Origin of the sequence: Streptomyces zagrosensis (genome assembly GCF_014203645.1) — a bacterium.
Classification (GTDB): Bacteria; Actinomycetota; Actinomycetes; order Streptomycetales; family Streptomycetaceae; genus Streptomyces; species Streptomyces zagrosensis.
This window is the reverse complement of the sequence record NZ_JACHJL010000019.1, coordinates 57,672-115,342: the sequence shown is the minus strand read 5'-3', so window position 1 is coordinate 115,342 and position 57,671 is coordinate 57,672. Positions and strand designations below refer to the sequence as shown.

The 57,671-nt window shown below is 69.7% G+C and carries 49 protein-coding genes and 2 pseudogenes (2 of these 51 cut by a window edge); 10 read left to right on the top strand and 41 right to left on the bottom strand.

Annotated features, from left to right (window positions below):
- The 8 genes from FHS42_RS28565 to infC form a co-directional block, all read right to left on the bottom strand.
- Positions 1-142, bottom strand: partial view of a PP2C family protein-serine/threonine phosphatase gene (locus tag FHS42_RS28565; RefSeq protein WP_184577089.1) — the start only. Its footprint begins 1,163 nt before the window's first position; only the first 142 of its 1,305 coding nucleotides appear in the window; its start codon is at positions 140-142; its stop codon lies off the left edge, out of view.
- 357 nt (positions 143-499) lie between these two features.
- Complete coding sequence (pheT, locus tag FHS42_RS28560) at positions 500-3,037, bottom strand: phenylalanine--tRNA ligase subunit beta (RefSeq protein ID WP_184577086.1); 2,538 nt, start codon at positions 3,035-3,037, stop codon at positions 500-502.
- Positions 3,037-4,173, bottom strand: a complete 1,137-nt coding sequence (gene pheS / locus FHS42_RS28555; protein WP_184577084.1) for a phenylalanine--tRNA ligase subunit alpha — start codon at positions 4,171-4,173, stop codon at positions 3,037-3,039. The genes pheT and pheS overlap by 1 nt, the downstream gene beginning before the upstream one ends.
- A 191-nt stretch (positions 4,174-4,364) precedes the next feature.
- Complete coding sequence (locus FHS42_RS28550; protein ID WP_184577218.1) at positions 4,365-5,492, bottom strand: sensor histidine kinase; 1,128 nt, start codon at positions 5,490-5,492, stop codon at positions 4,365-4,367.
- Positions 5,493-5,850: 358 nt separating this feature from the next.
- Positions 5,851-6,696 (bottom strand): TrmH family RNA methyltransferase, encoded by an 846-nt coding sequence (locus tag FHS42_RS28545; RefSeq protein ID WP_184577080.1) that lies wholly within the window; start codon positions 6,694-6,696, stop codon positions 5,851-5,853.
- A 257-nt stretch (positions 6,697-6,953) separates the two neighbouring features.
- Positions 6,954-7,337: a 50S ribosomal protein L20 gene (gene rplT, locus FHS42_RS28540; protein ID WP_184577077.1), complete on the bottom strand. Its 384-nt coding sequence runs from the start codon at positions 7,335-7,337 to the stop codon at positions 6,954-6,956.
- Between the two features lie 99 nt (positions 7,338-7,436).
- Positions 7,437-7,631 (bottom strand): 50S ribosomal protein L35, encoded by a 195-nt coding sequence (gene rpmI, locus FHS42_RS28535; protein ID WP_184577076.1) that lies wholly within the window; start codon positions 7,629-7,631, stop codon positions 7,437-7,439.
- Between the two features lie 124 nt (positions 7,632-7,755).
- Positions 7,756-8,406, bottom strand: a complete 651-nt coding sequence (gene infC / locus FHS42_RS28530) for a translation initiation factor IF-3 (protein ID WP_312867079.1) — start codon at positions 8,404-8,406, stop codon at positions 7,756-7,758.
- Positions 8,407-9,083: 677 nt separating this feature from the next.
- Here infC and FHS42_RS28525 point away from each other — a divergent pair.
- A complete protein-coding gene (locus FHS42_RS28525; protein ID WP_184577073.1) occupies positions 9,084-9,467 on the top strand; it encodes a DUF1844 domain-containing protein in 384 nt (127 codons plus the stop codon).
- Between the two features lie 162 nt (positions 9,468-9,629).
- Here the strand turns inward: FHS42_RS28525 and FHS42_RS28520 are convergent, their stop codons facing one another.
- From FHS42_RS28520 to FHS42_RS28505, 4 genes are all read right to left on the bottom strand, one after another.
- Positions 9,630-10,355, bottom strand: a complete 726-nt coding sequence (locus FHS42_RS28520) for an MIP family channel protein (RefSeq protein WP_184577071.1) — start codon at positions 10,353-10,355, stop codon at positions 9,630-9,632.
- 194 nt (positions 10,356-10,549) lie between these two features.
- Positions 10,550-11,302: an SseB family protein gene (locus FHS42_RS28515; protein ID WP_184577068.1), complete on the bottom strand. Its 753-nt coding sequence runs from the start codon at positions 11,300-11,302 to the stop codon at positions 10,550-10,552.
- A gap of 60 nt (positions 11,303-11,362) precedes the next feature.
- Positions 11,363-12,529 carry a type VII secretion-associated serine protease mycosin gene (gene mycP, locus FHS42_RS28510; protein ID WP_184577215.1) on the bottom strand — a complete coding sequence of 389 codons (1,167 nt, stop codon included), beginning with the start codon at positions 12,527-12,529 and terminating at the stop codon, positions 11,363-11,365.
- A gap of 125 nt (positions 12,530-12,654) precedes the next feature.
- Positions 12,655-13,680 carry a hypothetical protein gene (locus FHS42_RS28505; RefSeq protein ID WP_281392888.1) on the bottom strand — a complete coding sequence of 342 codons (1,026 nt, stop codon included), beginning with the start codon at positions 13,678-13,680 and terminating at the stop codon, positions 12,655-12,657.
- A 682-nt stretch (positions 13,681-14,362) separates the two neighbouring features.
- On the opposite strand from FHS42_RS28505, the gene FHS42_RS28500 reads away from it, so the two are divergent.
- Entirely contained in the window at positions 14,363-15,577 is a 1,215-nt protein-coding gene (locus FHS42_RS28500) for an alanine racemase (protein ID WP_184577065.1), read from the top strand.
- A 219-nt stretch (positions 15,578-15,796) separates the two neighbouring features.
- On the opposite strand, the gene FHS42_RS28495 is transcribed toward FHS42_RS28500, so the two are convergent.
- The 4 genes from FHS42_RS28495 to FHS42_RS28480 form a co-directional block, all read right to left on the bottom strand.
- A complete protein-coding gene (locus FHS42_RS28495) occupies positions 15,797-16,897 on the bottom strand; it encodes a DUF2510 domain-containing protein (protein WP_184577062.1) in 1,101 nt (366 codons plus the stop codon).
- Positions 16,898-17,061: 164 nt separating this feature from the next.
- Positions 17,062-17,829 (bottom strand): 3-oxoacyl-ACP reductase, encoded by a 768-nt coding sequence (locus FHS42_RS28490; protein WP_184577209.1) that lies wholly within the window; start codon positions 17,827-17,829, stop codon positions 17,062-17,064.
- A 118-nt stretch (positions 17,830-17,947) separates the two neighbouring features.
- Complete coding sequence (locus tag FHS42_RS28485) at positions 17,948-19,354, bottom strand: aldehyde dehydrogenase family protein (RefSeq protein ID WP_246495525.1); 1,407 nt, start codon at positions 19,352-19,354, stop codon at positions 17,948-17,950.
- An 11-nt stretch (positions 19,355-19,365) separates the two neighbouring features.
- Positions 19,366-20,733 (bottom strand): glutamine synthetase family protein, encoded by a 1,368-nt coding sequence (locus FHS42_RS28480; protein WP_184577059.1) that lies wholly within the window; start codon positions 20,731-20,733, stop codon positions 19,366-19,368.
- Between the two features lie 88 nt (positions 20,734-20,821).
- On the opposite strand from FHS42_RS28480, the gene FHS42_RS28475 reads away from it, so the two are divergent.
- The 3 genes from FHS42_RS28475 (at position 20,822) to FHS42_RS28465 (ending at position 24,184) form a co-directional block, all read left to right on the top strand.
- Complete coding sequence (locus FHS42_RS28475) at positions 20,822-21,589, top strand: FadR/GntR family transcriptional regulator (RefSeq protein ID WP_184577056.1); 768 nt, start codon at positions 20,822-20,824, stop codon at positions 21,587-21,589.
- 186 nt (positions 21,590-21,775) lie between these two features.
- Positions 21,776-23,335, top strand: coding sequence for an ethanolamine permease (gene eat, locus FHS42_RS28470; RefSeq protein ID WP_184577054.1), 1,560 nt, complete (start codon positions 21,776-21,778; stop codon positions 23,333-23,335).
- 141 nt (positions 23,336-23,476) lie between these two features.
- Positions 23,477-24,184, top strand: a complete 708-nt coding sequence (locus tag FHS42_RS28465) for a gamma-glutamyl-gamma-aminobutyrate hydrolase family protein (protein WP_184577051.1) — start codon at positions 23,477-23,479, stop codon at positions 24,182-24,184.
- Between the two features lie 52 nt (positions 24,185-24,236).
- On the opposite strand, the gene FHS42_RS28460 is transcribed toward FHS42_RS28465, so the two are convergent.
- Entirely contained in the window at positions 24,237-25,232 is a 996-nt protein-coding gene (locus FHS42_RS28460) for a LysR family transcriptional regulator (RefSeq protein WP_184577048.1), read from the bottom strand.
- A 70-nt stretch (positions 25,233-25,302) separates the two neighbouring features.
- Here FHS42_RS28460 and FHS42_RS28455 point away from each other — a divergent pair, with 70 nt between their 5' ends.
- Positions 25,303-26,565, top strand: coding sequence for a TDT family transporter (locus FHS42_RS28455; protein WP_184577045.1), 1,263 nt, complete (start codon positions 25,303-25,305; stop codon positions 26,563-26,565).
- On the opposite strand, the gene FHS42_RS28450 is transcribed toward FHS42_RS28455, so the two are convergent.
- From FHS42_RS28450 to FHS42_RS28440, 3 genes are all read right to left on the bottom strand, one after another.
- Entirely contained in the window at positions 26,536-27,306 is a 771-nt protein-coding gene (locus FHS42_RS28450; RefSeq protein WP_184577042.1) for a helical backbone metal receptor, read from the bottom strand. The two genes, FHS42_RS28455 and FHS42_RS28450, sit on opposite strands and share 30 nt — an antisense overlap.
- A gap of 161 nt (positions 27,307-27,467) precedes the next feature.
- Positions 27,468-30,089 carry an ABC transporter permease/substrate binding protein gene (locus tag FHS42_RS28445; protein WP_184577039.1) on the bottom strand — a complete coding sequence of 874 codons (2,622 nt, stop codon included), beginning with the start codon at positions 30,087-30,089 and terminating at the stop codon, positions 27,468-27,470.
- Positions 30,082-31,410 (bottom strand): quaternary amine ABC transporter ATP-binding protein, encoded by a 1,329-nt coding sequence (locus FHS42_RS28440; RefSeq protein ID WP_184577035.1) that lies wholly within the window; start codon positions 31,408-31,410, stop codon positions 30,082-30,084. Before FHS42_RS28440 ends, FHS42_RS28445 begins: the two co-directional genes overlap by 8 nt.
- 255 nt (positions 31,411-31,665) lie before the next feature.
- Here FHS42_RS28440 and FHS42_RS28435 point away from each other — a divergent pair, with 255 nt between their 5' ends.
- Entirely contained in the window at positions 31,666-32,601 is a 936-nt protein-coding gene (locus FHS42_RS28435; protein ID WP_184577203.1) for a 5'-3' exonuclease, read from the top strand.
- A 48-nt stretch (positions 32,602-32,649) separates the two neighbouring features.
- Positions 32,650-33,522 (top strand): siderophore-interacting protein, encoded by an 873-nt coding sequence (locus FHS42_RS28430; protein ID WP_184577033.1) that lies wholly within the window; start codon positions 32,650-32,652, stop codon positions 33,520-33,522.
- A 164-nt stretch (positions 33,523-33,686) separates the two neighbouring features.
- Here FHS42_RS28430 and FHS42_RS28425 read toward each other — a convergent pair whose 3' ends face one another.
- From FHS42_RS28425 to FHS42_RS28370, 13 genes and pseudogenes are all read right to left on the bottom strand, one after another.
- Positions 33,687-36,515 (bottom strand): DEAD/DEAH box helicase, encoded by a 2,829-nt coding sequence (locus FHS42_RS28425; RefSeq protein ID WP_184577030.1) that lies wholly within the window; start codon positions 36,513-36,515, stop codon positions 33,687-33,689.
- Between the two features lie 141 nt (positions 36,516-36,656).
- Positions 36,657-37,547 (bottom strand): diacylglycerol kinase, encoded by an 891-nt coding sequence (locus FHS42_RS28420; protein ID WP_184577027.1) that lies wholly within the window; start codon positions 37,545-37,547, stop codon positions 36,657-36,659.
- Positions 37,548-37,564: 17 nt separating this feature from the next.
- Complete coding sequence (gene tatC / locus FHS42_RS28415; RefSeq protein WP_184577024.1) at positions 37,565-38,545, bottom strand: twin-arginine translocase subunit TatC; 981 nt, start codon at positions 38,543-38,545, stop codon at positions 37,565-37,567.
- A 62-nt stretch (positions 38,546-38,607) separates the two neighbouring features.
- Positions 38,608-38,907, bottom strand: a complete 300-nt coding sequence (tatA, locus tag FHS42_RS28410) for a Sec-independent protein translocase subunit TatA (protein WP_184577021.1) — start codon at positions 38,905-38,907, stop codon at positions 38,608-38,610.
- Between the two features lie 245 nt (positions 38,908-39,152).
- Positions 39,153-39,356 carry a hypothetical protein gene (locus FHS42_RS28405; RefSeq protein ID WP_184577018.1) on the bottom strand — a complete coding sequence of 68 codons (204 nt, stop codon included), beginning with the start codon at positions 39,354-39,356 and terminating at the stop codon, positions 39,153-39,155.
- A 143-nt stretch (positions 39,357-39,499) separates the two neighbouring features.
- Positions 39,500-39,760 (bottom strand): hypothetical protein, encoded by a 261-nt coding sequence (locus FHS42_RS28400; protein WP_184577014.1) that lies wholly within the window; start codon positions 39,758-39,760, stop codon positions 39,500-39,502.
- A 261-nt stretch (positions 39,761-40,021) separates the two neighbouring features.
- The gene (locus FHS42_RS28395; protein WP_184577011.1) at positions 40,022-40,975 is read right to left on the bottom strand and encodes a helix-turn-helix transcriptional regulator; all 954 of its coding nucleotides are present in this window, start codon (positions 40,973-40,975) and stop codon (positions 40,022-40,024) included.
- 20 nt (positions 40,976-40,995) lie between these two features.
- Positions 40,996-41,145 (bottom strand): annotated as a pseudogene (locus tag FHS42_RS39430) (WCX domain-containing protein); the annotation flags it as partial.
- Between the two features lie 114 nt (positions 41,146-41,259).
- Positions 41,260-42,075, bottom strand: a pseudogene (locus FHS42_RS39425) (helix-turn-helix transcriptional regulator); the annotation flags it as partial.
- Between the two features lie 193 nt (positions 42,076-42,268).
- The gene (locus FHS42_RS28385) at positions 42,269-42,643 is read right to left on the bottom strand and encodes an FKBP-type peptidyl-prolyl cis-trans isomerase (RefSeq protein WP_184577005.1); all 375 of its coding nucleotides are present in this window, start codon (positions 42,641-42,643) and stop codon (positions 42,269-42,271) included.
- A 40-nt stretch (positions 42,644-42,683) separates the two neighbouring features.
- On the bottom strand, positions 42,684-43,673 hold the full coding sequence (locus tag FHS42_RS28380) for an FKBP-type peptidyl-prolyl cis-trans isomerase (protein ID WP_184577003.1): 990 nt from the start codon (positions 43,671-43,673) through the stop codon (positions 42,684-42,686).
- 129 nt (positions 43,674-43,802) lie between these two features.
- A complete protein-coding gene (gene pafA, locus FHS42_RS28375; protein WP_184577000.1) occupies positions 43,803-45,164 on the bottom strand; it encodes a Pup--protein ligase in 1,362 nt (453 codons plus the stop codon).
- 9 nt (positions 45,165-45,173) lie between these two features.
- Positions 45,174-46,445, bottom strand: coding sequence for an MFS transporter (locus FHS42_RS28370; RefSeq protein ID WP_184576997.1), 1,272 nt, complete (start codon positions 46,443-46,445; stop codon positions 45,174-45,176).
- Between the two features lie 633 nt (positions 46,446-47,078).
- Between FHS42_RS28370 and FHS42_RS37590 the strand changes: the two genes are divergently transcribed.
- Entirely contained in the window at positions 47,079-48,074 is a 996-nt protein-coding gene (locus tag FHS42_RS37590; protein ID WP_312867078.1) for a LacI family DNA-binding transcriptional regulator, read from the top strand.
- A gap of 168 nt (positions 48,075-48,242) precedes the next feature.
- Here the strand turns inward: FHS42_RS37590 and prcA are convergent, their stop codons facing one another.
- The 5 genes from prcA to arc all read right to left on the bottom strand — a co-directional run bounded on the left by prcA (position 48,243) and on the right by arc (position 54,210).
- Positions 48,243-49,163: a proteasome subunit alpha gene (prcA, locus tag FHS42_RS28360; protein ID WP_312867072.1), complete on the bottom strand. Its 921-nt coding sequence runs from the start codon at positions 49,161-49,163 to the stop codon at positions 48,243-48,245.
- 57 nt (positions 49,164-49,220) lie between these two features.
- A complete protein-coding gene (gene prcB, locus FHS42_RS28355) occupies positions 49,221-50,066 on the bottom strand; it encodes a proteasome subunit beta (protein WP_184576991.1) in 846 nt (281 codons plus the stop codon).
- Positions 50,067-50,310: 244 nt separating this feature from the next.
- The gene (locus FHS42_RS28350; RefSeq protein ID WP_184576988.1) at positions 50,311-50,529 is read right to left on the bottom strand and encodes a ubiquitin-like protein Pup; all 219 of its coding nucleotides are present in this window, start codon (positions 50,527-50,529) and stop codon (positions 50,311-50,313) included.
- Positions 50,530-50,660: 131 nt separating this feature from the next.
- Positions 50,661-52,172: a depupylase/deamidase Dop gene (gene dop / locus FHS42_RS28345; RefSeq protein ID WP_376772731.1), complete on the bottom strand. Its 1,512-nt coding sequence runs from the start codon at positions 52,170-52,172 to the stop codon at positions 50,661-50,663.
- 271 nt (positions 52,173-52,443) lie between these two features.
- Positions 52,444-54,210 carry a proteasome ATPase gene (arc, locus tag FHS42_RS28340; protein WP_184576985.1) on the bottom strand — a complete coding sequence of 589 codons (1,767 nt, stop codon included), beginning with the start codon at positions 54,208-54,210 and terminating at the stop codon, positions 52,444-52,446.
- Positions 54,211-54,450: 240 nt separating this feature from the next.
- Between arc and FHS42_RS28335 the strand changes: the two genes are divergently transcribed.
- A complete protein-coding gene (locus tag FHS42_RS28335) occupies positions 54,451-54,789 on the top strand; it encodes a ferredoxin (protein WP_184576981.1) in 339 nt (112 codons plus the stop codon).
- Between the two features lie 310 nt (positions 54,790-55,099).
- Here the strand turns inward: FHS42_RS28335 and FHS42_RS28330 are convergent, their stop codons facing one another.
- From FHS42_RS28330 to FHS42_RS28320, 3 genes are all read right to left on the bottom strand, one after another.
- Entirely contained in the window at positions 55,100-55,735 is a 636-nt protein-coding gene (locus tag FHS42_RS28330) for a hypothetical protein (protein WP_312867071.1), read from the bottom strand.
- A gap of 271 nt (positions 55,736-56,006) precedes the next feature.
- Complete coding sequence (locus tag FHS42_RS28325) at positions 56,007-56,966, bottom strand: tRNA (adenine-N1)-methyltransferase (RefSeq protein ID WP_184576978.1); 960 nt, start codon at positions 56,964-56,966, stop codon at positions 56,007-56,009.
- 303 nt (positions 56,967-57,269) lie between these two features.
- Positions 57,270-57,671, bottom strand: partial view of a site-2 protease family protein gene (locus FHS42_RS28320; RefSeq protein ID WP_184576975.1) — the final stretch only. 834 nt of this gene lie beyond the right edge of the window; the window shows 402 of its 1,236 coding nt (coding positions 835-1,236); its start codon lies off the right edge, out of view; it ends in the stop codon at positions 57,270-57,272.

The window sequence follows — 57,671 nt, the reverse complement described above, 5'->3', positions numbered from 1 at the left end:
GTTCGAGGTGCGTCCCGGAGGGAACTCCCAGTTCCCAGGACAGCACGCCGAGCACCCACAGGCCGGGCAGCAGGGGCGAAAGGGCCCGCCAACCCCGGGACGCCGCCGTTCGCACGGCGCCCACTGCCTTGGTTTCGACCATCCACCGGCCCCCTTAGCAGCCCAGCAAGGCGGTCGGGCGGCTCCGGACCCCCGCAGGCTGCGGGGAGGCTCGACCGAGACGATTGTGTCGGCCATCCATTCCGAGGTAACGCGGTACGGCCCGCTTCTCACCCCATCGAGTGAGCAAGCTCCGGACACGGCATCGCTTCGGAACATGCTCCACATTGCTCAGAAATATCCAACCCAGCCCTACATCACATGACATCACACGGCATCGCCGCATATCGCCGCATGTCACCCGGTACTGCCCCACATCGCCCCGCGCAAAGGGGCATGTCCCGCGCATCTCGCGCGGGACATGCCCCTGCTGGTTCGCCTGCTGGTCCCCCGGCGCGGACTAGGCGCCGCGCAGCACCGCCCCGGTGCGCTCGATCGCCGTTGCGACGGCGGCGTCCCGGGCCGCCGACGCCTCGTCGGCAGTCAGCGTCCGATCGGCTGCCCGCAGGCGCAGCGCGTACGCCAGGGACTTCTTGCCCTCGCCGAGCTGTTCGCCAGTGAACTGGTCGAACAGTCGCAGCGATTCGAGGAGTTCGCCGGCGCCAGAGCGCAGGGCCGCCTCGACATCGGCCGCCGACACCGAGGCGCCAACGACCAGGGCAACATCGCGGGTGGCCACCGGGAAGGTGGACACGCTCGGCGCCTGCACCGGTCCGGGGGCCGCCCGCTCCAACCGGTCGAGTTCGATCTCCATGGCGCTGGTGCGCTCCGGAAGGCCGAGCGTCTTGATCACCCGGGGGTGCAGCTCGCCCGCGTTGCCGACCAGCACCTCCTCACCGTCCACGATGGCAAGGAGCGCCGCACAACGGCCCGGGTGCCAGGGGGCGTGCTGGTCCTGGCGGACGATCAGCTCCACACCCGCCTGGCGGGCGACGACGCGGCCTGCTTCGATGGCGTCGCTCCAGTTCGCCGGGCGGCCACCACCCCACCAGCTCGCGCGTTCGCGAGCGCCGGCCAGTACGACGGCGACGCGCCGCGGCTGCTGCGGCAGGGCGGCGTCCAGCGCGGCGATCTCCTCGTCGGTCGGGCGGCGGTCCACAGGCAGCCGTACGGTCGCGGCGGCGGCCTCTGCGGCAGTCGCCACGGCACGGAAGATCAGGCCCGTCTCGAACAGCGCGAGGTCGTGCTCGCCCCGGCCGTCGTTCCTCCGCAGCGCGCTGAGCAGCCCCGGGAGCAGCGTGGTGCGCAGCACCGGCTCGGTGTCGGTGAGCGGATTGACCAGGCGGACGGCGGCGCGTCTGGGATCGTCCGCGTCGAGGCCGAGTTGGTCGAAGACCTCTTCGCTGGTGAACGGGTAGTTGGGGGCCTCGGTGTAGCCGGCCCCGGCCAGCGCCCGGCCGACCCTGCGGTGCAGCCGCTGCCGTTCGGTCAGGCCGCGCCCGGCCGGCGGCTGGGGCAGCGTGGAGGGCAGGTTGGCGTAACCCTCCAGGCGGATGACCTCTTCGGCGAGGTCGTTGATGTCGTTCAGGTCGGGCCGCCAGCTCGGGGCCGTGACCACCAGTTCGTCCTGGCCGTTGACGTCACAGCCGACCTGCTGGAGGCGGCGGACGACGGTCTTTCGGCCGTAGCTGACACCGGCGACCCGGTCAGGGTGGTCGGCGCGCATGTCGATCGTGCGCGGCCCGCTGGGCGCGGCGACCTCGGTGACCCCGGCCTCCGCGGTGCCGCCAGCGAGCAGTACGAGCAGATCGACGGCGCGCTGCGCGGCGGCCGATGCCGCCTGCGGGTCAACGCCACGCTCGTAACGCCTGGACGCCTCGGAGGAGATCTTGTGGCGGCGGGCGGTGCGGGCGATGGAGACGGCGTCGAAGTGGGCGGACTCGATGACCACGTCCGTGGTGCCGGCGACCTCGCCGGTCGCCGGGTCCTCGGTGGTGTCGGCGATCTCGGTGTTGGCGCCGCCCATCACCCCGGCGAGGCCGATCGGCCCGCTGTTGTCGGTGATGACCAGGTCTTCGGGGTCAAGGACCCGCTTGCTGCCGTCGAGGGTGGTGAGCTTCTCGCCGGGGGTGGCGCGCCGTACGCCGATGGTGCCGTCCACGCGGGAGCGGTCGTAGGCATGCAGCGGCTGGCCGAGTTCGAGCATCACGTAGTTGGTGACGTCCACGGTCAGCGAGATCGGCCGCATGCCGGCCTTCTGGAGCCGGCGCTGGAGCCAGATCGGGGAGCGCGCCTCAGGCGCGAGCCCAACGACCGTACGGGCAGTGAAGCGATCACAGCCCGCCGGGTCGTCCACGCGCACCGGGTAGCCGAAGCTGTTGGGCGCGGGCACGTCGAGGAGCGCCGGGTCGCGCAGCGGCAGTCCGTACGCGGTGGCGGCCTCGCGGGCGACGCCGCGCAGCGACAGGCAGTAGCCGCGGTCGGGCGTGACGGCGATGTCGAGGACCTCGTCCACCAGCTCAAGCAGTTCGATGGCGTCGGTGCCCACCTCATGCTCAGGGGGCAGCACGATGATGCCGTCGTGGTCATCGGACATGCCCAGCTCGCTGGCGGAGCAGATCATGCCTTCGGACACATGGCCGTACGTCTTGCGCGCTGCGATCTTGAAGCCGCCGGGCAACTCGGCGCCGGGCAGCACCACGACGACCTTGTCGCCGATGGCGAAGTTGGCGGCGCCGCAGATGATGTTCTGCGGCTCGCCCGTGTTGTTGGCCTGGCCGACATCGACCTGGCAGTAGCGGATGGGCTTCTTGAAGCCGTCGAGTACCTCGATGGCGAGTACCTTGCCGACGGCCAGCGGGCCCTTCAGGCCGGCGCCGAGCTGCTCGACCCTCTCCACCTCAAGGCCGGCGGCGACGAGCTTGGCCTGCACGTCACGGCCGGTCTCACCGGCGGGCAGGTCCACGTACTCCCGCAGCCAGGAAAGCGGGATTCGCATCAGATCTCCATCCCGAACGGCCGGGTGAAGCGCACGTCACCCTCGACCATGTCTCGCATGTCCTCGACGTTGTGGCGGAACATCAGCATCCGTTCGATGCCGAACCCGAAGGCGAACCCGCTGTACTTCTCCGGGTCGATGCCGCAGGCGATCAGCACACGCGGGTTGACCATGCCGCAGCCGCCCAGCTCGATCCAGCCCTCGGATGAGCAGGTGCGGCACGGGTGGTCCGGGTCGCCTACCGAGGCGCCACGGCACACGTAGCACTGCATGTCCATCTCGGCGGACGGCTCGGTGAACGGGAAGTAGTTCGGCCGGACCCGAGTGCTCACGCCCTCCCCGAACAGGGCGCTGACCATGTGGTCCATGGTGCCCTTGAGGTCCGCCATGGTCAGGCCCTCGTCGATGGCCAGCAGCTCCACCTGGTGGAAGACGGGGGTGTGGGTGGCGTCCAGCTCATCGGTGCGGTACACCCGGCCCGGGCAGACCACATAGATGGGCGGTTCGCGGTCGAGCATCGAGCGGACCTGGACCGGCGAGGTGTGGGTCCGCAGTACGACGCCGGACTCCCCCTCGGCCGCCGCGTCCGCGGCGCCGGCGGAGCGCACGAAGAAGGTGTCCTGCATGGCGCGCGCCGGGTGGTCGGGGGTGAAGTTCAGGGCGTCGAAGTTGAACCACTCCGCCTCCACCTCGGGCCCCTCGGCCACCTCGTAGCCCATGGCCACGAAGATGTCCTCGATGCGCTCGGAGAGCGTCGTCAGCGGGTGCCTGGCACCGGGCGTGATCCGGTCGCCGGGCAAGGTGACGTCCACGGCCTCCTCGACCAGCACCCGTGCGTCGCGCTCGGCCTCCAGTTCCTCTTGCCGCGTGGCGAGCGCACGGCCCACCTCGGCGCGCGTGCCGCCGACGCGCTTGCCCGCGTCTGCCTTGGCGTGCGGGGGCAGTGCGCCGATCTCGCGGTTGGCCAGCGCCAGCGGCGAGCGGTCGCCGATGTGCGCGATCTTCGCCTCGTGCAGGGCCGCGAGATCCCCGGCCGCGGCGAACGCGGCCAGTGCCTCGTCCCGCATCCGGGCGATCTCTTCCGGTTTCAGTGCCTCGACCTCTACTGGGTCATAGGACTTATTGGGTGCCGACATCTCTTCCCGTGCTTCCGTTGGCTAGTGGCTTCGCCCCGCCTCGGCGCCTCGATCTCGTCCAGATGCCGAGCACACGTGGCCCGGCCGACGATGGTGGTGCCAAAGGTGCCAAAGGTCGAGTCTACGGGGCGTCCGTACTCGACCGGGTCCGTAGGGGCCGCCGGGTGCCGGGCCAGCTGGCCCGGCACTGCTCAGGCCAGATAGGCCGGGGCCCCCACGGGCAGGGTAAATCGAAACTCGGCGCCCCCGGCGCTGGAGCGGCCGACCGTGATGCTCCCGCCGTGCGCCTCGACGATGCCCTTGACGATGTAGAGCCCGAGCCCGGTGCCACCGCGCTTGGAGCCGCGCCAAAACCGGGTGAATACGCGCCCCATCGACTCCTCGGGGATGCCGGCGCCCTCATCACTGACGGTGACGGCAGTCCTGGGCTGGCCTACGCTTTCCACGGGGGCTCCTGCTGGCTGGGGCGTGACGGTGACGATGGTGGGGGTCACCTCGATGGTGACCGTTCCTTCGCCGTGCCGCACCGCATTTTCCAGCAGGTTGCCCAGCACCTGATCGACCTTGTCCGGATCGGCCCACAGATCGGGCAGCGGCTCCACGACCTTGATCAAAAAGAGGTCGGGGCGGTGGCCAGCGGTGGTGTGAGCCCGGACGTGCCGGCGCACGGCGGCGGCGATATCAACGGGCTGCCTGCGCACCTCAAGCCGCCCCGAGTCAATCCGGGAGATGTCCAGGAGCTCGGCTATCAGCCGGGTGACGCGGTTGGCGTCGGCGTCCACGGTCTCCAGCATCAACCGCTTCTGGTCGTCGGTGAACCTCTCCCACTTCGCCAGCAGCGTCGCGGTGAATCCCTTGACCGAGGTGAGCGGCGAGCGTAGTTCGTGGGCAACGGTGGCGATCAGCTCGGCGTGACTGCGCTCGTTACGGCGCCTGGCCTCGGTACCACGCAGCGTGACCACGACCCGCTGGACCGGACCGGTGGGGCGCTGTCGTACGTAGCGCGCGGCGACCAGCACCTCGCGTCCGCCGGGCAGCAGCAAATTGCGCTCCGGTTGGCCGCCCCGGGTGGCCAGTCCGCCGTACGGATCGGTGAGCACCCACCAGCGGCGCCCTTCGAGGTCCTCAAGAGGCAGCACCCGATCGAGTGGACGGCCCAGCGCTTCCGCGGCCGATGTCGCTGTGATGCGGGCTGCCGCGGCGTTGAAGCAGGTGACTTGGCCGCATTCATCGGCGACGATCAGGCCGTCGGGCAGATCGTCGGGATGCAGACCAAGGGCGGCGAGATCGGGTGCCCAGGCGTCGATCTCACTGGCCAGGCCAGGTCCCGCCGTAGGCGGGTGTGAAGCAGTCGCAGGCGGGTTTGACGCAGCCGGAGACGGGTTTGACGCAGTCGCGGGCGGCGTTGGCGCCGCCGGTGGCAGGCTAGGTCCCACCGGAGGCGGAGTTGTCCCCGCCGGAGGCGGAGTTGTCCCCGCCGGAAGCGGTGTTGCCCCCGCCGGGGGCGGAGCCGCCGCCGCAGGCAGTGTCGCCCCCGCCACAGGCGTAATTGCCCCCGCCGCAGGCGGAGTTGTCGCCGCCGCGCCGGAAACCCTGACGTCCAACCCCGCACCCCCTCCCGGGTCTCAGGGGCGTAACACTACTAGGTCAAGGTGACGCAGCGGAGCCCCTCCGTCGCTATCGGCGGGCGCGCTGGGCGCGTGCGGAGGCGTACAGGCACACGGCGGCGGCCGTCGCGAGGTTGAGGCTCTCGGCCTTGCCGTGGATGGGCACGCGCACCACCTCGTCGGCGAGTGCCCGGGTCTCTTCCGGCAGCCCCCATGCCTCGTTGCCGAAGACCCAGGCAGTGGGGCCGCTCATGCTCCCGCCGTCCAGTTCGGCGTCCAGGTCCCGCTCTCCCGCGCCGTCCGCGGCGAGCACCCGTACGCCTGCCTCGTGCAACCCGCGCACCACCCGATCGATGGGTACGCCCACGGCGACCGGTAGGTGGAAGATCGAACCGACCGAAGCCCGTACGGACTTGGGGTTGTAGAGGTCTACTGAGGCGTCGGTGAGGACCACGGCGTCGGCTCCGGCGGCATCAGCGCAGCGCAGCACCGTACCGGCGTTTCCGGGGTCGCGTACGTTGGCGAGCACGGCGACCAGCCGGGGCCTTGCGGCCAGCACGTCGGCGAACGGCAGATCGAGGAAGCGGCAGACGCCCACCAGACCCTGTGGCGTAACCGTCTGCGAGATCTCGCCGATGACGGCGTCGGTGGCGGTGTGCACCGGGACCGCGGCGGCATGCGCCGCGTCGATGATGTCGGCGTGCCGCTCGGCCGCCTCCACCGTGGCGAACACCTCGACCAGCGTGCCGTCGCCGTCCCCGCGTCCAGCGTCCCCGTGCCGCACGACCGCCTCGCGCACCGCCTGCGGGCCCTCAGCGAGGAACCTGCGCTCCTTGGCCCGCGCATGGCGGCGGGCCAGTCGGCGGGCGGCCAGGACGCGCGGCGATCGCGGGGAGGTCAACTCGGGGGCCGCCATGTGGTGGTACTCGCTTCCGGACGGGGGTGCAGGGGCCAAAGAGGGGCGGGCGGGCCGTGAGCGCGACGGAATCGCCGGGGCGCGCGGGAAGACCTCAGCAGAACGGAAGCCCCGCAGAAACCACACAAGACGCCCAAGGACACCCCACTGGAGGGCAGCGAAGACCACGGACCCGCAGGCGGTCGCCGCCTACGGGTCCGATATGGGCTTTACGCCCGGCCCGGCGTGGGGTGAGACGCCCGGGCCGTGAAGAGCGCTCAGGCGGCCTTCGAGGCGTTGACGTCGCTGGGCAGCGCCTTCTGGGCCACCTCGACCAGCGTCGCGAACGCGTTCGCGTCGTTGACCGCGAGCTCGGCCAGGATCTTGCGGTCCACCTCGACGTTGGCGGCCTTCAGACCCTGGATGAAGCGGTTGTACGTCATGCCGTTGGCACGGGCCGCAGCGTTGATCCGCTGAATCCAGAGCTGACGGAAGTCGCCCTTGCGCTTCTTACGGTCGTTGTAGTTGTAAACGAGGGAGTGGGTGACCTGCTCCTTCGCCTTGCGGTACAGACGCGAGCGCTGACCCCGGTAGCCGCTGGCCTGCGCCAGGATTGCCCGGCGCTTCTTGTGGGCGTTGACTGCCCGCTTGACGCGTGCCACTTGATTAACTCCTTGTACGGGGCCGCGGTTACCTCACACGGCCCGGAAACGAATGGGTCCCGATCTCCGACGCACGCCCCACCGCAGTGGGGCGTGGCGTCACTTGCCGAGAAGCTTCTTGATCTTCTTGGCGTCGCCCGGGGCCAGCTCGACGGTTCCTGCGAGGCGGCGCGTCAGCGTGGACGGCTTGTGCTCGAGAAGGTGGCGGCGACCGGCACGCTGGCGGAGCACCTTGCCGGAGCCGGTGATCTTGAAGCGCTTGCTGGCACCACTGTGCGTCTTGTTCTTCGGCATGTCGCCGTTCTCTCCTCGTCGGGGGCGCTCCGCGGCCTGGAAGCATGCGGGAGCGTCAGCTCGTTCAGTAGGGAATTCCGGGGCGGGCCCCGGGGGCGGCGGCCTCGGGCTCAGGCCGCCACGATCAGGCTTCGGCCGGCTCTTCGGCGGGCTGCTCAACAGACTGCTCAGCGGACTGCTGCTCAGCGGGCGCGTCCGAGGTGCCTTGGCGTTCCGCCTTGCGAGCTGCCTGCGCCTCACGGGCTTCGGCCATGGCTTCGGTCTTCTTCTTGTGCGGGCCGAGAACCATGATCATGTTGCGGCCGTCCTGCTTCGGGTTCGACTCAATGAAACCGAGGTCCTGGACATCCTCCGCGAGCCGCTGAAGCAGTCGGAAGCCGAGTTCCGGCCGGGACTGCTCGCGACCACGGAACATGATCGTGATCTTGACCTTGTCGCCCTGCTTGAGGAACCGAACGACGTGACCCTTTTTGGTGTCATAGTCGTGCGGGTCGATCTTCGGCCGGAGCTTCATCTCCTTGATGACCGTGTGCGCCTGGTTCTTGCGCGCCTCACGGGCCTTCATGGCCGACTCGTACTTGAACTTTCCGTAGTCCATAAGCTTGCAGACCGGCGGACGTGCGGTCGCCGCGACCTCAACCAGATCGAGGTCGTATTCCTGCGCAAGCTCCAGGGCCTTAGCAAGCGGGACGATGCCAACTTGCTCGCCGCTGGGACCTACGAGTCGCACCTCGGGGACGCGAATCCGGTCGTTGATGCGGGGCTCGGCGCTGATGGGGCCTCCTCAGTTGCACCACACGGCCGCCTGGCGGACAGCCGCGTAACGTCATTTTTCGGTGTGACCACCACGTCGAGACGCACAAAACGCCCCAAACGGGACACAGGCGGGCTCCTCACTTCCGGAGCACCGCTGCGGAGTCACCGCGGGGCGCATCAGACAGCTCCACGTCGTCCGTACGGAACGACGGGCCCTGCCAGACCGGGGACCCGCTAGCCCGAAAGGCCAGCCAGGTGGGAGAGTCGGAGCCTCCACTTGTGGGCTGGGCATACGAATGTCCAGCCGGTCGCTTTCTAGACTACACCAACCGCGCCACGGCCGCCGCCCGTCGCTACCCCCTGCCGCCCACCACTGTTCAGCGGCCGTTTCCCCGTGAGCCGGCATTAGCCGGCGTCAGCCACCGCCATGGACCGACCTCCTCAGCGCCAGGCCCCATCGGGCGAGCCAGTGGACGCGCGCCACCCTGCGTGGAGGTTCCACACCCACGCAGGCGGGGTGGGCTGGGGCTTTACTCGTACGATTCGTACGGACCATCGATGGGACCACCAACCGCACCGCCGCGCGTACGGCCACCGTGCCATGCGTTCGGGGGCGGCACCCGCCAGCCGGCACCTGACAGCCAGCACCCGCCAGCCAAACAATCTGACAGACGACCCCCGACAGACGAGAGAGCCATGAGCGACGCCGACGCCCAGCAGCCGAACCCGGACCCGGGCGAGACCCCGGACTTCAACACGATGACCCGCGATATCGCGGACGTGCCCGCGGTCGAGGTGATCACGACGGTCGCGGTGCATCTGATGAGCGCTGCCGCGGTCAACCTGGGGCTCGCCGAGGAGTCCCCCGAGCACAAGGATCTGGACGAGGCACGCAAGCTGATCACCGCCCTGGCGGGCCTGGTGACCGCGAGCGCCACCGAGGTCGGCTCCTACCACGCGGCCCCGCTGCGGGATGGGCTGAAGTCCCTGCAACTCGCGTTCCGCGAGGCGTCGGTGGTTCCGGACGAGCCGGGCCAAGGGCCGGGCGAGAAGTTCACGGGGCCGGTCTTCGGCGGCTGACGGCAGGGCGCCGGACCGACGCCTGTTCGGTCCGGCAAGCTCCCGTCTGGCCCGGCTCGCCGCAGGCCAAGAGCCATCGCAGGCCAAGGCCGGCTCAGGCCAGGGCCACCGCTGGCTAGGGCCACCGCCGGCCAGGGCGAGCGCAGGTGTGCGGCGTGGTGGTTAGGACAGTGCGCGCTCTCGGTCGAGCAGGTCACCCGCGCGCGGGTGCGTGAACTGGTGGCAGACCGCCGCGAGTACGCCGCCCACCAGGGGCGCCACCAGGAACAACCAGAACTGTTCCAGTGCGTCGAGGCCCGCAAAGATCGCGGGGCCGAAGCTGCGGGCCGGGTTCACCGACGTACCGGTGAGCGGGATGCCCACGAGATGGATGACGGCCAGCGACAGCCCGATCGGCAACCCGTCGAAGCCGACCATGGCCACCTTGTGCGTCACCGCGAGCACCACGAACACCAACAGGAAGGTCAGCATCACCTCGGCAAGGAACGCACCGCCGGTGTTGATGTGCACGGCCGATCGGTCGCCGTAGCCGTTGCTGCCGAACGCGCCGCTGGTCTTGAGCCCTGGCACCTGCTTGGCCAGCAGGAACAAGATGGCCGCGCCCGCGATGCCGCCCAGCATTTGAGCGATCCAGTATTCGATCGCGGTCCGTACCGAGATGCGGTGGGCCACCAGCATGCCCAGCGTCACGGCCGGGTTGAGGTGGCAGCCGGAGACCGGGCCGAGCGCGTAGGCGAGGGCGAGCAGCGTGAAGCCGAAGGCGAGTGCGATGCCGACGGTGCCGATGTAATCGGCTGCGAGGACGGCGGAGCCCACCGCGAAGAACACCAGCAGCAGCGTCCCGATGAACTCCGAGATGACAGTCCTCGTCTCCAGTCTCGTCTCCATGACGCTCTCCTTGCGTGGATGATCGTGAACTGCCCTTGTTGCATTGTGGGGCGTTTTTGGGCATTTCGCCCGCCGAAAATCCAGCGAAAGCGCTGCCGCACCGTCGAGGGGAGCGCGGCTGTGGCTGCGAGGGTGCGAGTGCGCGCGCTCCACAGCGGAGCTACGGAGCTGCGGAGCTACGAGGGTGGCGCGCGCTACGCGACGTAGAGGGGCTTGCCCGGGATGGTGGCGTGTGCGGGCAGCAGGGCGAGGTGCAGTCCACGTACGAGCCTGGCGCGCAGTACCTCATCGGCGGCGAGCGCCTCGGCGACGCGCTGGGCCACCTCGCGTGCGGGCGCATCGGCCGCCAGGGTCAGGGCCAAGGTGCCGTCCGCGTCGGCTTCCGCCGAAGCGGCGAGGTGGGCCCGCAGTACGCCCGGCTCGGCAGCGAGTACGGCGCGCAGCGCCTGCGCCACGGCCGGATCGCCCAGCGGGTCGGTGCTCGTCCTGCCCTCGGCGAGGGCGAGCAGCGCAGGGCCGGTCAGGGGAAAGGTCACCGGGCCCGCGAGATCGAGCACGATGGTGTCGGCCTTCTCGTGGGCGGCTGCCTGGAGCGCCTGGTGCAAGGGCACCGCCACCGGCCTGGCGTCGGGGCGCCAGCGGGCCAGCGCATCGATGGAGGTGAACGCCGGTAGCGCGCGCCGTCCGCCGGGCGCGTCCAGCGTGGGGACGGCCATGTCGCTGGTCTTCTCCCGGCGCAGCGTGCCCCCGTCCGCGGTGGGCACCTCCTCCACCTCGCCAAGCATGGCGACCACCGGCACCAAAAGCCGCGCCCCTGCCAACGCGCTCAGCACGCGCGGCTCGGCGGCCGGGTCGGCGGCCCAGGCGGCGAGCGCCGCGGCGAGCCGCTGATCGGCTGAGCCGTCGTCGTCGGAGAAACCGGGGTCAGGGATGTTCTTGAGCGCCACGGGTCGAGGCTACCGGGGGCCGCCCGGGGCGATCGCGCTGGCCTGTGGGGCGGGCGGCGGTCAGGCGGAGCCGGGGGGAGCCGCTCTGCGGTCGCGCCAGAGCACCACCGCCGTGAGCACCAGCGTCGCCCCCGCGAACCCGGCCGTCAGCGCCAACCGGTTCGGCCCCTCGTCAGTGCCGTCCGCTCGCATGGGCCCCGGCCCGCGGCCGAAGTAGCGGTCCGGATAGCCAACGGGCGCGGGGAGTTGGGCCTTGGCCTCCAGCCGTCCCCCCGCCCTGATCGCGGCGGCCGGGTCCACCATGCCCGCTCCGATCTCGTCGTTGCGGCCTCCTTCGGGCCGGTCCTGCGCGGTCTCCGCCAGGAGTCGCTTGACCTGCACCGGGCTGAGGTCTGGATGCACGGACTTGACCAGCGCGGCGGCACCGGAGACGAATGCGGACGCCGCGCTGGTCCCCCAGCCTTGGTAGTAGCGGCGGTTGGGGTCGGCTATGACTACGTCCACGCCGGGCGCGCAGATCGTCGCGTACCAGCGGCGGGTGGAAAAGGCGGCGCGGCTGCCGTAGCGGTTCACGGCGGTCACGGCGATCACGCCGGGGTACGCGGCCGGGTAGGAGACCCGGTCGCCTTCCTCACCCCCGTTGCCTGCTGACGCCACGACCACGGCGCCCTGGCGCAGCGCGTACTGCACCGCGGCGTCCTCACGGCGTTCTGGGTGCGCCGACTCGCTGTCGTCGCCGAGCGAGAGGTTGATCACGTCGGCGCCGTGGTCGGCGGCCCAGCGGATGCCTTCGGCGAGCGCGGCTCCGCGTGCGCTGCGGGCCTTCTTCCTGGCAGGGTCGCCCTCTTCGAGGATCACCCGCACCGGCAGGATCTTCACTTTAGGTGCGACCCCGACCACCCCGTCGTCGCCCTCCAGGCCATGGCCGCGGCCGGCGATGATCCCGGCCATCGCGGTGCCGTGTCGGGCCCACGACGGGTCACCGCGGTCAGCGCCGAACCCGATCATGTCCTTGCCCTGCAACACCTGCCCCTTGAGGTCGGGGTGCTCGGCGTCCACTCCGGTGTCGAGCACGGCGACCGTCACGCCTTCGCCCTTGGTCGTCCGCCAGGCGTCCGGGGCGTGGATGGCATCCAGCGCCCATTCCTGGGATCTGATGCCATCGGCTGCCTGGGCTGGTGCGACCGGAAGCAGCGCGAGAGCCGCGAGGGAGCCCACGGCGGCCATCGCGGCGAGCCCTCTCACGAGGGGACGGCGCGCGGTGCGGGTGATGCGCCGTAGCCGAGGGGAACGCGCGGCGCGCCGCGCCGGCCCGCAGCGCTCCGGGCCGGCCGGGGCCTGCGCTCGCACGGTCATCTCTCCCCCTGTACGGCGGTGCCCACGGCCTTGCGGAACGCCCGTTCCACACCGGCCGCAATGCCCCTCGCGTCATGCCCAAGGCCCGCCTGGGCCGGGTCGGTGGTTGCCCCACGCGCCGCGGCCCGATCCGCGGGCTCGGGCTTGCGGATGCTGCGGCCATCGGCGAAACCGGTCACCGCGTACACGATCAGCGGAAGGTCGGTCCGTACGCTCAGCCGCCAACTGGCCCGCTGCGCCTCGCCGAAGTCCTCGGCGACGGTGCCTTCGGCCGCGTACGACCTGGGCAGCAGGTCGCCGCGCTGGCCCAGCCGTTCCGCACGGAAGCGCTCCTTTAGCGTCTGCATCTTGGCCGCGTTGGAACGCGTGATGACCAGGCCGACCGTGGTGACGCTGGTGCTGGTGGCGTCCGTGTACGTCGCACGCAGCAGGCGCTGGCAGCCCACCGGCGACAGGGCGGTGGCGAGCAGCGGGTCGAACGCCCCCTCGCAGCGGCTGTCTGGTGCGACCGCGATCCGCGTCCACGTCCGGTCGGCCCCGCCCGGTCCAGCACCCGGGCCGCGCAAGGTGCGGGGAAACAACGTGTCCACGGGCGCGCTGCGCCACAGGGTGCGGGCGTGCTCGAACTCATCGGCCGTCCGCGCGCCGTCGCTGTCCCGGCTGAACCAACTCCCCAGCACCGCGCCGGCGAGCAGTCCGATGCCCAGCACCGCACAGACGACGGCGACCACCGTCCGCGCCGGCCCGCGCGCTCGACGGCCGGGCCGCGGGCGGGGACCGTAAGCGGCGGCCTGGTCGGCCAGGAGGCGCAGATCAATGGCTGTCTCGTACGCCGCGGCACCATCGGGCGTCCTGTCCAGCGTGCTGGCGGATGTGCTGTCCCGGTGTGCTGAACTGCGGTTCTGAGCCCCGGTGTTCGTCGCACTGGGCGGGGCCTGACGCGGCGGCGGCAGCGTCGAGGCAGCGGGCGGCACGGTCGGCGCGGGCTGCGGCACCGGCAGCACCGGCTGTGGGGGCGGCATGGGCGGCGCGGGCGCGGGTGCTGGGAGCGCTGCTGGCCGAGGCGGCGGTTGCGGGGGTACCGCGGGGGCCGGAGCCGGGGCTTTGGCGGGGTAAGGGGGGACGGGCGCGGTCGGCGGCACGGACGGCGGTGGGGCGGCGGCCTCCGCCAGCGGGGGCCTTGGCACCGGTGGCCGTGGTGCGGGAGGGCGGCCCGGAGGTGTCAGCGGACGTGGCGGCGCCACCAGCGGCCCGGCGACCGCCGGCGGGTCGGTCACGATCGGCTCCCCCGGGGCCTCTGCCAGACCCGGAGTACGGGGCGAAGCAGCGGCGTTCGACGGATGACCCGGCGTACTCGCGGCCCCTGACGGGCCGCCAACCGAGGGGGCGGCGGGCCCTGGCGACGCGGCAACGGAGCCTCGGGGCGGGGTGGTGGGCCGAGGTGGGAGCGGGCGGGGGTGCGGTGGGGTGGGGCGGGAGGCGCGTGCGTACTCCGCGTCGGTGCCCACCTGCACCCCCTCGCACCCTTCGACACCCGCTTCGACCGAGCCGCCCGATCGCCTTTCGGGACAGGCCGGTTCGTATCCGGACAGCACGCCGCTGACCTGCCAGTCATGGCGTGCGCGACACTCTACGGGGCAGCGGGCACCGTCCGCACCGGGCGCCCTACTACCCAGCGGTAATGACCTCTGACAAGCTGCGTCTATGCCCCATTGGTCCCACCGGTCGTCCCCGAGCGTTGATCGGGCCCGTCTTGACCGGGCTACCGCCCATCTTGACGCACCGCTCGCGGTGGTCGACCTGCAAGCGTTCGACGCCAACGCGCGGGACCTGGTGCGGCGGGCGCAGGGCAAGCCGCTCCGGGTGGCGACCAAGTCGGTGCGCTGCCGCGCGCTGCTGAAGCGGGCGCTGCGGCAGGATGGTTTCGCCGGCGTGCTGAGCTTTACGCTCGCCGAGTCCTTGTGGCTGGCCCGATCCGGTTTCGATGATGTGCTGCTTGCCTACCCGTCCGCCGACCGCGCCGGCTACGCGGCGCTGACCAGCGATGCCAAGTTGGCCGCCACCGTGACGGTGATGATCGACGACCCGGTGCAGCTCGATGCGATCGACGCCGTGCGCGGCGGCACCGAAGAGGTGCGGGTGTGCCTGGAGTGGGACACCTCGCTGCGGCTGCTGGGGGGCGCGCTGCGGATAGGGGCGCTGCGCTCACCGTTGCGCGAGCCCGCCCAACTGGTGGCGCTGGCCCGCTTGGTCGCGGCGCGGCCCGGGTTTCGGCTCGTGGGTCTCATGGCGTACGAGGGGCACATCGCCGGTGTCGGGGACGCCGTCCCTGGGCATCCGGTGCGCTCCCGGGCGATCCGGCTGCTCCAGTCCGCCGCGCGGCGCGAGTTGCCCGGTCGCCGGGCGGCGGCGGTACGGGCCGTGCGGCAGGTCGCCGACCTGGAGTTCGTGAACGGCGGCGGCACGGGCAGCGTGCAGCACACGGCGAGGGAAGCGGCGGTCACGGAGATCGCCGCGGGCTCAGGCCTGTACGTGCCACGGCTATTCGACCACTACTCGTCCTTCCGCGGCCGGCCCGCTGCGCTGTTCGCGCTACCGGTGGTGCGCAGGCCCGGCGTTGGCGTGGTGACGGTGCTGGGTGGCGGCTACCCCGCGTCCGGCGCCGCGGGCGCCGACCGGCTGCCGGTGCCGCATTTCCCGGCCGGGCTGCGGTACGACCCGCACGAGGGTGTCGGCGAGGTGCAGACGCCGCTGCTCGGCGCGGCGGCGGACGATCTGCTGATCGGGGACAAGGTGTGGTTCCGGCACGCGAAGGCAGGGGAGTTGTGCGAGCGCTTTGCCGCGGTGCAGTTGATCGATGGCGAGCGGGTGGTGGACACGGTGCCTACGTACCGCGGCGAAGGCCACACGTTTGTTTGAGCCTGGAGCCTGCTGCGGCCTGTTGTGTCTTTTGTGTCTTCGTGGGGCCAGGAGCGCTGGCGCGCGGGCCGGGCAGGCGCGCGGGTTCGGAGCGCTGGCGCGCGGGCCCTGGAATGCCGGCGCGCGGGCCGGGGCGGGCGCGTGATGGAGGCGCGCCGCGGCCTGGCCCGCGCCGTGTGTTCAGACCCCTTGTTCAGTTTGTTCGGTTTGTTCGGTTGGTCAGACCCCTTCGCCGTCCCCTGCCGCCGGCTCGATGCCCTGGACGATCTCGTCCATGGCCGACAGCGGCGGGGCTGAGGCACTGACGTCGAAGCCGAACCGCACGATGACCATCGTCTGCTGGCCGCCCGCGGCCTGGCCGGGCTCGGGGAAGGCGATGGACTGCACGTAGCCGTCGTCGCCCTTCTTGGTGTCCGCCTTCCAGCGGACGAGGTAGCCGGACTGGCCCGCGACGGTCACCGGCTCCGCCTTGAGCTCCTCGTGTCCGTTCAGGCCGCCGTACGCGGCGCGCTTGCCGCCCGGGCCCGCTCCGTAGGAGTCCTCGGCATTGCGCTCGATGTCCTCCTTGGCTATGCCCTCGGCGGTGGTGGCCCGATAACCCTTGCCGGTCGTGCCGAAGGAGAAGACGCCACCGCGTACGCAGGTCGATGCGGTGTCGTCGGGGCAGGGGTAGGGCGAGGTGGTGATGCCGAGGCCCACCGCGTTCGGCGGGTTCGCCGTCCACTGGCTCAAGACGGGCACGCTGATGCTGTTCGCCGGGTCGGTGGCCCGGTCCCCGGCTTGGCTCGGCGCGGTGGGGGTGCCGCCGCCGGGTCCGCTCTCCTCCGGGGTGGGCACGGTGAATGACGGCTTGGGCTGGCCTGCCTCGTTGCTGTCGTCGCCCCCACCATCGTCACCGCCAAGGACGACCACGCCCGCGACGATCGCGGCGACCACGAAGGCGCCCACCGTGGCAACCACCGCGTTGCGCCGCCCGCGTCCGGGCGGCGGGCCGCCGGCGTCGGGCCCACCGGGGTAACCGGGGTACCCGCCGGGGTAACCGGGAGCTGCTCCCGGCATGGGCGGGCCGTAGGGTGCCCCGGCTGCCGGTCCCGGCGCGAACCCGGGGGGCTGCTGCGGGGGCTGACCGTAGGGCGGTGCGCCCGGTGGCGCCGGTGGCGGGCTCAATGCGCTCGGGGTGGACAGCATGGTCTGCGCGTCGTGCACCGATGGCGCGCCGCGGCGACTTTCGGTCCACGCGGCCCCGTCCCACCAGCGCTCCGGGGCAGGCGCGGGGCCCTGGTGGTCGGGGTCGGCGTACCAGCCGGGAGGTGTCGTCATGCTCACACCGTCACCCTATGGCCATGCCCGTACGCGGTGCAGCGTCGCGGGCCGCATCAACTGCCCGTCCCGGGGTGGTCGCTGGCGTGCGCGACGCCCCGGGGCCCGGTCCTTCGCCCGCGCGGCCGGCGAGCGTCGCAGACGGTTACGGGCGGTTGTAGGCGTCACAGGGGGGTCACGTACGCCCCGGCGATCCCGCCGTCCACCAGGAACTGTGCCGCGTTGACGAACGATGCGTCGTCGCTGGCGAGGAAGGCGACCGCGGCGGCGATCTCCTGCGGCTCAGCGAAGCGGCCAACGGGCACGTGCACCAGGCGGCGGGCGGCGCGTTCCGGGTCCTTGGCGAACAGCTTTTTGAGCAGGGGGGTGTTCACCGGGCCCGGGCACAGGGCATTGACCCGGATGCCCTCGCGGGCGAACTGCACGCCCAGTTCGCGGGACATGGCCAGCACGCCGCCCTTGGATGCCGTGTAGCTGATCTGCGAGGTGGCCGCGCCCATGACGGCGACGAAAGAGGCCGTGTTGATGATCGAGCCCTTGCTCTGCTGTCGCATGTACGGGAGCGCTGCCTTGCAGCACAGGTAGACAGAGGTGAGGTTGACCTGCTGCACCCGCTGCCAGGCGTCGAGCCCGGTGGTGAGGATCGAGTCGTCGTCCGGCGGTGAGATGCCGGCGTTGTTGAAGGCGATGTCCACCGAGCCGTAGGTGTCGTACGCGGCCTTGAACGCCGCCTCGACCTGCTCCTGGTCGGTGACGTCCACGTGCACGAAGAGGCCGCCGACCTCGTCGGCGGCGGCCTGGCCCGCGCGCTCGTCGATGTCGGCACACACCACCCGTGCGCCCTCGGAGGCGAAGCGGCGAGCGGTGGCCAGGCCGATGCCACTGCCCGCGCCGGTGATCACAGCGGTACGGGCCACCAGCCGGCGGCACACGGGAGCCTGCTCGGCGGTGGACGGCGCCGCCGACGCAGCGGCCGAAACGGCGGACGAGGTGCCGGTTGAGGTACCGGACGAGGGATCGGGCGAGCCAGCGGACGAGGGGTCGGTCACGTCAGTTCTCCTCGGTGCTGATGAAGACGTTCTTGGTCTCGGTGAAGGCCGCGAGCGCGTCGGGGCCCAGTTCCCGGCCGAGACCGGACTGCTTGAAGCCACCGAAGGGGGTCCAGTAGCGCACGCTGCTATGCGAGTTGACGGAGAGGTTGCCGGCAGCGACGGCACGCGAGACGCGGAGGGCGCGGCCCACGTCGCGGGTCCACAAGGAACCGGAGAGCCCGTACGCGGTGTCGTTGGCGAGCCGTACCGCATCCGCCTCGTCCTCGAAGGGAAGCACGACGGCGACCGGGCCGAAGATCTCATCGATGGCGACCCGATCACCGGGCGCCGCCTCCACCACCGTCGCCGGGTACCAAAAGCCCTTGCCCGTCGGCGCCTGGCCACGGATGGCGGCGGGGGTGTCCTCGGCGACGTAGGACCGTACGCGAGCGCGGTGGGCCGCGGAGATCAACGGGCCCATGGCGGTCGCGGGGTCGGCCGGATCGCCCACGGTGAAGCTCTGGACTGCCGGTTCCAGGAGTTCCATGAACCGGTCGTAGACGGAACGCTGGACCAGGATGCGGCTGCGGGCGCAGCAGTCCTGGCCGGTGTTGTCGAGAAAGGAACTGGGGGCGGCGGCAGCGGCCCGCTCGATATCGGCGTCGGCGAAGACGATGTTGGGGTTCTTGCCGCCGAGTTCGAGGGTCAGCCGCTTCACCTGACCCGCGCACCTGGCCATGATCTGCTTGCCGACCCGGGCGGAGCCGGTGAACACCACCTTGGCGATGCCCGGGTGATCCACCAGCGCCTCGCCGACCACCGGGCCCGCGCCCGGCAGCACCTGGAACAGGCCATCCGGGAGCCCGGCCGCGCGGCCGAGTTCGGCCAGCCGTAGCGCGGTGAGCGGGGTGGCCTCGGCGGGCTTGAGGAGTACGGCGTTGCCGGCGGCCAGCGCCGGGGCCAGGCCCCAGGCGGCGAGGGGCAACGGAAAGTTCCAGGGCACGATGACGGCGACGACGCCGAGCGGCTCGGCAAAGGTGATGTTCACTCCGCCGGCGACCGGGATCTGGCTGCCGGTCAGTCGCTCCACTCCCCCCGCCGCATAGTCGAGCAAGTCCCGGACGTTGCCCGCCTCCCACCGGGCGTTGGCAATGGGGTGGCCTGCCTCGCGCACCTCAAGTTGGGCCAGTTCCTCGATGTGTTGATCGATGGTGGCGGCGAAGGCGCGCAACATTTTGGCGCGGTCGCCGGGGGCGAGCGCGGCCCAGGTGCGCTGCGCGGCGGTGGCGCGGGCGACAGCGGTGGCGGTCTGTTCGCGGGTGGTGGCGGGGACGGTGGCGACCACCTCCTCGGTCGCCGGATTGAGCACCTCGTGCTCGGTGGGATGCTCGCTGGGGTGCTGGGTCGGGGGCGCCTCGGCAGCCAACGGTTCACTCCTCACATGCGTTCGAAGGAGCGAAAGCGCTCCCAGTCCGTGACGGCGGCGTCATACGCCTCCTGCTCGACGCGGGCCATCCGCACATAGTGCTCGACCACCTCATCGCCGAAGGCAGCCCGCGCTATGGGGCTGGCTTCCCACAGGTCGGCGGCGTCGCGCAAGGTGGCCGGTACCCGCTCGGCGTCGCTGGCGTAGGCGTTGCCGGTGCACGGCTGCGGCAGTTCCAGGGCCTGCTCCACGCCGTGCAGCCCCGCGGCGATCATGCCGGCGATGGCGAGGTAGGGGTTGACGTCGCCGCCGGGGAGCCGGTTCTCCATCCGGTGCCCGGCGCCGCGCCCGATCACGCGCAACGCGCACGAGCGGTTGTCCGGGCCCCAGGCGACGGCGGTGGGCGCGAAAGAGCCGGGCCGAAACCGCTTGTAGGAGTTGATGTTCGGTGCGTACAGCAAGGTGAGTTCGCGCAGCGCGGCGAGCTGTCCCGCGAGGAAGTGCCGCATGGTCGCCGACATGCCGTACGGGTCGGCGTCATCGGCGAACACGGGGCGGCCGTCCGGGTCCCGTAGCGAGAGATGGATATGGCAGGAGTTGCCTTCGCGCTCGTCGTACTTGGCCATGAAGGTCACGGCCATGCCCTCTTGCGCCGCGATCTCCTTGGCGCCGGTCTTGTAGATAGCGTGTTGGTCGCAGGTGGTGAGCGCCTCGTCGTAGCGAAAGACGATCTCGTGCTGGCCGAGATTGCACTCGCCCTTCGCGGACTCCACCGTCATCCCGGCCCCGCCCATCTCCTTGCGAATGCGGCGCAGCAGCGGCTCCACGCGTGCGGTGGCGAGGATGGAGTAGTCGGCGTTGTACTGGTTGGCCGGGGTCAGGCCGCGGTATCCGGCGTCCCAGGCCCGCTCGTAGGTGTCCTTGAAGACCATGAACTCCAGTTCCGTGCCCGCCTGCGCGCTCCAGCCACGTTCCGCGAGCCGGTCGAGTTGGCGGCGGAGTACCTGGCGCGGTGAGGCGAGTACCGGACTGCCGTCGTGCCAGCCCAGATCCGCGGTGAGCATGGCGGTGCCCGGTTGCCACGGCACCCGGCGCAAGGTGTCCCGGTCGCCGCGCAGGGCGAAGTCGCCGTAGCCGTGGTCCCAGGAGGACATGGCGTAACCGTCCACGGTGTTCATGTCGATATCCACCGCGAGCAGGTAGTTGCATCCCTCGCTGCCGCGCTCCAGCACCTCATCCAGGAAGAACCGGGCGGCGAACCGCTTTCCCTGCAACCGGCCCTGCATATCGGTAAAGGCGAGGACCACGGTGTCGATCTCGCCGACATCGACAAGCCTCTTCAGCTCGCCGACCGAAAGCGGGGGCGTGCGATCAACCACGGTCGGGCCTCCTTTCGGTGCATCCAAAGGTCATAAGGTAGGCCCGTAGACCATTAATTGGGAAGTGGTCACGGCGGGAGAGTGGGACATGAACGTCGAGGACAGCGGAGCACCGGAACAGGGGCCCACGCGGCTCGCCCGACTGGCCCCGGTGCTGCGTCCCGTCCGAGCCGGGAACGGCTTCGAGGAGGCGCTGGAGCAAATACTTCAGGTCGTACGGCTCGGCCTGGTGTCGTACGGCGAACGGTTGCCCGCCGAGCGCGAGTTGGCGGAGCGGCTGCGGATCAGCCGCGTGACGCTGCGCGAGGTGTTGCGAGTGCTCCAGGACCAGGGGCTGGTGGAGAGCAGGCGCGGCAGGTACGGCGGCACCTTCGTACGCGCCAGGCCGCTCACCGCGAGCGCCGGCGGCGCTGCGCAAGGCGAGTTGCGACGCCGAGTGGCGGACGTTGACCTGGAGGACACGCTGCGCTTTCGCGAGGTGCTCGACGTCGGCTCGGCGGGCCTTTGTGCGACGCACGGCCTCGACGCCGAACAGAGCGGGCAGTTGCGGGCCGCGCTGGATGGGACGCGGGACGCGGCGCTCGATGACTACCGCCGCCAGGACACGATGTTCCACCTCACCCTGGCGGAGCTCGCTGGCTCCACCTCGCTGGCCACTCAGTACGCGGCGATACGGGCCCGACTGAATGACCTGCTCGACTGCATCCCCCTGCTGGTCCGCAATTTGGAACACTCGCAAGCGCAGCACACCGCGCTGGTGGAGGCGGTGATCGAGGGCGACCCGGACGGCGCACGCGAGGTGATGCGCGAACACTGCACGGGCACGGCAGCGCTGCTGCGCGGTTTTTTGTCATAGGAGTTGGGGAGTTGGGGTGATGGGGAGTTGGGGTGGTGGGGAGTCGGGGTGGCGGGGTGGCGGGGCGCTGAGCCGTGGGTGCCTCCCGTTCGTTACCCGCGCTTTACGCAAGGGGTCTTGCGCGCTTCGCAAGAGAGGGCAAAGGTATGCAGCCACACCTTTGCCCCGGCATGCAGGAGCGCCCCCATGGCCGAAGGACCTGAGCTGATCGCCTCATCACCAGAAGGCGAGTCACCCAAGAACTCCTCTGGCACGGCGGACGCATCGAGTACGACGAACGCACCGAGCACGGCCGGCGCGGCCATCCGAGCCGATGCGGCCGATGCGGCCACCTCCGGCAGTGACGCCTATCTGGAGCGACGCACCCTGCGCGGGGGCAGCGCAGGTCCGCTGCTGCTCACCGGGCTCGGCGTCGCCTACGTCGTCTCGGGAGACTTCTCGGGCTGGGACTCGGGGCTGGCCGAGGGCGGCTTCGGTGGCCTGGCCATCGCCGCCGTGCTGATGGGGCTGATGTACACCTGTCTGGTGTTCGCGCTGGCCGAGTTGGCGGCGATCTTGCCCACGGCGGGTGGTGGCTACGGCTTCGCGCGCCGTGCGCTGGGCCCTTGGGGCGGGTTCCTCACCGGCACCGCGATCCTCATCGAGTACGTGTTGGCGCCGGCGGCGATCTCGCTGTTCATCGGCGAATACGTCGAATCCTTGGGCTTGTTCGGCCTGGAGTCCGGCTGGCCGGTGTACCTGGCCTGTTTCGTGCTCTTCATCGGCATCCATCTGTGGGGGGTGGGCGAGGCGCTGCGCTTCAGCCTCGTCGTGACCGCCGTGGCGGTGGCCGCGCTGATCGTCTTCGCGCTCGCCGCCGGCAGCGAGTTCTCCGCGGACTCGCTCAACGACATCCCCGCCGATCGAGATGCCTTCGGCGCGAACTCCTGGCTGCCGTTCGGGGTCCTCGGCATCTGGGCGGCGTTCCCGTTCGGCATGTGGTTCTTCCTCGGTGTGGAAGGGGTGCCGCTCGCGGCCGAGGAGACCCGGGACCCGGCTCGTACGCTACCGAAGGCAATGGCCTGGTCGATGGGCATCTTGCTGCTGCTCGCGCTGGTCACCTTCGTCACCGCGACCGGGGCACGCGGTTCGGCCGCGATCTCCGGCGTGGGCGACCCGCTGGTCCAGGCGCTCCAGCCGGATGGCGAACCGACCGTATTCAGCCGGATCGTCAACTATGCGGGGCTGGCCGGCCTGGTCGCCTCCTTCTTCTCCCTCACGTATGCCGGATCGCGCCAGCTCTTCGCCCTCTCCCGGGCCGGCTATCTGCCGCGCGTGCTGTCGCTGACCAACCGCCGCAAGTCCCCCTACCTCGGTTTGCTGGTCCCCGGCGCGCTGGGCTTCACGCTGGCTGCCGCGAGCGGCGACGGGGCGCGGATGCTCAACGTGGCGGTGTTCGGCGCCACCATCTCGTACGCGCTGATGTCGCTGTCCCACCTGGTCCTGCGGCGCCGCGAACCGGAGCTCGCCCGCCCGTATCGCACCCCCGGTGGCATGGTGACCTCGTCGATTGCGTTCATACTCGCCTGCTCGGCCCTGGCGGCGACGTTCCTGGTGGACCAGCGGGCGGCGTTCATCACGCTGGGCGTGTACGGCGTGGCCCTGGCCTACTTCGCCTTCTACAGTCGGCATCGGCTGGTCGCCGCAGCGCCCGAGGAGGAGTTCGCGGCCCTCGCAGCGGCGCAGGCCGACCTGACCCGGGATTGACCGGGCAGCCCCACCATCGCGGGCCCGTACCGCTGCGGGCCAGCGCCGCCCCTGTCCAGCACCCAACGGGCCCCCTCGCCCTCGGGCCCCGCCACCCGGACCCGCGCCGCCCTCGGCACCGCCACCCGACCGGAGGAGTTCATGCCCCAGCCGCTCATCGGCATCAGCACATATCTGGAGACCACGGTGAGCTGGGGCGTATGGCGGCTGCCCGCGGCCCTGCTGCCGGCCGGCTATCACCGCCTCGTGCAGCGCGCGGGGGGCCTCGCCGCGCTGCTGCCGCCGGATGAGACGCCGGGCGCCGCCGAAGCGGCCATCGCGCGCCTCGACGGTCTGGTCATCGCGGGCGGTCCTGACGTGGAGCCCGTACGGTACGGGGCCGAGCCGCACCCCATGACGGGACCACCCGCCCGCGCACGTGACGCCTGGGAACTGGCCCTCATCGAGGCAGCGTTGCGGCGCGGCCTACCGCTGCTCGGGATCTGCCGGGGGATGCAGCTGCTGAACGTCGTACGCGGTGGCACGCTGATCCAGCACCTGCCAGACACGGTGGAAGACAACGGGCACGCCGGGCCGCCCGGGGTGTTCGCCCGGCACGAGGTGACGCCGGTGCCTGGCACCCTCCTGGCCACGGTGCTACCCGAGGCCGTGGCCGTGCCGACGTACCACCACCAGGGGGTCAGCCGCATCGGATCGGGCCTCATCGCCTCGGCTCACACGGCCGACGGCACGGTGGAGGCACTGGAGTACCCGCAGCGACGCGCCTTCACACTGGCGGTGCAGTGGCACCCGGAGGCGGGCGACGACACCCGCGTCATGCGGGCCCTGGTGACGGCAGCCGCAGGCTGACGCCGTCGCCGCACCTCCCCCACACCACGCCCCCTACCGGTTCGAACGCCCGCTACCCCCTCCCCCGCGTCAGCCCCAGCAGGTCCCGGGCCGGGCCCGCAGGTCGCTCGCCCACCGGCCACACGGCCCGCAGATCACGGCGCAGCCGCACTCCATCGACCGGCACCTCGACCAACCGGCGCGTGGAGAACTCGTCCCCCACCGCCAGTTCGCTGAGCACGGCCGGGCCAGCGCCGCTCACGGCTGCGGACTTGACCGCCGTGGTGGAGGCGAGTTCGAGCAGCGGCTCGGCCAGCCCACCGTGCGCGCGCAGCGCCGCATCCAACACCTGCCGAGTGCCCGAGCCGCGCTCGCGCAAGATGAGCGGCGTCGCCGCGAGTTCCTCGGGCGCCACCGGGCCGCGCCGTCGCGCCCAGGGGTGCGATGGGGCGGTGACGACGACGAGTCGGTCATGGCCGATGATCGCGCCGTCAAGACCCGCCGGCGCGTCCGTGCCCTCGACGAAGCCCAGATCGGCCGCGCCTTCGCGAAGCCGCTGCGCGACGACGGACGAGTTCGCCGCGTACAGCGAGACCGCCGTACCTGGCCGGCCCCCGCGCAGCGCGATCAGCCAACCCGGCAGCAGATATTCGGCGATGGTCATGCTCGCCGCGACCCGCAGCCGCGAGTCGCGGCGGTCGCGCAGCGCGTGCGCGCCCGCGTCAAACGCCTCGGCCGCCTCCACGATCCGCCGCGCCCAGTCGGTGACCAGCGCTCCGGCATCGGTCAGCCGTGAGCCGCGCGGCGAGCGCTCCACGAGGACGACGCCGAGTTGCCGCTCCATGGCCCTGAGGCGGCTGCTCGCGGCGGGCTGGCTGATGCCCATCTCCCGGGCGGCCCGCCCCAGGCTGCCGAGCCGGGCGACGAAGAGCAGCAACTCCAGCGCCCCGAGGTCGGGCACCCGATGCGCGAGCGGCACTCGCGCCGCACCCTCGTCCCCGGCTCTCCTCCCAGCCCTGCCAGCCCTGCCAGCCCTGCCCCTGGCGTCGCCACTACCCTCGGCACTCATAACCTCAGCCTATGTCCCCATAGACATATCGGTCCTGGTCGGCGAAGTTCAACCGCGTCAAGGTTGTTCCATGGCCACCACCGCACCCACCCTGCCGTCCCGGACTTCACCCGCCCTCCCGCATCGCACCCGCACGGCCCGGATCAGCGTGCGCTCCCTCGGGCCGAACTGGTACGCGACCGTCATGGGCACCGCCATCGTGGCCAGCGCCGGAGTGGTACTACCGGTCGATGTGCCGGGAACGCGCGCCGCGTGCGCCGGGGTGTGGGTGCTGTCCGCGCTCCTGCTGGTGGCGCTGCTAGGCGCGCGGGCCACGCACTGGGCGCGCCATGGCGACCAGGCCCGCGCCCATCTCCTGGACCCCGCCGTCGCCCCGTTCTACGGGTGTGCGGCCATGGCGCTGCTCGCGGTCGGCGGCGGCACGCTGGCGGTGGGCGGGGAGGTCATCGGTACGCGGGCCGCCGTCGCCGTGGACGCCGGGCTGTGGCTGGCGGGCACAGCGGTCGCGCTGCTGGCCGCCGCGGGCGTCCCGTATCTGATGATCGCCCGGCATCGGATCGGCCCCGGTGACGCCTCGCCCGTATGGCTGCTGCCGGTGGTCGCCCCCATGGTGTCGGCCGCTCTCGGCCCGGCGCTTGTGCCTCATCTGCCGACGGGCCAGTGGCGGGAGGCGATGTTGCTGGCCTGCTACGCGCTGTTTGGGCTCAGCCTGCTGGGCACGCTGGTGCTGCTCCCGATCATCGTCGCCGGGCTGCTGCGGTACGGGCCGCCGCCGCTCGCCCTCACGCCCACGCTCTTCCTCGTCCTTGGGCCGCTGGGCCAGTCCACGACCGCCGTGGGGCAGCTCGCCATCGTCGCGCCCGGCGCGATCCGCGCCCCGTATCCGGACGCGATGGCCGCCTTCGCCGTGCTCTACGGGGTGCCCGTCATGGGCTTCGCGCTGCTGTGGCTCGCGCTGGCCGCAGCGCTGGTGGTGCGGGCCGTGCGGGGCGGCATGCCGTACGCGATGACCTGGTGGGCCTTCACCTTCCCGGTCGGCACCTGCGTCACCGGTGCGGCCGTGCTGGCCCGGCACACCGATCTGGCGGCGCTGCGTTGGCTGGCCGTTGGGCTGTACGCGTTGTTGGTCCTGGCCTGGGCGGTCGCAAGCGTACGCACCGTAGCGGGCATCGCCCGAGGCACCCTGTTGGCCCCGGACCACCCGGCGCCTGCGCGCGAGTCCGCCGCGGCGGCGGAGCCGGTGACAGAGCCGGTGACGCAGCAGGTGACGCAGCCGGTGACAGAGCAAGCGGCAGCAGCTGGGTCAGCGCGCTCGGTCCAGGGCGTCGCGTAGCACGGCGGGAGCCGCCGCCAACGAGGGCCCGTACCAGGTGAGGTGGCGCCCACTGACCAGCGCGGCGGGCAGTGCGGGAAACGCCTCGGGGCCGTCGTCCGCGGCGAAACGGTAGGGCTCGTCGGGCAGCACCACCAGATCGGCGCCGCGGGCGTGCAACTCCGCCAGCGGGATGCGGGGATAGCGCTCGGCGTGGTCGGCGTACAGCTGGCGGACGCCAAGTCGGGCCAGCAGATCTCCGGCGAAGGTGTCGCGGCCGAGCACCATCCACGGCCGCCGCCACACCGGCACCACGGCGTTGCGCTGCGGCTCGCCTGCCGGACGCCAGTCCGCCGCCGCCTGCCAGGCCGCAGCCGCCTCGTCGAGCCAGCCGGGGCGGGCGAGCCCGCAACCGTCCACGAGCACCCGGTGCAGCTCACTGAAGGCCTGCTCCAGATTCCGCACCTCGGTGACCAAAACATCGCATCCGGCCGCCCGCAGGGCAGCCAGGTCGGGCTCGCGGTTCTCTTCCTCGTTCGCGATGACCAGGTCGGGCGCCAGGGCGACGATGCGGCCGGTGTCCGGATTCTTGGTTCCGCCGATCCGCTCCACCGCCAGGTCCACCGGATGGCTGCACCAGTCCGTTGCCCCCACCAGCAGCCCGGGGGCGGTCACGGCGACCGCCTCGGTGAGCGAGGGAACCAGGGACACCACCCGGCGCACGGCCGTGCGCCGGGCGCCAGCACGCCTAGGTTGGGTCATGCCCCCACCGTACGACGCCGCCGCGGCCCGGAACGTACCGGGCCACGGCGGCGGTTGAGTGCCCCGCGGCACGCAGTGCGGGCCGGCCACACAGCCGACCCGCACCACTTCCTGAGCGGCCTGCCGCGAGACGCGCCAGTCAGCTCACTGTTAGCTCACTGTTAGCTCACCGGAGCCATCTTCTCGACGATTCCGGGGTGGGCGTCCATCCACTTCTGCACGCCCATTTCGACCTTGCCCTTGCCGGCATCTTGAATCGACGCCTCCAGGCTGGCGAGCTCCTGCTCACTCATGTGCCAGTTCTTCAGCCACCCGTAGAACTCGGAATACTTCTTCGGGAAGGACTTGTGGCCAAGCGAGCGGATTTCGTTGTTCGCCCCGAACGCCTTCTTGGGGTCGGCGAGCTTCGTCAACTCGTACTTGCTGTACGCCCAGTGCGGAGTCCACAGGACGGCCGCGATGGGCTCCTGCTTCTTGTAGGCGCGCTCCAACTCGGCGAGCATCGCGGGCGAGCCGGCGTCGGTGACCTCGTACTCCTTGTCCAGGCCGTACGCCGGCAGCACCTTGTCCTTGAGCAGCTTCATCTCGCCGGTACCCGGCTCGATTCCGACGATCTTGCCCTTGAACTTGCCGGACTTGCCCTTGAGGTCCGCGAGGGACTTCACGTCCTTTACGTAAGACGGCACGGCGAGTTCGAGCGAGGTCTTGTCGTACCACGCGCCGATATCGACAAGGTCGTTCTTGTATCTGTCCCAATACTGTTTCTGTGCGACCGGTAGCCAGCCGTCGAATTCGACATCTATTTGCCCGGCGGCCATGCCGGTGAACATCGAGCCGACGTCGTACTGCTTGACCTTCGGCTTGTAGCCGCGCCGCTCCAAGACGTTCTTCCACAAGTACGTCGTGGCGACGTCCTCGTCCCACGGGAAGTAGCCGATGTGCGGTGCCGCACCCGCCTGCTTGCCCTTGGCCTCGGCTCCGGCGATGGGGGCGACCTTGTCGATCATCCCGGGGTTCTTGTCCAACCAGGCGCGCACGCCCTGCTGCTGGTTGCCCTTACCGGCATCCTGGATCGACTGCTCCAGCGTGGTGAGCTGCTTCTCGTCCAGCGTGAAGTCCTTCATCCACCGGGCGACCTCCGGCTCCTTCTTCGCGAAGCCCTTGCGCGCGAGCAGGTGGAGACGGTCACCCGAGCCGAATGCGCCCTTGGTGTCCTTCAGCTTGGTGAGGTCGTACTTGCTGTACGCCCAGTGCGGGGACCACAGCGTGACCGCGACCGGCTCCTGCTTGGCGTAGGAGCGCTCCAGTTGGGAGAGCATGCCGGCGGTGGAGCCGCTGACGAGCTTGTACTTCTTATCGAGCCCGTACCCGGGCAGAACCTTGTCCTTCAAGAGTTTCATCTCGCCCGCGCCCGGCTCGATGCCGATGATCTTCCCGTCGAAGGTGCCCGCCTTGCCCTTGAGGTCATCGAGGGTCTTGACGCCCTTGACGTAGGAGGGGACGGCGATCTCCAGGGAGGTCGGCCCGTACCAGGAGCCGAGGTCTTCCAGCTTGTCGTGGTACGTCTTCCAGTACGACTCATGGGTGACGGGCAGCCAGGAGTTGGTCTGTATGTCGATGTCACCCGCGGCCATGCCGGTGTAGAGCGCGCCGACCTCGTACGACTGCGCCTTGGGCGTGAAGCCGCGCTGTTCGAGGACTTCCTTCCACAAATACGTGGAAGCGACGCCCTCGTCCCAGTTGATGTAGCCGATGTCGATGGAGCGGCCCTGGCCGACGTTGGCGGTGGTAGCGACGTCGGGTCCCTCGTCCTCGTCACCGAAGACGTTCATGCCGCCGGCGACGAGCGCGAGCACCACGACGCCGACCGTGGCGACCGAGGTCGCCGGCCGCCACTCCAGGACCTTCATGCCCTGGGTGGCGTTGGCCGTGCGCTTGGCGAGCGCGCGGCGGCCCAGCGGCGAGACCCGCTGGTTGAGCGCGCCGGTCATGCGGTCCAGGTACATCGCGAGGATGACCACCGCGAGGCCGCCCTCGAAGCCGAGCGCCACATCGACCGAGCTGATCGCCTCGAAGACGGAGGAGCCGAGCCCGCCGCCGCCGACCATGCCGGAGATCACGACCATGGAAAGGGCCAGCATGATCGCCTGGTTGATGCCCGCCATGATGGTGGGCAGCGCCAGGGGGAGCTGTACGCCGATGAGGGTGCGGCGCGGGCTGGTGCCGAACGCCTCGGCCGCCTCGACCAGTTCCTCGTCCACCTGCCGGATGCCGAGTTCGGTCATCCGCACACTGGGCGGCATCGCGAAGACGACGGTGGCGATGGCTCCGGGAACCACGCCGACGCCGAAGAAGAAGATGCCGGGGATGAGGTAGACGAAGGCGGGCATCGTCTGCATGAAGTCGAGTACCGGCCGCAACAGGGTGCTGACCGCGCGGTTGCGTGCCGCCCAGATGCCCAGCGGCACCGCGAAGGCGATGGTGATGAAGCCCGCGACGAGGACCAGCGACAGCGTCTCCATCGCCTCGTCCCACTGCTGGATCGAGTCGATGAGGGCGAAGCCGACGAAGGCCACCACCCCCGCGAGCGCGCCGCGCAGCCACCAGGCGATGACCGCGAGGATGCCCGCGAACAGCAGCGGTTCGGGCGCCGCCAGGACGTCATGCACCCCCTGGTACATGCCATCGACGACCTGGGAGATGAAGTCGAAGAGCCAGTCCAGGTGTTCTCGGAGGTAGGTGATCCCCGAGTCGATCCACTTTCCGAGGTTCAACCTAGGCACCTGCGGTCACCTTGCCCTCCGCCGTGCCGTCGTTGGCAGCACCTGCCGGATCGCCAGCACCCTTGCCTATCGCTGCTGTGTTGGCCGTGCTGGCTGTGCTGGCTGTGCTGGCTGTGCTGGCTGTGTTCGTCTTGCTGCTCTTGTTGGCTGGGCTGGCTGTGTTGACTGTGTTGGCTGGGTTGGCTGGGCTGGTCTCGCTGGTCTCGCTGCCCTTGCGCAGCTCCGGACCCGGTGGCACGGCCCGTGGCTCGGTGGACCGGGTGGGGTCGCCGAGCACGGCCAGCAGCCGGGCAGCCGGTACGACGCCGATCAGCTCGCCCGCCTCGTCCACCACGGCGACCGGCTCGGAGCTGGTGGAGCAGGGCGCGAACAGCTCGATGATCGGGGTGTCCGCCATGACAGTGGCGGGCGCCGCGGCCAGCACCTCACGCGCGGTGCGGGGCGCGCCGCCGTCCGCGGCAGCGGTGCGTACGCTGGCTGGCTCGGCCATGATGGCCCCCGCCGTGAGCACCCGGGAGCGGTCCACATCCTGGGTGAAGGAGGCCACGTACTCGTTGGCCGGGGTGACCAGGATGTCCTGGGCGTTGCCGGTTTGTACGATCTGGCCGTCGCGCATCATGGCGATCTGGTCGCCAAGGCGCATGGCCTCGTTGAGGTCGTGGGTGATGAAGACGATGGTCTTCTTCAGCCGCTTTTGCAGCTCCAGGAGCTGGTCCTGCATATCGCGCCGGATCAGCGGGTCCAGCGCGCTGAACGACTCGTCCATCAAGAGCAGGTCGGCGTCGGTGGCCAGCGCGCGAGCCAGGCCCACACGCTGCTGCATGCCGCCGGACAGCTCATCGGGCCAGGACTTCTCCCAGCCGGCGAGACCGGCCATCTCCAGGGCTTCCATGGCACGCTTCTCGCGGGCCGCCCGCGGCAGGCCCTGCACCTCAAGCCCGTAGGCCGCGTTCTCCAGGACGCTGCGGTGCGGGAACAGCGCGAAGTGCTGGAACACCATGCTGATCTTCTGCGAGCGCACCTTGCGCAGCTCACGCGGGCTCAACTGGGTCAGGTCCTGGCCGTCGTAGAGCACCTGCCCCGCGGTGGGCTCAAGCAGCCCGTTCAGCATGCGCAGCAGGGTTGACTTCCCTGATCCGGACAGCCCCATGACGACGAATATCTGGCCCGCCTCGACGGAGAACGACGCGTCGATCACGGCCGCGGTCGTCCCCTGGGACCGCAGCTCATCACGGCTGGTGCCGCCCTCCAGGGCAGCCACCGCCGCCTTCGGTCGTCTACCGAAGACCTTGTACAAGTGCTCGGCTCGCAGCCTGGACACATACACCTCTCGGGTCGAACTCAAAACGACCCAGGCCCCCGGGCGGGGGCTTCCCGCGCAGGCGGGAGACAGGTCGTGGAGCGGGCGGTTCCGGCCCGCCAGCCCACGTGCCCAATGCAATAGTTGAATGCGCTACAGGGTCCGCTCCGGGTCGGTGCCTGCCCTGGAACACTTGGGACAAACCCGTTCGTGTCCCACCTCACAACCCATACGTGTTTTAGGGTGCGGCATCATCAGGGCGTGACCCGACGCCTGATGCTCCTCGATACCGCTTCCCTCTACTTCCGCGCCTACTTCGGCGTACCCGACTCGGTCCGGGCCCCGGACGGCACGCCCGTCAACGCCGTACGCGGCCTCCTCGACTTCATCGCCCGCCTGGTGCAGGACCACCGCCCCGACGACCTCGTCGCCTGCATGGACGCCGACTGGCGGCCCCAGTGGCGAGTGGAGCTCATCCCCTCCTACAAGGCGCATCGGGTCGCCAATGACCAGTCCGCAGCTCAGCCGGGCGAGCATGCGCCGCACTCGGGCGACTACCCGGAGGGGATCCCCGACACCCTCTCCCCGCAGGTCCCGGTGATCGAAGAGGTGCTGGACGCGATCGGCATCGCACGGGTCGGCGCGCCGGGCTACGAGGCAGACGATGTGATCGGCACCCTCGCCACTCGTGCGAGCAGCCCGGTGGACATCGTCACCGGCGACCGCGACCTCTACCAGTTGGTCAGCGATGCCCGCCAGGCCCGTGTGCTCTACCCGATCAAGGGGGTTGGCACGCTGCAAACCGTGGATGAGGAGTGGCTGCGCGAGAAGTACGGCGTGGACGGCTCCGGCTACGCGGATCTGGCCCTGCTGCGCGGCGACCCCAGCGACGGCCTGCCGGGCGTGCCCGGCGTCGGCGAGAAGACCGCGGCCAAGCTACTGGCCGCATACGGCGACCTGGCCGGGATCATGGCGGCGGCAGCAGATCCGACCTCCAAGCTGACCCCGGCCCAGCGCAAGCGGCTGGTCGAGGCCAAGGACTATGTGGCTGTCGCCCCTCGCGTCGTCCGCGTAGCCACCGATGTCACGCTGCCCGCCTTCGACCCGGCGTTGCCGACCACGCCGCGCCATCCCGAGGCACTGGATGCACTCACTACACGCTGGGGACTTGGCACATCCTTGAGCAGGCTGATCATGACCCTACAGAGGTGAGCTGTTAAGTTAGGTAAACCTAACTTTTATCTTCGCACTGGAGGCACCGTGGCAGAGCGTCCGGCCCGCAAGCAGCAGCAGCTCCACCGGGGACGAGTGATTCGCACCGAGCAGCTCACCCCGCACATGGTGCGCGTGGTGCTTGGGGGCGAGGGGCTGGCGGCCTTCAATGCGGGCGAGTGGACCGACCACTACGTCAAGCTGCTGTTCCCCATCGAAGGCGTGAGCTACCCCGAGCCCTTTGACATCCAGCACATCCGCGCCGAACTGCCGCGCCACCAGTGGCCGGTGACCCGCACCTACACGGTACGCACCTGGGACCCGGCCAGCCGCGAGTTGGCGGTTGACTTCGTGGTGCACGGCGACGAGGGCGTAGCCGGCCCCTGGGCGAGCAGCGTCAAGCCGGGCGAGGAGATCTATTTCAACGGCCCCGGCGGTGCCTATGCCCCCCTTCCCGACGCCGGCTGGCACCTCCTGGCGGGTGACGAGAGCGCGCTGCCGGCTATCGCCGCTGCCCTCGAACGGCTGGCGGCCGAAGCCGGGCCCGTGGCGCCGGCGCATGTCTTTATCGAGGTCGCGGACGCGTCGGAGCGCCAGCCGCTGGCCGAGGTGGCGGGCGCCACCGTGCACTGGCTGTACCGCGATGATGCCCGGGTCGGCACCAAGCTGACCGAGGCGGTCCGGTCTCTGTCGTTTCCGCCCGGCGACGTCCACGCCTTCGTCCACGGCGAGGCCGGCTTCGTCAAGGAAATCCGCCGCCAACTGCGCATCGAGCACGAGGTTCCCCGCGAGCGGCTGTCGATCTCGGGCTACTGGCGCCAGGGCCACAACGAGGACGGTTGGCAGGCGTCGAAGCGCGAGTGGAACGAGCAGGTCGAGGCCGAGCAAGAGCGCAACACCCGGCACACGCCCACCACCTGACCCGCCTGCGTGCGACCTTGAGGGCCGAGCGGCCGGGCGCCCGGCCCACGCGCTGTCGATCCGCGCTCCTCAGCACGCCGCCCGGCCGGGCGTCCACCCCGGCCGGGCCCGCCGATGCCGCACCCCGACCCGACTAAACCCGCACCCGGCTACCGCCCCGGACGTCACCCCACCGACGAGTACGCCACGACCCCCCGCAACAGCCCCTCCACGGCCTTGCGCGCGCTGCGCGCCACCGTGCCGCCCGGCGGGGCCGCCGCGGCGATCTGACCCAACACATCGATGAGCTGCTTGCACCAGCGCACGAAGTCTCCGGCCGGCATCTCCGCCTCACGGAGCACATCGTCGAGCCCATGCCCGGACGCCCAGCGGTAGGCGGCCCAGGCGAAGCCGAGGTCCGGCTCGCGCTGTCCGACGCCTTCCGCCTGGTTGATCTTGTGGTCCTCTTCCAGCGCGTCGAGCCGCCCCCAGATGCGCACCATCTCTGCCAGCGCCTCCTTCGAGGCCCCGGTCGGCAGCTTCGGCGCCACCGCGTCGTCCGCCGACCGCGCCTCGTACACCAGCGCTGATGCACACGCCGCCAGTTCGGCGGGCTTGAGCCCCTCCCAGACGCCGTCCCGCAGGCATTCGCTGGCCAACAGGTCGAGCTCGCCGTACAGCCGTGCCAGCCGCCGCCCGTCCTCGGTGACCTCGTCACCAAGGAGGTAGCCAAGCTCGGTCAGCAGCCGACAGATCCGGTCGAAGGTGCGCGCGATGGTGTTCGTACGGCCCTCGATGCGCCGCTCAAGCTGCTGGGTGTCCCGCCGCAGCCGGTGGTACCGCTCAGCCCACCGGGCGTGGTCCTCACGCTCCGCGCAACCATGGCAGGGGTGGGCCCTGATCTCCGTGCGCAACCGGGCGATCTCGGTGTCGTCCGCCGCCACCGACCGATCCTTACGCCGGCGGTGCGGCTCGTGGTGGCCTGCCTTGGTACGCAGCGCCGACGCCAGGTCGCGGCGCGATTGCGGGCTGCGCGCGTTGAACGACTTGGGGATGCGCATCCGCTCCAGCACCTCCACCGGAACCGGGAAGTCCATCGGGGCCAACCGCTTGACCTGCCGCTCAGCGGTGAGCACCAGGGGCCGCGGCCCATCGTGGTGCTCAAACCCGCGGTGCCCGTTGGTGCGCCCAGCGGGCAGCCCGGGCTCAAGCACCAGGGCGAGCCCCGCGTACTTTCCGGTGGGCACCTGGATCACATCGCCCGGCTTGAGCTTCTCCAGCGCCGTCGCCGCCGCCACCCGGCGCTGCGCTGTGCCCTGCTTGGCCAGTTCCGTCTCCCGGTCGCTCAGGTCGCGCCGCAGCCGGGAGTATTCCTCGAAGTCGCCGAGGTGGCAGGTCATGGAGGCGCGATAACCGTCAAGGCCCTCCTCGTTACGCTGCACCTGCCGGGAAATCCCGACGACTGCCTTGTCCGCCTGGAACTGCGCGAACGAGGTCTCAAGAAGCTCCCGCGAGCGGTGCCGGCCGAACTGCGAGACGAGGTTGACCGCCATGTTGTACGAGGGGCGGAAGGACGAGCGCAGCGGATACGTACGGGTTCCGGCGAGACCGGCGAGCGCAGTCGGGTCCATGGCGCGCTGCCACAGCACCACCGCATGGCCCTCGACGTCGATGCCACGCCGTCCTGCCCGGCCGGTGAGCTGCGTGTACTCGCCGGGTGTGATGTCGGCGTGCTGCTCACCGTTCCACTTGACCAGCTTCTCCAGGACCACCGTCCGCGCCGGCATGTTGATGCCAAGCGCCAGCGTCTCGGTGGCGAACACGGCCTTGACCAGGTTCTTGACGAACAGCTCCTCGACGACCTCCTTGAAGGTCGGCAGCATCCCGGCGTGGTGCGCGGCAATGCCCCGCTCCAGGCCCTCAAGCCACTCGAAGTAGCCCAGGACGTGCAGATCCTCATCGGGGATGGACGCCGTGCGCTCCTCCACGATCGTCCGCACCCGGGCCCGCGCAGCGTCGTCGTTCAGCCGTAGCCCCGCGAACAGGCACTGCTGCACGGCCGCCTCGCAGCCCGCGCGGCTGAAGATGAAGGTGATCGCCGGAAGCAGGCCCTGCGCATCGAGCCGGTCGATCACCTCGGCTCTGCTGGGGGTCCAGATCCGGCTACGCGCGCGCCGCTCACGCTCCCGGTCCGCCTCCCGCATGTTCCGCCCGCGCCGCTTGTCGCCGCCGAAGCTGGGGCGGCTGTTCTCCATTCTGGCCAGCCGTACCAGGTCAGGATTGACCTCGCGGCGGCCGGCACCGGCAGCGCCCTCGGGGCTGTCCTTCTCCTCGAAGAGGTCGTAGGTCCGCCGCCCCGCGAGCACGTGCTGCCACAGCGGCACCGGCCGATGCTCGGAGACGATCACCTCGGTATCGCCGCGCACGGTATCCAGCCAGTCGCCGAACTCCTCGGCATTAGAGACCGTCGCGGACAAGGAGACCAGCGTCACCGACTCCGGGAGGTGAATGATCACTTCCTCCCACACGGCACCCCGGAAGCGGTCGGAGAGGTAGTGCACCTCGTCCATGACCACATAGCCAAGGCCCTCCAGCGAACGCGAGCCCGCATAGAGCATGTTGCGCAGCACCTCGGTGGTCATCACGACCACCGGTGCATCGGAGTTCACGCTGTTGTCGCCGGTCAGCAAGCCAACCTTGTCGGCGCCGTAGCGCTTGACGAAGTCGCCGTACTTCTGGTTCGACAGCGCCTTGATGGGCGTGGTGTAGAAGCACTTGCGGCCCCCGGTCAGGGCCAGGTGGACGGCGAACTCGCCCACGATCGTCTTCCCGGAACCGGTAGGGGCGGCGACCAGCACGCCCTTGCCCGATTCGAGTGCCTTGCATGCCTCGATCTGGAACGGGTCGAGGTCGAATTCGTACATCTCGCGGAACGGAGCGAGAGCCGTGGCCTGGTCGGCCGCTCGCAGGCGGGCCTGGGCGTAACGCTCGGCGGGAGATAGCTCGTCGGTCATCGTACGTACGAGCCTACCGGCCACCTATGACAACGCACTCGATCTTTACCAGCACCGGGCTCCCACGGGGCCGCCCCGCCCAGCAGCCGCACGCCTCGGCTCGGGCCCCTCCCCCAACAACCCCATCACCTCAGACCGGCCTCATGCGCCCAGCAGCCGCACTGCCCCCGGAACGGTCACGGCCGTCAGCGGCAGCGCGCCAAGCGGCTCCCCGTCCGCGTACCCGGTGAGCCCATGTGCCGCGAGGGAGATCTTCGCCACCCGGTGCGTGGTCACCGCGGGATGGCTGAAGTGAGTTCCCCGGTAAACCCGCGGAAAGACCCGCAGCAACGTGGCCCGGGTGCACGGGCCGACCACCGTGACGTCAAAGAGCCCATCGTCGAGCCGCGCCTGACCACATATGCGCATCCCACCGCCGTACGAGGAGCCGTTGCCGACCGCGATGAGCGTCGCCTGGATCTCCTCATCGGCCCCGTCGTCCAGGCGCATCCGGTACGTGATGGGCCGCAGCCCGGCCAACTCGGCCAGCATCGCCAGGTCGTACTTGAAGCGCCCCGAGGGCCAGCGCATCCGATTGCCGCGGTCATTGACGCGGGAGTCGAAGCCGGAGGCCAGGACGGTGCCGAAGTAGGTGTCCCCGGCCCGGCCGATATCGACCGGTCGCCCGCCATCCGTTGTGAGCGAGGCCGCGATCGTCCGGGCCGCGGCGGCGGGGTCGCGCACCGGCAGCCCCGTGGCCAGCGCGAAGTCATTGCCAGTGCCCACCGCGACCACCCCAAGCGGGGTGCCAGTACCGGCCACTGCCTGAAGGGCGAGCGAGGTCATGCCGTCACCCCCGACGGCTACCAGCGCTCCCGTGCCGCCCGATACCGCTTCCCGGGCCCGACTTAGCGCGTCATCGGCGTCAGCGCCGATGACCGTCCGCACATGGAACCCTGCCTCTCGGAGCACCCGCGCCGCCGGCTGCGCGGCTCGCGCGCCTCGGCCCCGGCCCGCTGTGGGGTTCACGAAGAGAGTGATATCGCTGGTCACGCACGGAATCTACCGGGTCAGGTGATGTCGTCGTAGCCGGTGCGCCGGTTGCGCTCCAAGCCGCCGCGCTCATCGGCTCCCGGTTCGACCGGCGCCCCGCCCGCCGCGACCGTCTCCACGTCGTCCACCGCCTCGGGCGTATGCGAAAGGGACGCCTCGTCATCGTCCATGCCGAAGTCGGGGTCGTTGGCACGCCGCTTCGCCTTGCGCCGGTCATTGATCAACGAGATACCAACGGCCAGGAAGTACAGCAGCGTGACCGGACCCGCGAGGGCGAACATGCCCACCGGGTCGGTGCTCGGCGTTGCCACGGCGCCGAACACGGTGATGCCCATGATCATCGCCCGCCACCAGCCGAGCATGCGGCGGCCAGTGACGACGCCGCCGAAGTTGAGGAGCACCAGCACCAACGGCAACTCAAAGGCGAGGCCGAAGACGACGACCATGCGGGTCAGCAGGTCCAGGAAGTCGTCCAACGGCAGCAGGTTGTTGGCGTCTTCCGGGGTGAAGTCGAGCAACACCTCCGCCGTGGTGGGCAAGATCGCGTACGCAAAGAAAGCGCCGCCCACAAAGAGCGGCACTCCGGCGGCCACGAAGGCGACCGAATACTTCTTTTCTTGCTTGTGCAGACCGGGCGCGAGGAACGCCCACAACTGGTACAGCCACACCGGCGTGGAAATGACCAAGCCGGTCATGAAGGAGACCTTGAGCATGATCGTGAACGGCGACAGCAGGCCGTTGACGGTGAAGTGGGCGCACTTGTCGGCGCCGTCGTCAGACCCCATATCGGAGACGGACACGCCCTTGCAGCCGACGGCTTCCAGCACCGGCTTCATCAGGAAGTCAACGATGTCCTTGTAGTAGAACAGCGCGACGGCCGTCACCAGGCAGATCGCCAGGACCGCCTTCAGGAGCCTATTGCGCAGCTCACGCAGGTGCTCCGCGAGCGGCATCCGCCCCTCGGGGTCCTTCTCCTTCTTGCGGGCAGGCTTGAGCAACCCACGTCCTCATCTCGTGCGGCAGGCGGCGGCCACGGACCACCGTCTCAGTCGGCCCTGGATTAGCGCTTTGTCGTGTGGTCGCTCGGCTCGTTCACCGGCCGGGAGCTGCTGACGTCGCCCGGAGCCGCCTGAATGGTGCGGTGCCCACCGGCCTGGTCGGCGGTGTCTTCGGGGTTCGCCGGCTCAGCGGGGGCGGGCTGCTTGCCCTCCGACTTCATCGCCTTCGCCTCGCTCTTGAGGATGCGCGCGGACTTTCCAAGCGAACGCGCCATGTCCGGAAGCTTCTTCGCACCAAACAGCAGGATGACGACGACGAGAATAAGAATGATCTCGGGAGCGCCGATCTTTCCACCGAACATAAGATTTACCTTCTCACCGAGGCGGCTGGGGGTGGCTGTCCGACCGGACGGACGTCGGGAGTCCGGCAGCCGTGCTGGCAGCGATCGTAACGCGGCGGGGTAAACGAGTGGCAATCCCCGAGCGTCTTCCCGATTGCGTCCCCGAGCCTCGATACCAGGGCCGCGCCCCTCAGCGTACCGCTCGTGTGTTCCCGGGAGGAGAGCGCCTGAGCTGCACCGTTGTCATGCGCCCTGGCCACGGGCCGTCATCGCCTGCGCAGTCCGTCCACCTGAGCGGCCAGCGGACCGGTGGCCCGCTCCAGGTCCTGGGACGCCCGTGCGATCCGCTCCGAGCTCTCCCCCACCTGCCGCGCCAGCCGCCGGACCTCCCGATATACGCGCGCAGCGAGGATGGCGAGAACGGCGAGACCACAAAAGGCGAGAGCGATAGCAAGCATCGGCCAGAGCATGGAAGGCAACCTACCGGTCACCGCTCAAAGCCCGGCAACCGCCCGCCCGCAGGCGCAGGCCCCTACCGCAGGCAGGCGCAGACAGACGCAGGCAGGCAGGCACAGGCAGGCACAGACGTACGCAGGCAGACGCAGGCAGGCGTTCACATCCTGGAGTGCAGCCTTAGCGTGCTGACCCCGCCGTTGATCAGCAACTCCACGATGCGCTCGCCGGCCGGCTTGCGTACCGCTTCGCCGCAGTCCGGGCAGGTGAAGGAGTAGAACGTGGTACGACTCGTGCCGCCCACCACCAGCCGCAGGGCTTCCGCTGCCAACTCGAAGCTGCCCCGACATCGCGGGCACGCGGCCTTGAACATCACCGGTGTGGTCCGCTGCGTCGTCCGCGCCGTCATCTGTGCCGTCATCTGCGCCCCTCCACTCGCCATACGTCCACTCCACCGCACGCGAACCGGCCGTGCACCCACTTCGCACGCTTCCGCCTCAACCGGCAACCAGTCGGTCACCAGGCCGCCACGATCCGCACACGCCTGGTCACACTCGTTCCGCGCGGCGCCCATCCGATCACGCGGCAAGCCCGGTGCGCATCCACCGCGTTCCGCTTGGGCCCGTACGCCCAAAAAGTCCGTCCCCCGACCTGGGAAGCGGCACACTGCGCGGCGAGATGTTCACTCGCCGTAGGCGGCCAGTGCCCGACGCGCCGCGTCCTGGGCGCTGTCGGCCAACTCGCGCGGCGCCACGATCCGGCCGTCCCTGCCGAGCCGTAGCGCGAGCCGACGCAGCGAGCCGGGGTCGGGGGTACGCAGCGTGATCCGCAGGCCGCCATCGGGCTGTTCCTCGGCGCTGTCGTGCGGGTAATACTCGGCGACCCAGCGCCCGCCCGGCGCCACCTCGATCACCACCTTCGGGTCTTCGGCCGCGGGCTGCACCAACCCCTCGGACAGGTCCCGCAGTTCGATGGGCGGCGGATCGGACGGCTCGTCCAAAAGCTTGATCTCGGCAACCCGGTCAAGGCGGAAGGTGCGCCGCGCCTCCGAGAGGCGGCACCAGGCCTCGACATATGTGTGGCCAACGGCGAACAGCCGGATCGGATCGACCTCGCGCTCGGTCAGTTCGTCTCGGGCCGGCGAGTAGTAGCGCAACCACAGGCGCCGACGCTCGGCGATGGCCCGGTCCACATCGGCGAAGACCCCGCCCTCGGACTCGAAGGTGACCGAGAGCCGAGAGCTGGCGCCGGCCGCCTCCCCCGCTGCCGCCTCCAGCTTCGCGGTGGCCCGCAGCAGCGCCTGCCGATCCCCCTCCCGCAGCCCCGGCAAGGTCGCCACGGCCCGGGCGGCCACCAGGAGCGCGGTGGCCTCGTCGGCCGCGAGCCGCAGGGGCTCGGTCCCGGCACTGTCCGGGTTGTGCCACCAGATCCGGTCACCATCGGTGTCTATGTCCAGCAGATCACCACCCCGGAAGCTGGTACCGCACATCGGCAGTACGTCGAGGTCGGCGATCAGTTCGTCCTCGGTGATGCCAAAGGCGCGGGCCACGTCGCTGACGCGGGCACCGGGGCGCTCCCGTAGATACGTCACCAAAGACAGCATTCGCCGGGTTTGGTCGATGGCATTGCTAGCCATGAAACATCCGTCCGTCCCTCTTAGCCCTTGGCCACGGCGCGCAGCCGGTCCACCACGTCTGCCCGCAGCTCGGCGGGTTCCAGGACCACCACATCGGGCCCGAACTCCACCAGCCAGGCATCCAGCCCATGTCCGTACGGAATCTCCAGCTCATCCCAGTCGCCCGGCTCCCCAGCGGCGCTCTCGCCCGCGCCCGCGGCGCTTTCTGAGTCCACGGAGCCCACGGTGTCCGCTGCGTCCACCGCGTCTACGGCCTCCACGGCCGCTACGCCGCCGCTCACCGGTCGGATGCTGATCGCCTTTGCGCGGAGCGGATAGCCGTGCCCGGTACGGAGCCTGATGCGGGCGGTGCCGGTGGCGGTCTCGCCCGCCCAGCTCTCCACCGTCTCGCGGACCGTCACATGATCGGGGACCTCGGCGGTGAAGGCCCCGGCCTTGGAACGGACCCGGTCGGTGATCCGGGAGAGCCGGAAGACCCGCTCGGCGGCCCGGTCGCGGTCCCAACCGGCCAGGTACCAGTGGCCGCGCCAGCACTCCAAGGTCCACGGTTCCACATTGCGCCGCTCGGGGCGCGCGGCGTTGGACCTGCGGTAGTCGAAGGTGACCGGGCGGCGGTCGCGGCAGGCGAGCATCAGCGGCTCGAACGCCGCCTCGTGTGCCGGGATGCGCGGCTCCAGGGCGCTGTACGGCTGAAGTTCGTACGGCTCGTCGGCGAGCGGCATCCCGGCCGCCCGCAGCTTTTGCAGCGCACCGCTGGCCGCACCGGCGAGCCGGGCGTGCTGCCACACCTTGGCGGCGAGCCCAAGCGCCGCCGCCTCCTCCGCGTCGAGCGTGATGGGAGGCAGCCGGTTGCTGTCGCGGCGGGCCAAATAACCCGGCTCCCCGTCGATCCCGTCAACCGTCTCGATGACCAGGCCCAGCTCGCGCAGGTCGTCCTTGTCCCGCTCGAACATCCGGTTTACAGCCTCGTCAGTACCGGACGCATCGGCCTCCAAGTACGCCTCGATGGACGACCTCAACTCCCGCTTTGTGAGCGGGCGCCGGGTCGCGAGGAGACACAAGGCCAGATTCATCAACCGCTCGGCCTTGGCAATGGCCATCGACGCCTCTTCTCGAAGGACAGCTCCTACGACGGTGACCGTACCGTTCCCCGGAGTGCGGGCAAAAGCCGAGGGCCCGCACCCGGGCAGTGCACCCGGGTACGGGCCCTCATGCGGTCGTCCACAGCGACCAGGTCGGCCCATGCCAACCTCGTCGCGGACCGGGGCGGCGCAGTGCCGCGCACCGGTCAGATCAGACGGCGACCAGGTCGCAGACGAAGATCAGGGTCTCGCCGGGCGCGATGGCGCCAGCGCCGGCGCCATTGTCGCCATAGGCGAGGTGCGCGGGGATGATGAGCTGGCGACGGCCGCCCACCTTCATGCCCTGCACGCCCTGGTCCCATCCCGCGATGACTCGGCCGGCGCCGAGCTGGAAGGCCAGCGGCGTGCCGCGGTTCCAGCTCGCGTCGAACTCCTCGCCGGTGCTGAAGGCCACCCCTACGTAGTGGACCTGGACGGTGTCCCCGGCCTTGGCTACCGGGCCGTCGCCCTCCCAGATGTCCTTGATCTCCAGGTCGACCGGCGGCTCGCCGCCCGGGAAGTCGATCTCAGGCTTGTCGATGGTCACGCAAAACTCCTTGCTGACGTTGTGGGCAACCGGGACAGTCTTACAGAGCCGCCAGGATGTCCACGGAGAAGACCAGCGTGGAGTTCGCCGGGATGTCGCCCTTCTTCTCCTTGCCGTAGCCCATGTCCGGGGGGACCACGACCAGCACCCGGCTCCCGACCTTCTTTCCCGCCAGCCCCTTCGACCAGCCGGGGACGACCTCCTGCAAGGAGAACTGGGCCGGCTCGTTGCGGGAGTAGCTGGAGTCGAACTCCTTGCCGGTTTCCCACAGCACGCCCTTGTACTGGACCAGGACGGTGTCCGACTCCTTGAGTTCGGCGCCGTCGCCTTCCAGGACGTAGTTCGAGACGAGCTTCGTGGGCGCCTTGGCCTTCGGCACCTCGATGGACGGGGCCTTGCCGTCCGTCTTGGCTCCGACGACCGGCACGGCCTTGTCGGTCTGCTTGACCTCTTTGCCCTGTGCCGCGCTCTTGCCGTTGAAGCTGCCGATAACGTCCACGACGAACACCAGGGTCTCGCCGCCCTTGATGGACCCGTCGGGGGTGCCTTTCTCGCCATACCCAAGCTTGGACGGAATGCCGAGCTGAATCCGGCTGTTCACCTTCTTACCCACCAGGCCCTGGTCCCAGCCCGGGATGACCTTGCCGACCCCGATCGGGAAGACCACGGGCTTGCCCTGGTCGTAGGAGTTGTCGAACACCTTGCCGGAATCCCACTTCTGGCCGAGGTAGCTCACCTGGAGGAGGTCGCCCTTGGCCACGGTCACGCCACGGCCCGCGACGACCGTCTTGACCGCAAGATCGGGAGAGGGCTTGCCTGGACCCTTGGCCATGGTCGGTTTCTGGCCGAACTCCTTGCCCTTGGTGATCTCGGGCAGCGGACCCGTCACGACCTTCCCGGTCGGCTGCGCCGTGGGAGACTTCGACGTATCGGCCTTGTCGGCCTTGTCCTTGTTGTTGTCGTCGTCGCCGCAGCCCGCGAGCGTGAGCAGGCCGGCGGGCACGGCGAGGAGTACGGAGCGTCGGCGCACGGAATTCCTCGTTCAGTCGAACTGGCTGTGGGCAATGGGCGCCACTCTACGACGTGCGAAGGGCCCCGCACGAGGAACGTGACGGAGCCCTTCAGGGTGCCCGTAGTCAGTACGACGCCAGCGTGAGGCTCACATTCCGGCGATCAGCTTCTCCACTCGGTCGTCCACCGACCGGAACGGGTCCTTGCACAGCACGGTGCGCTGCGCCTGGTCATTGAGCTTGAGATGCACCCAATCGACGGTGAAGTCGCGACGCTGTTCCTGGGCCCGGCGGATGAAGTCGCCGCGCAGCCGCGCACGAGTGGTCTGCGGTGGCACCGACTTGCCTTCAAAGATCTTCAAGTCGTTGCAGATCCGGGCCGCTTGCCCCCTGCGTTCCAGGAGGTAGTAGAGACCCCTACGGCGGTGGATGTCGTGGTAGGCGAGGTCTATCTGAGCGACTCGCGGATGCGACATGGTGATGTTGTTCTTCGCTCGGTACCGCTCGATGAGCTGATATTTCATCACCCAATCGATTTCGGTCGCGATGCTGTCAAGGTCCTCGGTGCGCACCGCTTCCAGCGTGCGGCCCCACAGTTCCAGTACGCGCTCGACGGTGCCGGTCCTGATGCCCCGCCGCTCGCAGAAATCGACGGCCTTCTCGTAGTACTCCTGTTGGACTTCGAGAGCGGAAGCCTCCCGTCCGCTGGCGAGGCGCACCTTGCGCTGGCCGGTGATGTCGTGACTGACCTCGCGGATGGCCCGAATGGGGTTCTCCAGGGTCAGGTCGCGCATGACCGTGCCTGCCTCGATCATGCGCAGCACGAGGTCGGTCGCGCCGACCTTGAGCAGCATGGTCGTCTCGGACATGTTGGAGTCGCCGACGATGACATGCAGCCTGCGGTAGCGCTCCGCGTCGGCGTGCGGCTCGTCCCTGGTGTTGATGATCGGGCGCGAGCGAGTGGTGGCGGAGCTGACTCCCTCCCAGATGTGCTCGGCGCGCTGACTGACGCAGTACACCGCCCCACGCGGGGTTTGTAGCACCTTGCCAGCGCCGCACAGCATTTGGCGCGTGACGAGGAAGGGAATGAGAATGTCGGCTAGCCGGGAGAACTCCCCGTGGCGGGCCACGAGATAATTTTCGTGGCACCCATAGGAGTTTCCTGCCGAATCGGTGTTGTTCTTGAACAAATAGACGTCGCCTGCGATTCCCTCCTCGTGCAGGCGGCGTTCCGCGTCAACCAGCAAGCCTTCAAGGATGCGCTCACCAGCTTTATCGTGGGTGACCAGCTCGGTCACGTCGTCGCACTCGGGAGTTGCATATTCCGGGTGCGAGCCCACGTCAAGGTAGAGGCGGGCGCCGTTACGCAGAAAGACGTTGCTGCTGCGGCCCCAAGAAACGACACGGCGGAAGAGGTATCGCGCCACTTCGTCAGGTGACAGTCGGCGCTGTCCCCTGAACGTGCACGTGACGCCGTACTCGTTCTCCAGCCCGAAAATGCGGCGGTCCATGACTGAACATTACGCCTGATGACCCGCTCTGAAACCGGGTTCGTCGGCACCGTTTCGATCATTTTCCGCCCCCGCGTCACCAACCGTTGGGGTGTCGGCCCGTACGACATCACCAGCCAGGACGCCCCGGCAGCCGATCAACACCAGCAGCGCCGCAAGGCCGGCGGCGCCCGGGACGGCGAACCCGGCCACCACGCCACCCACTTCCACGGCGGGGCCGGCCGCGGCCGTACCGACCGCCGCGCCGACGCCGAACGTGGTCACCAGCCAGGAGAACGCCTCGGTGACGGTGCCACGCGGCGCGTGCCGGTCCACGACCACGAAGGCGCAGGCGAGGGCCGGGGCCAAGAAGACGCCGGCGACCCCGGCCAGCACGGTCATCGCAACGACGCCAGGCACGATCGCCAGCGGCAGATAGCCGAGCGCCAGCGCCGCGACCAGCAGCCGCAGCCGCCGCTCTGGCACCCCTGGCCAGGTCCGCGCGCCGTAGCAGACGCCGCCGACCAGCGCACCGACGCCGAGCGCGGAGAGCAGATAGCTGGAGACCATGCCGCCGCCGTACTCATCGGCGTACGCCACGGACGCCACGGCGATCGCACCAAGGGCAAGGCCCACGAAGAAGAAGGAGCCGATCAGTACGAGCATCCCGGGTGAGCGCAGCGCCCCGAGCCAGTGCGCCTCGCGCGGCGCGGACCGCCAGGCACGGGACGGCTGGGAGACCACCACGGACAGTGCGCCCAGCACTCCGATCGCGTTGATGACCAACAGCGCCGCCGCTTCCGACCACGCGGCGACCAGCAGCGTGACCATCAGCGGCCCGATCGAGAACATCACCTCCTGCGCCACGGCATCCAGCGCGTAGGCGGTGTGCACCTGGTCGGGACGCCGCAGCACCTGCGGCCACAGCGCCCGCAAGCCGCCTTCCAGGGGTGGTGTGCAGATGCCGGCGATCACCATGGCCGCGTACGCCGCGGGCAGTGGATCGAGGCCGACGACGGCGAAGAGCACCATGCCAAGGCCGGAGGCCACGGCGGCGGGGAACATCACCCGCGGCTGCCCGTAGAGGTCCACGGCCCTGCCGAGCAACGGTTGGCCGATGGCGGTACCGATGCCGTAAACAGCGGACAGCGCCCCCGCCAGGGCGTAGCTGCCGCCCTGCGAACGGGTGAACAGCACGATGGCGAGCGCCGCCGTTGCGTTCGGCAGCCGGCCGATGAGCGTCCCGGTGAGCAACCGCGCCGCGTGCCTGGTCCGCAGCAGTTCGGCATAGCCCGTGGCCATCGCCCCACTCCCTCCATCGACGTCGCGTGGCATCGCCCAGCCGTCAAGTGTTACGTATAACGTTGCGCCGTCATACGTACCATGGCCGCTGCTACCCGGTCTACTCAGTTGCTGGTGCGCCAGGGGCCTGTGCGCTTGCGGACGGGCCGGCTGCGGGTGCTTCCGCCGCTGCGGCGCGCAAGCGCTGGCGGCGATCGCCCATGGCTGGTCGGCCGCGAGCCGCCGGCCGCCGGTAGCACTTTGGAAACGGTCGCCAGCGACGGCCCCACGCACCGAGGCCGCGGAGGTGGCCAGGCGCCGGCGCTCGACGCTCGGCGGCGAACGAGGGGCGAAACGAGGAACGTGACAGTGGTGATAGACACGGCGGGCCCAGGGCCCGAGCGCGCCCCGAGGCGCCCCGCACACCAGAGCGCTGCCCCGCGAGCCGCGGCAGCGGCTACCGCCCCTGCGGCTGACACCTCCCCCGCGGCGGACGTCGCCCGTGCGGCGGATGCCGCCTCTGTCGCGGATGCCGCCTCTACGGCGGGTGCCTCCTCTGCGGCGAGTGCCTCCTCTGCGGCGGATGAGCCGGCCGGTGGTCATGCGGCGCTCCCGACCCCGCCCACTCCCCCTACCCGCCCCACCAGTCGGGACGTGGCGCGCGCTGCGGGCGTCTCACAGGCCACCGTGTCACTGGTACTGGGCGACAAGTGGCGGGGCCGCGTATCGCCTCGTACAGCGGACGCGGTGCGCGAAGCCGCACGGGAACTCGGCTACCGGCCGAACCTCGCCGCGCGCACCCTACGGCTCGGGCACACCAGGACCGCCCTGCTGGTGGTGCCCGCGCTCAGCAGCGAGTTCTTCGCCCGGGTCTACGCCGGAGCCGCGGAAGTCGCCGCCGCGCACGGCGTCGGTGTGGTGCTCTACCCCTCCCCGGACGGCATCGGCCAGGCACGCGACCCGTTCGGCTCGGCGCAGGCCGCGCTCGACGGGGTCATCGCCTCATCGATGGCGGCCGACGCACTGACCGCTCTGCGCGGTGACGGGCTGCCGCTGGTGATGCTCGACAGTGACCCGGAGCGGACCGAAGGCGCCGCGACCGTGAACGTCAACATCGCGGAGGGCATGCGACGGCTGACGGGGCACCTGCTCGCTTTGGGGCACCGCCGGTTCGCACATGTCGCCGCCGCCGTAGATTCCTGGACGTTCCAGGTACGCGCCGCCGCCATCGCCGCGGCCCTGAGCGGCACCGCGGGCACGTCCGTACAGACCGAGTCCGCCGCGCTGTCCGTCGCCGGCGGCCTGCGGGCCGCCGAACGGGCGCTCGCCCGGCCCGGCCCTCTGCCCACGGTGCTGATCTGTGACGACGATGTCCTGGCCGCGGGCGCGTGCAAGGCGGTGCGGCGATGGGGACTGCGGGTCCCGCAAGACGTCTCGGTGACCGGCTTTGACGATTTGTCGCTGGCAACGGCGGTCGAACCGGAACTGACGACCGTACGGCTACCCGCCGAGGACGTGGGGGCGGCGGGGATGCGCGCGCTGATCGCGATCCTGGACGGCGACGCGGCCGATGTCACCACGCTGCCGGTCGAACTGGTCACCCGCGCCTCAACCGCCCCACCCCCCACCGACCCACCGCAGGCGATCTAACGGCCCCGCTTTGCGCCGGCCACTCCCCCGGCGGCGCGGCGCGGCGGCGCGGCACGGCGCGGCATGACCCGACACGACACGACACCCCGGCCAGCGACCAAGTCGCGTGCCGGGGTGAGGCGTTGCGCGTGCGAGGAGTCATCCACGCCGCGGTGGGGCGGGGTACTGCTACTTCTTCTTGCTCCCAGCTGACGCGTCCGGGTCGTCCTTGGGGCCGTCCTTCGGCTCGTCCTTGGCCGCCGCGGCCTTCGTCTTCCCGGCCGGCTTCGCGGGCGCGGTCTGCGTCTCGTCCGCGTCGCCGGAGGCGTCATCAGACGCGTCACCAGACGCATCGCCAGATGCGCCGCCCGACGCATCCGCCTCCTCGTCCGTGACGGTCTCTGTTGTCGCGTCTCCCTCCAGCAACCGGGTGAGCTGGCTGCCGAGAATCCGCTTGAACTTCCGCTGCTGGGGTCGGGTGCGGTCGAGCACCGCGACCTCCAACTGCTCGGCGGTCAGGCTCCGCTCACCGCCGTTGTTGTCGCGGGACAGCGACTCCACGGCAAGCTTCAGCGCCTCACCGAGCGTCATTCCGTCTCGGTGCCGCTGATCGAGGTAGGTGCCGATCTGATCGGAATTGCCCCCGACCGCGACCGAGCCGTGTTCGTCCACGATCGAACCGTCGTGCGGGAGCCGGTAGATCTGATCGTCTTCGGGGCCCGCCCCGACCTCGGCGACGATCAGTTCGACCTCGTACGGCTTCTCGGCGTTGCTGGAGAAGATGGTGCCCAGGGTCTGCGCGTAAACGTTCGCGAGGCCACGGGCGGTCACATCCTCCCGGTGGTACGTGTATCCGCGGAGATCGGCATAGCGGACACCGCCGATGCGCAGGTTCTCGAACTCGTTGTACTTGCCGACCGCCGCGAAGGCGATCCGGTCGTAGATCTCGCTGACCTTGTGGAGCGCTCGGGACGGGTTTTCGGCGACGAAGACGATGCCGTCGGTGTACTGGAGCACGACGACGCTGCGACCCCGCGCGATGCCCTTGCGGGCGTACTCGGCGCGGTCGGCCATGGCCTGCTGGGGTGAGACATAGAACGGCGTCGACACCGGCTATCCGTCCCTTTCTGTCAGTGGCGAGTGCATTGACGGGCCTTCCCTGCCTCGTCAGAGGATGGCGGCCCGAGGACCGTCCGGCTGCTCAAGTCGCCGCTCGTGGACGGCCCGCACAATTTCGGACATCTCAGGCTCGGTCAGACGTCGAACGCCCTCGTCCGTAATAACGGTGACGATCGGGTAGATCCGCCGGGCGAGGTCCGGTCCGCCGGTGGCGGAGTCGTCGTCGGCCGCATCGTAGAGCGCCTGCACCACGGCGGTGGCGGCCTGATCTTCCGCCAGGTCCTCGCGGTAGAGCTTCTTCAGCGAGCTCCGGGCGAAAACCGAGCCCGAGCCGGTGGCCGCGAAGCCGTACTCCTCCGATCGCCCGCCGGTGACGTCGTACGAGAAGATGCGCCCCTTCTCGCGGTCAACATCCCAACCCGTGAACAGCGGCACCACGGCCAGGCCCTGCATCGCCATGCCGAGGTTGCCGCGGATCATCGTGGAGAGCCGGTTGGCCTTGCCCTCCAGGGAAAGCTGGGCACCTTCCACCTTCTCGAAGTGCTCAAGCTCCAACTGGAAGAGCTTGACCATCTCCACGGCGAGGCCCGCCGTGCCCGCGATGCCGACCGCTGAATGCTCGTCGGCCGGGAAGACCTTCTCAATGTCGCGCTGCGCGATGACGTTACCCATGGTGGCCCGCCGATCACCGGCGAGAATCACGCCGCCGGGGAACGTCGCCGCCACGATGGTGGTGCCGTGCGGCGCCTCGATGGCACCGCGCACCTGAGGCAGCGGCCGGTTACCCGGGAGCAGCGCCGGCGCGTGGTCACCGAGGAAGTCCATGAACGAGGCGGACCCGGGCGTCAGGAAGGCAGCAGGTAGACGCCCGGTGATACGAGTGTTGGCTTCCACAAGTTTCCTTCCAGATATGCGATGGCCTGGCGGCTTATCGCCAGGCCATCGCTCAACGTTCCCTTGGCCGAATCGCGGTTGAAGCACCGTGTGCCCGGGACCCTACCCGTCCCATGACGTTGACCCACATGCGCGGTGGAACCGATCTGATAGATCGCCGGGGAGCCCTGTCGGGTCATCACCGCCGCAGCCCGCCATGCGGGCACGCGCCTCTCCCGCGGAGAGTCGATCATGTCCGTCGGTCCTACTGGCCACCCTTTTGCACGAATGACCGGACGAAGTCCTCGGCGTTCTCCTCCAGGACGTCATCGATTTCGTCCAGCACGGAGTCCACGTCATCGGAGAGCTTGTCCTGCCGCTCCTTCAGGTCCTCGGAGCCCTGCGCGTCCTGGGTCTGTTCTTCGACCTCCTCCTTGGAACGCGTAGCCCGCTGCTGTCCACCGTCGGTGTCCTTGGTCGCCATATCCCTCACCCCGCTCGGTTCGACGTACAAGATCAGACCCTACAAGCCGGGCCCGACATCGGGCCCGCACTTGTCTACAACGTTCGAAAACCACCTCGATGATTCCCTGATCTCTCATCTCTCAGACGCGTTCAGCCGCCAGACAGCAAACGGACCAGGTCCTCGGCCGTACGACAGCGGTCAAGGAGCTCCTTGACATGGTTGCGGGTGCCCCGCAGCGGCTCCAGCGTGGGCACCCGTTGCAGGGAGTCACGGCCCGGCAGATCGAAGATCACCGAGTCCCAGGACGCCGCCGCCACGTGATCCGCGTACTGCTCCAGGCAGCGACCGCGGAAGTACGCCCTGGTGTCCTCCGGCGGCTTGTTCTCGGCCCGCTCCACCTCGCCCTCCTCCAGGAGCCGGGACATCTTGCCCCGGGCCACCAGACGGTTGTAGAGGCCCTTGTCGGGGCGCACGTCCGCGTACTGGAGGTCCACCAGGTGCAGCCGCGCTGCGTCCCACTCCAGGCCGTCACGGCGCCGGTAGCCCTCAAGCAGTTCCCGCTTGGCAACCCAATCCAGCTCGCCCGACAGGCTCATCGGATCGCGCTCCAGCCGGTTGAGCACGTCTTCCCAGCGCGCGAGGACGTCCTTGGTCTGCTCGTCCGCGTCGGCGCCGTAGCGGTCCTCCACGTACTTGCGGGCCAGCTCGTAATACTCCATCTGGAGCTGGACCGCGGTCAGCGTACGACCGCTGCGCAAGGTGATCAAACGGCGCAGCGTGGGGTCGTGTGAGACCTGGTGCAAGGTACGCACCGGCTGGTCAATGGCCAGGTCAACGGCGATGAAGCCGTCTTCGATCATGGACAGCACCAGCGCCGTGGTACCGAGCTTGAGGTAGGTCGAGATCTCGGAGAGGTTGGCATCCCCGATGATCACGTGCAGTCTGCGGTACTTCTCCGCGTCCGAATGCGGCTCATCCCGGGTGTTGATGATCGGCCGCTTGAGGGTCGTTTCCAGGCCCACCTCGACCTCGAAGTAGTCGGCACGCTGGCTGAGCTGAAAGCCGTGGTCGTGGCCGTCCTGCCCGATGCCCACGCGGCCCGCACCCGTGAACACCTGCCGGGAGACGAAGAAGGGGGTGAGGTGTCGAACGATGTCCGAAAACGGCGTCGCCCGCTTCATCAGGTAGTTCTCATGGGTGCCATAGGAGGCGCCCTTATTGTCGGTGTTGTTCTTGTACAGGTGAATCGGCTGCGCTCCGGGCACCTGTGCTGCGCGCTCGGCGGCCTCGGCCATGATGCGCTCACCGGCCTTGTCCCACAGCACGGCGTCCCTGGGATTGGTGACCTCGGGCGAGCTGTACTCCGGGTGCGCATGGTCCACGTACAGCCGCGCGCCGTTGGTGAGAATGACGTTGGCCAGCCCGATGTCCTCGTCCGTGAGCTGGCTGGAGTCCGCCGACTCGCGGGCGAGGTCAAAGCCACGGGCGTCCCGCAGCGGGTTCTCCTCCTCGAAGTCCCAGCGGGCGCGACGCGCCCGGTGCATCGCCGCCGCGTAGGCGTTGACGACCTGGGATGAGGTGAGCATGGCATTGGCGTTCGGGTGACCAGGGACGGAAATTCCGTACTCCGTCTCAATTCCCATTACTCGCCGTACGGTCATGCGGCCCTCCTTGCCCGGCGGCGCCCACCGGTGAGGTCGGCGCTCAAGTACCGCTGCGCATCCGATGCGTGTGCGGTCCCCGATCCTCCACATCGCGGCGCTGCGGTACCGACGAGCCTAGAACGACTGAGCGGCGGTGGGGAGATCATTACAGTCATTGCTCCCGTCGTTCTCCGGCCGCGCCAGCCGGAGAAAAAGCGTCCGGCTGCGGAATGCCCCCAGGCGTCCCCGCGAGAGGCGAGGACAGGACATCCGCAGCCGGAGCGCGGTACTACAGGTACTGACCGGTGTTCGCCACCGTGTCGATGGATCGACCGGTGTCCGCCCCCTGCTTTCCGGTGACGAGCGTGCGGATGAAGACGATCCGCTCGCCCTTCTTGCCGGAGATTCGGGCCCAGTCGTCCGGGTTGGTGGTGTTCGGCAGGTCCTCGTTCTCCTTGAACTCATCCACGCAAGCGGCGAGCAGATGAGAGACCCGAAGACCCTTTTGTTTGTGGTCGAGGAAAGCCTTGATGGCCATCTTCTTGGCCCGGTCCACGATGTTTTGAATCATCGCGCCGGAGTTGAAGTCCTTGAAGTACAGAACTTCCTTGTCACCGTTGGCGTAGGTGACTTCCAGGAAGCGGTTCTCTTCGGACTCCGCGTACATCTGCTCGACGACCGATTGGATCATGGCGCCGACGGCTGCCTGCCGGGACCCGCCATGCTCGGCGAGGTCATCGGTGTGCACCGGCAGTGTCGGCGTGAGGTACTTCGCGAAGATGTCCTTGGCGGCCTCCGCGTCCGGACGCTCGATCTTGATTTTCACGTCGAGGCGGCCCGGGCGCAGGATCGCCGGGTCGATCATGTCCTCGCGGTTGGAGGCGCCGATGACGATGACGTTCTCCAGGCCCTCCACACCGTCGATCTCCGATAGAAGCTGGGGAACGATGGTGTTTTCCACGTCCGAGCTAACGCCCGAGCCGCGGGTGCGGAAGAGGGAATCCATCTCGTCGAAGAAAACGATGACCGGAGTGCCGTCGCTCGCCTTCTCCCTGGCCCGCTGGAAGACCAACCGAATGTGCCGCTCGGTCTCACCAACGTACTTGTTGAGCAGCTCCGGACCCTTGATATTGAGGAAGAAGCTCTTACCCGCCGGCTTGCCGGTCACCTCAGCGACCTTCTTGGCAAGGGAGTTGGCCACCGCCTTGGCGATCAGCGTCTTGCCACAGCCGGGCGGACCGTACAACAGCACGCCCTTGGGCGGCCGGAGTTCGTGCTCCTTGAAGAGGTCGGGGTGGAGATACGGGAGCTCGACTGCGTCCCTGATCAGCTCGATCTGGTTGCCCAGGCCGCCGATCTTGGTGTAGTCGATGTCGGGAACCTCTTCGAGAACGAGCTCCTCGACCTCGCTCTTAGGAATGACCTCGTAGACATAGCCGGAACGCGGATCAAGCAGCAGGGCGTCACCGGGTCGGACTACCACGTCTAGCAACGGCTCGGCGAGCCGTACCACACGCTCCTCGTCGGTGTGCCCAACCACCAGGGCGCGCTCGCCATCCTCAAGGATTTCCTTGAGAGTGACGATGTCCCCGGCTCGCTCGAACTCCATGGCCTCGACCACGTTGAGCGCCTCATTCAGCATGACCTCTTGGCCACGCCTGAGCTCATCGAGCTCGACGCCGGGGCTGACATTCACCCGAAGCTTTCTGCCTCCGGTGAAGATGTCCGCCGTGCCGTCCTCGTTCGACTGCAGATAAACCCCAAAGCCTGCCGGTGGCTGCGCGAGCCGATCGACTTCTTCCTTGAGGGCCACGATCTGGTCGCGGGCCTCGCGGAGGGTGCTAGCAAGTCGTTCGTTCTGCGCGGACACACCTGCAAGGTTGGTCTGCAGCTCGACGATCCGCTCTTCGAGAATCCTCGTGTGCCGCGGAGAGTCGGCGAGCTTGCGTCGCAGGACGGCGATTTCCTGCTCTAGATAGGCAACCTGGCCGGCTGGGTCCTCAGACCCCCGCCCCGGCCGGATGCCGCGGTTGATGTCGTCGTCGTGGGCTGCCACGGTCCTCACCTCCTCCAAGGGGAGCTGGACGCTTCCAGACCCTACCTGGGCCGGTGCAGGTTGAAACCCCTAGATCACAAACCGTTCGGGGTGTGTCCGATCTTCACCCTTGCGCACGTCCTCACGTTAGTGGGATACCCACCCAACAACATCGGAAAGCGGGCGGTTGTATGGTCGAGAGGGTCAACACCCGTCAGGGCTGGCTTCATTTGGTACACCCGCGCAGGAACGGCAGGGGAAATGACCGCGCAGAACGAGGTCTCCGGCAACGAAACGACGGCCGTCGCATCCGAGTCCCTTGAGGTGTGGATCGACCAGGACCTGTGCACCGGCGACGGCATTTGTGCGCAATACGCGCCCGACATCTTCGAGCTCGACATCGACGGCCTGGCGTACGTCAAGGCGCCTGCTCCAGCGGGTGAGGAGGCCGAACTGCTCGCCGAGCCCGGGGCGACGGTCCCGGTGCCGCTGCCGCTGCTCGCCGACGTCAGGGACTCGGCGAAGGAATGCCCCGGCGACTGCATCCATGTGCGGCGCGTGGCCGATCAGGTCGAGGTGTACGGCCCGGACGCGGCCTAAGCCACTCGTGGGCCAGCCAGTGGGTCGCGACGCCGACAGCGCAGGTCAGGGCCTTGCTCAACACTGTGATCAAGTCCTGACAGCGGCGCGGACCAGCCCTCAACGGCGACCGCGCCGCCCCTCGCGCCCTACCCTGGCAATCTCTCCCGACTGCTGCGCACGATGCGTATCCCCACCCACCGCGCTGCGTCTGCGCTCCCCGGTGCTCGGGCCGGCTGCCCGGCGCCGGGCTCGTCGGGGGACATGTCGGGGGACGCGGGGCGGCGCGTTGGACGGGCCGGCGTGAGGAGGCTCACGCGCCGCGCGGTACTCATGTGCGGCCCGGCACCGGCATCGCTTTCAAGACGAACTTGCCCCGCTGCCAGCGCCAGTTGACCTTCCGTTGAAGATCCGGGCAGCAGCGTGGGACCTCCAGCGAGGAATAGCCGACCAAAGTGGCTGACACGGTAGCGCCACGCAGCGTGAAGTCCTGCACGCTCATGCCCTCACTCGGCTTGAGGAACGTGCTCATCACGCGCGGCTTCGCACCGTGCTTGCCCGCTGGGTTGCCGGCGGGAGCTATCACGAAGATGCCGCTGGGCGGCGTGCCGGTCCCCGAGTGACAGCGCACCACGGCCACCGTCTCGGGCCGTCCGTCACCATTGAGGTCACCCGAGACATGCCGTACGACATCCACCGGCGCCTGCCCGCACTCCACCGGATAGGCGACAGCACGCGCGTCCGGGGCGGGCACCTGACGGGCAGGTGGGGCCGCTTTGGTCTCAGGGGTCGCCGTGGCATCCGATGGTTGAAGCGCCACCGCACCCGCGACGACGGCTCCAAGCGCAAGGATGGTGGCGATCCAGTGCACCCTTCGGGTGCGGGTGTGAGGAAGGCCCGGTCCGGCGTCCTGATCAGGCGCATCGCTGGGCGAAGAGGTGGACGCAGAGCCTGCCGAGGGCTGCACGCGGATAACTCCTGTGAGAGTCGTGGCGTCGGGGGTGGCCAGCATCGTGCCACATGTCACACCCGGCGGGAACAGCCGGGTGGGGGATAGATCACTTCGCACAACGACGCGGCGCCGCCGACGGTTCCCTTGGCGGAAGTCGTCGGCGGCGCCGGGTGGTTCGGTGATGCACGTGGTGCGGCGTACATGCTGAGGTGCGCGTTGCGCAGGCTGGGCGGAATGCCTGTGGCGCCCGCGAGCGTCCCCAGACGCGTGGCGTGATGGTGGAGGGTCAGACGTCCGTGGCGGGAGGCTCGGTGCCTTCGCCGCCGGACTCGTCCGCCTTGCCGCTTTGCGCGCTCGCCTGCTCACGGTTAGCGCTCGCGTAGTCCTCGCCGTACGCCCCCTTGGCCGGGCGGCGGCGGCGCAGCGGCGGCTCGACGCCATCTGCTAGGCGGCGGGAGGTGAGCAAAAAGCCGGTATGCCCGATCATGCGGTGGTCCGGGCGGACTGCCAAACCCTCCACGTGCCAGGTGCGGACCATGGTCTCCCAGGCGGAGGGCTCGTTGAACGTTCCGTGTTCCCTGATCGCCTCGACGGTGCGCGCGAGCTGGGTGGTGGTGGCGACGTAGGCGCACAGGATGCCGCCGGGCACCAGCGCCTTGGAGACGGCATCCAGGCACTCCCACGGGGCCAGCATGTCGAGGATGACCCGGTCAACGTCGGTGTCCGACAGATTGTCCTGAAGGTCGCCTACGGTCAGCTGCCAGGCCGGGTGCGGTCCACCGAAGTAGCGCTCGACGTTTTGGGTGGCGATCTCGGCGAAGTCGGCACGGCGCTCGTAGGAGTGCAGCATGCCCTGGTCGCCGATGGCACGCAGCACGAAGCTGCTCAGCGAGCCGGAGCCCACCCCCGCCTCGACGACCCGGGCGCCGGGGAAGATATCGGCCATGGCCAGGATCTGCCCCGCGTCCTTGGGGTAGACCACGGCGGCTCCGCGCGGCATGGACAGGACATAGTCGGGGAGCAGGGGGCGCAGCGCGAGGTAGGCGACGTTCCCGGTGGTACGGACAACACTGCCCTCGGGAGCACCAATCAGCTCGTCGTGCGGGAAGGCACCCTTGTGGGTGTGGAAGCTCTTCCCGGCTTCGAGCGTGAAGGTGTAGTGGCGTCCCTTGGGGTCGGTGAGCTGGACCTGGTCCCCGACCTGGAAGGGCCCACGACGGCGGGCGGCACCGGTCGGTTCGGACATGTGACCAGCCTACCGGTCCACCGCCACGCCGCAGACCAGTCCTGGCACGGGCCAGAGCTGGGCCAACCGAGCCCGGGACCAGCCAAGGCGCGAGGGTGCGCAGCCATCCGGTTGCCCCGCGGCGGGCCCGCCGTCGTACGCGGCATGCGGCTTCCGTCCTCGTACGCGCGTCGAACGCCGGGCCGAACGCGGGACCGAACGCGGCCGTACGACGGCGGCGCGGGGCCTGCCGTAGGGACAGCCCGCGGCCGGGGCACGGCCGGAGCGCGGCCGGGCCGCCTATAGAGCGGCTGGACCACCTCTTCAAAAAGGCCGGGCCATCGCGGCCACGAAGGCGCGCTCCACGTCGGATGTGGACAGCACCCCGTAGATCTCCCCCGTCTCCTCGACCACCAGGTACTCGGTGGCCGGGGTCGCGCGCAGGGTGTCGAGGAGTTGTTCACCGGTCAGCTCGGCGGAGACCCGCATGCCTGCCTTGATGTCTTGCGCGAGCCCGCTGACCGCAACCCAGGGGCGGCGGTGTTCGGGGATGCCGACGATGGCGGCTTCGCGGACGACGGCGGTGGGGTCGCCGTGGCTGTTGACGACGACCAAGGCCCGAGCGCCCGCCTCATTGGCTCGGCGCAGCGCCTCGGAGAGCGGGGTGTCGGCAGCAACCGGGACGGCGCGCCGGGTGAGCGTGCGGGCGCGCAGGTCGGGCAGCCG

What these genes read in the sequence shown, in the direction of transcription:
- pafA (WP_184577000.1), bottom strand. Translation starts at nt 45,164, where the DNA reads ATGGACCGCCGCATTTTCGGGCTGGAGAACGAGTACGGCGTCACGTGC.
- FHS42_RS28370 (WP_184576997.1), bottom strand. Translation starts at nt 46,445, where the DNA reads ATGGCCACGGGCTATGCCGAACTGCTGCGGACCAGGCACGCGGCGCGG.
- pheS (WP_184577084.1), bottom strand. Translation starts at nt 4,173, where the DNA reads ATGTCGGCACCCAATAAGTCCTATGACCCAGTAGAGGTCGAGGCACTG.
- FHS42_RS28325 (WP_184576978.1), bottom strand. Translation starts at nt 56,966, where the DNA reads ATGTCCGAACCGACCGGTGCCGCCCGCCGTCGTGGGCCCTTCCAGGTC.
- FHS42_RS28495 (WP_184577062.1), bottom strand. Translation starts at nt 16,897, where the DNA reads ATGACGACACCTCCCGGCTGGTACGCCGACCCCGACCACCAGGGCCCC.
- FHS42_RS28400 (WP_184577014.1), bottom strand. Translation starts at nt 39,760, where the DNA reads ATGACGGCACAGATGACGGCGCGGACGACGCAGCGGACCACACCGGTG.
- FHS42_RS28455 (WP_184577045.1), top strand. Translation starts at nt 25,303, where the DNA reads ATGGCCACCACCGCACCCACCCTGCCGTCCCGGACTTCACCCGCCCTC.
- FHS42_RS28460 (WP_184577048.1), bottom strand. Translation starts at nt 25,232, where the DNA reads ATGAGTGCCGAGGGTAGTGGCGACGCCAGGGGCAGGGCTGGCAGGGCT.
- FHS42_RS28405 (WP_184577018.1), bottom strand. Translation starts at nt 39,356, where the DNA reads ATGCTCTGGCCGATGCTTGCTATCGCTCTCGCCTTTTGTGGTCTCGCC.
- dop (WP_376772731.1), bottom strand. Translation starts at nt 52,172, where the DNA reads ATGACCGTACGGCGAGTAATGGGAATTGAGACGGAGTACGGAATTTCC.
- FHS42_RS28395 (WP_184577011.1), bottom strand. Translation starts at nt 40,975, where the DNA reads ATGGCTAGCAATGCCATCGACCAAACCCGGCGAATGCTGTCTTTGGTG.
- FHS42_RS28435 (WP_184577203.1), top strand. Translation starts at nt 31,666, where the DNA reads ATGCTCCTCGATACCGCTTCCCTCTACTTCCGCGCCTACTTCGGCGTA.
- pheT (WP_184577086.1), bottom strand. Translation starts at nt 3,037, where the DNA reads ATGCGAATCCCGCTTTCCTGGCTGCGGGAGTACGTGGACCTGCCCGCC.
- FHS42_RS28350 (WP_184576988.1), bottom strand. Translation starts at nt 50,529, where the DNA reads ATGGCGACCAAGGACACCGACGGTGGACAGCAGCGGGCTACGCGTTCC.
- FHS42_RS28465 (WP_184577051.1), top strand. Translation starts at nt 23,477, where the DNA reads ATGCCCCAGCCGCTCATCGGCATCAGCACATATCTGGAGACCACGGTG.
- FHS42_RS28425 (WP_184577030.1), bottom strand. Translation starts at nt 36,515, where the DNA reads ATGACCGACGAGCTATCTCCCGCCGAGCGTTACGCCCAGGCCCGCCTG.
- rpmI (WP_184577076.1), bottom strand. Translation starts at nt 7,631, where the DNA reads ATGCCGAAGAACAAGACGCACAGTGGTGCCAGCAAGCGCTTCAAGATC.
- tatA (WP_184577021.1), bottom strand. Translation starts at nt 38,907, where the DNA reads ATGTTCGGTGGAAAGATCGGCGCTCCCGAGATCATTCTTATTCTCGTC.
- mycP (WP_184577215.1), bottom strand. Translation starts at nt 12,529, where the DNA reads ATGGCCGCCGTGGGCTCCCTCGCGGCTCTCGCGCTGCTTCCGGTCGCA.
- FHS42_RS28505 (WP_281392888.1), bottom strand. Translation starts at nt 13,680, where the DNA reads ATGCCGCCCCCACAGCCGGTGCTGCCGGTGCCGCAGCCCGCGCCGACC.
- FHS42_RS28475 (WP_184577056.1), top strand. Translation starts at nt 20,822, where the DNA reads ATGAACGTCGAGGACAGCGGAGCACCGGAACAGGGGCCCACGCGGCTC.
- FHS42_RS28450 (WP_184577042.1), bottom strand. Translation starts at nt 27,306, where the DNA reads ATGACCCAACCTAGGCGTGCTGGCGCCCGGCGCACGGCCGTGCGCCGG.
- FHS42_RS28520 (WP_184577071.1), bottom strand. Translation starts at nt 10,355, where the DNA reads ATGGAGACGAGACTGGAGACGAGGACTGTCATCTCGGAGTTCATCGGG.
- FHS42_RS28335 (WP_184576981.1), top strand. Translation starts at nt 54,451, where the DNA reads ATGACCGCGCAGAACGAGGTCTCCGGCAACGAAACGACGGCCGTCGCA.
- FHS42_RS28545 (WP_184577080.1), bottom strand. Translation starts at nt 6,696, where the DNA reads ATGGCGGCCCCCGAGTTGACCTCCCCGCGATCGCCGCGCGTCCTGGCC.
- FHS42_RS28500 (WP_184577065.1), top strand. Translation starts at nt 14,363, where the DNA reads ATGCCCCATTGGTCCCACCGGTCGTCCCCGAGCGTTGATCGGGCCCGT.
- FHS42_RS28525 (WP_184577073.1), top strand. Translation starts at nt 9,084, where the DNA reads ATGAGCGACGCCGACGCCCAGCAGCCGAACCCGGACCCGGGCGAGACC.
- eat (WP_184577054.1), top strand. Translation starts at nt 21,776, where the DNA reads ATGGCCGAAGGACCTGAGCTGATCGCCTCATCACCAGAAGGCGAGTCA.